Here is a 57,671-nt window from a genome sequence, read left to right on the forward strand (position 1 = left end):
GTTACATTGATTGACACCGCTGATCTTTATGATTTTGGGAATAACGAAAAATTAGTAGGTAAAGCCTTAAAAGGAAAACGGGAGCAATGTGTACTGGCAACAAAGGTTGGAAACCGTTGGGACCACGTTGATGAAGGCTGGGAATGGGCACCGAATAAAGATTACATAAAAACAGCGGTCAAGCGTTCCTTGCTGAGATTGGACACGGATTACATCGATTTGTACCAGCTTCATGGAGGTACAATTGATGACCCGATTGATGAAATCATCGAGGCTTTTGAAGATCTGAAAGCGGAAGGGCTAATCCGTGAATATGGAATATCATCCATCCGCCCCAATGTCATTAAAGAATACCTTAAACGTTCCAATATTGTCAGCATCATGATGCAGTACAGTCTATTGGACCGCAGACCTGAAGAATGGTTGAACATGATCCATACCCATGATGTATCTGTCATCGCACGTGGACCACTTGCAAAAGGGAACCTTACTGATAGGATTTTTACAGGCAGAGTTTCGGAAAAAGGGTTCCTAGACTACGCACCTTCCGAAATCAGAAATCTTATGGAAAAGGTCAAAGATATATCTGATGGAAGGAAGCTTTCTCACCTCGCACTCTGCTATCCATTGCATCATCCCGCTGTCGCGACGACAATTCCGGGAGCCAGTTCAGTTGAACAGGTGGATGATAATACGGAAGCAGCCAATGTTGACCTGAGTGATGAGGAAATCAGACTATTCAAGCAATGGACCAAGCAGACATACTATGATAAACATCGTGACTAGAGAATGAAACTCAGCTGTTGATTATGTAAGACTCATATATATTTGTAAAAAGGTCAAAAAAAGAACCTCGAGACTTGACTCGAGGTTCTTTTATCATATGTTTTCATTTTCAATGACCATCGCGATTCCTTGCCCGCCACCAATGCAGAGACTTGCGACCCCGAATCGTTTGTTTTGAAGCAGTAATTCATAAGCAAGCGATAACAATAATCTAGATCCGCTAGCTCCGACTGGATGGCCAAGCGCAACAGCCCCACCGTTCACATTGGTTTTTTCACGATCCAGGTTCAGTTCTTTTTCAACAGCCAAATATTGTGCAGCAAAGGCTTCATTCACCTCAAACAAATCAATCTGGTCAATGGATAGTTCTGCTCGTTCCAAGGCAAGCTTGATTGCTGGTACCGGCCCGATCCCCATGACTGATGGATCTACTCCGCAAACAGCCCAAGAACGGATTTTCGCAAGAGGATTTATACCTTTCTTTCTCACAAAAGGTTCGGTGGCGATTACCATCGAAACAGCGCCATCGTTAATACCACTGGAGTTACCCGCTGTCACGGAACCGTCCTTTTTAAAGGTCGGTCTCAGTTTCGCCAACCCTTCTAAAGAAGTCGTAGACCGGACATGTTCATCGGTCGCTACAGTCAGTACCTCTTTTCGCTCCTGCACTTCAACCGGTACGATTTCTCGCTCAAAGCGCCCTGAATGGATCGCTACAGAAGCACGTTGATGGCTGATGGCAGAAAATTCATCTTGTTCTTCCCTTGATATGCCGTACTGCTCGGAAAGGTTCTCCGCGGTGATACCCATACCATTCCCAATCGCTTCATCCCTTAAGGTCAATAGCAGCATATCCTCGAATAGGACATTCCCCAGCTTAGGATGACCGAATCGATTCGTAAATGATACGTGGGGACTCATCGACATGTTTTCCACCCCGCCAAGAAGCGCTGTGGTCCCTTCATTCAAAAGCAAGGAATGCACACCGGAAATGACAGACTGCAAGCCTGATCCACAAAGACGGTTTACGAGCATGGCAGGTGTCTCTGCTGGAATCCCAGATTTTGTAGCGATATGACGGGCTACATATGGAGCATTTGTACTGCTATGAATCACATTCCCATATATGACCTGTTCGATTTCTTGCGGAGATACTTGTGAACGTTTCATCGCTTCTTTCGCTGTGGCTACACCTAACTCTGTAGGACCTACCGTTGCAAATGACTTACCGAATGATGTAAAAGCCGTTCTAGCTCCCTCTAAAATGTAAATATCGTTCATTTTGTCCCCCTTCTCCTGAAAGTATCCTTAAATGAACACCAGTCCAATCGATATGAATAATCCGCTGACTAACATGGCGATGACACAGAAGCCCATGATGTCCTTGGCAGATAGTCCAGCGATGGCGAGTGCAGGAAGTGCCCAGAATGGTTGGATCATGTTCGTCCAAGCATCACCCCACGCTACCGCCATTGCAGTTTTCGCAGCCCCGATCCCTAACTCCTCTCCAGCCATCAGCATGATCGGAGCTTGCACAGCCCATTGACCACCCCCTGATGGAACGAAGAAGTTGACGATCCCTGCGCTTAAGAATGCAAAGAATGGAAAAGAAAGTTCATTTGAAATGTTCACGAACCATTGTGACATCTCAGCAGCTAATCCACTCGCCACCATCATCCCCATGATCCCTGCATAAAAAGGGAATTGGATGATGATTCCGCCGGCACCTTTAACAGCATCAGCCACACTATTGATGAATCTTCTAGGCGTCCCATGCAATATGATCCCAAAGAAAAGGAAAATGAAGTTGACAATGTCCAAGTTTAAGCTGAACCCATTTGTTGTGAAGTAATAAACCATGAATGCCAAGCCCAATACACCGGTGATCATGGACAGGATCCAACTGTTTTCCATTTTTTCTGCAGGGGTGTTCGCCTCCACTGCAGCTGCTTCGACATTCTTCTCTTCTAAAATAGAACGATCGACATAGAACTGGTTATCTTTCTGGTTCATCATCAACCTGTTTACAATCGGTAATGTAACAAACAAAGCTATTACGATGAAGATATTGAACGGTGCAAAAATCGTTTCTGATGTTGGGATAACACCGATGATGTCACTTGTAAAATGCTCTGGTGTTGCGATCGTCAATGGAATGGATCCCGAAAAACCACCATGCCAGACTAAAAAACCGCTATATGCACTGGCGATCAATAACCGATAATCCACTTTTTCCACTTTCTTCGCCAGTTCTTTAGCGAATAGCGCACCGATGACAAGTCCGAATCCCCAATTTATCCAACTTGCTGCCAGGGATACGAGTGTAACGAATATAATTGCTTGACCTGGTTTCGAAACGAGAGAGGCCAACTTACGCAGTCCATTTTTAAATAGAGGACTGCTCGCTAAAACGTATCCCGTTACAAGAATAAGGACCATTTGCATAGCAAAAGTCAACAAGTTCCAGAATCCTTCTCCCCAGAAGGTGACCATTTCTACCGGGGTGCTTTTTGTAATGATCATCCCCATCACAAAAACCACTAATGTAAGGATGACCACGAATAAGAATGGATCTGGAAGGTACCGCTGCATGATCCGATTTGAAAGTGCTGTTAACCGCTTCACTTATTCCTCTCCCTACTTGGCACATATAAAATTAAAATGCGTTTGTTTTCACATCATTTGCGATGATCAATCTCGGTTCTGTCGATTCTTGTATTTCTTCAGGAGTGAATCCTTCAGCGACTTCTACAAGTTTAAGACCTTCCGGTGTTACATCGATGACTGCACGATCGGTGATGATACGGTCCACCACACCACTTCCAGTCAGCGGCAAGGAACATTTATTGAGGACTTTCGGCTGTCCGCTTTTATTGACATGATCCATGATGACGATGATTCTCTTTGCACCGTGAACTAGGTCCATCGCTCCCCCCATACCTTTGATCATCTTCCCTGGAATCATCCAATTTGCAAGGTCGCCATTCCCTGAGACCTCCATACCCCCTAGGATAGCTATATCGATATGGCCGCCGCGGATCATACCGAATGACTCTGAGCTATCAAAATAGGATGCTCCTTTTGTCGCAGTCACTGTCTCTTTCCCTGCATTGATCAAGTCTGGATCCACTTCATCTTCAGTAGGATAGCGCCCGATACCAAGCAAACCGTTTTCGGATTGAAGAACAACTTCCTTATTATCTGAAATATAATTCGCAACTAATGTCGGCATCCCGATGCCAAGGTTTACATAGAATCCATCCTCAATTTCCTTCTCTGCCCGTCTTGCAATACGTTCACGTACAAGTGCTTTATCTACTTTTGTCATTATTATTTCCTCCTCTGCTGTTATTTCGTAACGGTCAAGCGTTCAATTTTCTTCTGCTGCTCACCAACGATCAATTTCTGAACGTAGATGCTCGGTGTATGGATTCGATCTGGATCCAATTCCCCGATCTCATAAAGTTCTTCTACTTCTGCAATGGTGATTTTCCCAGCTGCAGCAATCATCGGGTTGAAATTCCGGGCAGTCTTGTTGTAAATGAGGTTTCCCATTTTGTCTGCTTTCTGAGCTCGGACCAGACTGACATCAGCTGTCACGCCATATTCCAATAGATAATCTTTTCCATCAAAGTTGCGGACCTCTCGTCCTTCAGCTAACGGAGTACCTACTCCCGCAGGAGTATAAAAAGCAGGGATTCCCGCACCGCCTGCACGGATCCGTTCTGCAAGCGTGCCCTGAGGAATCAATTCAACTTCGATTTCTCCAGACAGAACCTGCCGTTCGAATTCTTTGTTTTCACCCACATAAGAGCCGACCATTTTCTTGATCTGTTTGTTCTTCAGAAGTAGGCCAAGTCCCCAATCATCGACTCCGCAGTTATTGGAGATCACCGTCAAATCTTTGACACCGCTTTCAACAAGAGCAAGAATCAAATTCTCAGGGATCCCGACAAGTCCAAAGCCCCCGACCATGATCGTAGCTCCATCTTTAATATCCTTTACCGCTTCTAAAAATGATGTTTCAACTGGTTTCATGTTTTTTCATCTCCTTTTTTATGCTTCATTTTCTATGATTGTCGCGACTCCCTGGCCGCCACCGATACATAAAGTCGCAAGCCCATATTGTTCATTCCTTCGTTTCAATTCATGGATCAACGTAACGAGAACGCGGGTTCCACTAGCTCCGATCGGATGTCCAAGTGCTATCGCTCCACCGTTTACATTGAGGATTTCCTTATTGAAATTCAAATCTTTACCCACCGCTAATGATTGTGCTGCGAAAGCTTCATTCGCTTCAATCAGATTCATTGCATCGATTGTCAGATTCGCTTTTTCCAACGCCTTTCTTGTTGCCGGAACAGGACCGATTCCCATGATACTTGGATCAACACCAGCGGAGGCATTGGCACGAATAACCGCCAATGGTTTCAACCCAAGCTCTTCAGCTTTTTGACGGCTTGTGACGATGACGGCTGCTGCCCCGTCATTGATCCCTGAAGCATTCCCTGCAGTCACCATACCGTCCTTTTTGAAGGCAGGGCGAAGTTTCCCTAATTTTTCCGCTGTTGATTTCTTCGGATGTTCATCTGTATCAAAAACGATTGGATCTCCCTTGCGTTGAGGGATTCCTACTGGAACAATTTCATCTTTAAAACGTCCGCTTTCAATCGCATTTGCAGCTTTTTCCTGGCTCCAGGCAGCAAATTCATCAAGCTCCTCACGCTTCAAGCCATGTGTTTCACATAAATTCTCTGCCGTGATACCCATATGATAGTCATTGAAGGCACACCAAAGACCGTCAAGAATCATTGAATCGACAATTTTCTGATCTCCCATTTTATATCCGTCACGTGCTCCTTTTAAAAGATAGGGAGCCTGGCTCATATTTTCCATCCCACCAGCCACTACAATATCTGCATCCCCTAGAAGGATCGATTGAGCAGCTAGATGGACAGTTTTCAATCCGGAACCACATACTTTATTTATCGTCATCGATGAAGTCGTATCAGCAAGCCCTGCTTTTATGGCTGCTTGTCTTGCAGGATTTTGACCAAGTCCAGCCTGGAGTACATTTCCCATGATCACTTCATCAACTTCAGCAATCCCTGCACGTTTCAAAGCTTCTTTAATCGCGATACCACCGAGTTCTGTGGCCGATATTGATTTTAAGCTTCCGCCAAAACCCCCGATTGGTGTCCTGACCGCACTAACTATGACAGCTTCTCTCTCCATCTCTTTGTTGCCTCCTTAAATTTGTTGTTATCTGTCTTACCTTGTCTATTTCTCAATCATTTCTGAATTCTCCTTCTTATCACACAATATTTCTTTGAAAGAATGAAAATACTTGCCCTTTAAAATTTCTTCACGTTACAATGAAAAGATAAAGTACATAAATTCAGTTTAATTTCAACGGATTAGAAACAAGAAGTTCAAGGCACGAAAGTTTTGAGGACCAGTACGACGGGCAATACTTGCATAAAAGCTACGAGTTGTAACGAGGAAGCTAACTTCATAGGTTACACTTGTAGACGCAGGTAAATATGCTCTTCTTTGGACCGGGAAGACCGAGTAACGATGAAATTCGATGTTTATCATACGTTGATTAATTAAACGATCATTATTAAAGCGCTTACATCGATTGTTAAAATCGTTGGATTATGGGAGGTTATTATGAACTTACCTGGGAAAGTCACAATCATTGAAGTTGGTCCAAGGGATGGTTTACAAAATGAGAAGAATCAGGTCCCTACAGAGTCAAAAATTTCGTTTATAAAAGAGCTGAAAAACGCCGGAATAACAGAAATGGAATTGACATCATTCGTGTCCCCGAAATGGGTCCCCCAAATGAGTGATGCAAAAGAAATCATTGACGCTTGCCTCGACAAAAAACGGAACTTTGTCCTTACACCGAACCGGAAAGGAATTGAACGACTTTACGAAACTGATGGAAAGGACGTCGCTGTCTTCGTAGGTGTCAGTTCTGCTTTCAATAAGAAGAACATCAACAAGACAACAGAGGAGAGCATGGCTGAGTTGAGACCGATCCTCGCTGAGTTAAAACAAAAAGGGTACTTTGTACGTGCATGTATTTCCACATCCTTCTACTGCCCTTATGATGGGAAGGTCGATCCCAAAGCGGTCGTTGCCCTATGCACTCAATTTACAGACTTTGGTGTCGATGAACTAAGTGTGGCTGATACAATCGGAATGGCAAGCCCTCTCGAAAGCTACCAATTATTCAATGAATTGAATACCCGATTAGGAGACAGAGTCCTGCTTACGGCACACTTCCATGACACCCGCGGGATGGCTCTAGCAAATATCTATGCCTGCCTGCAAGCTGGGATTACTAGATTTGATACATCGGCTGGTGGATTGGGAGGTTGCCCATTCGCCCCTGGTGCTACAGGGAATGTCGCCACTGAAGATGTCGTTTTTATGCTACATCAGATGGGGATTGAGACTGGTATTGACCTAAAGGCGCTCCACAAAGCGATTCAAGGCATTTCCGAACATGTTTCAAGGAAAATTGAAACCAAGTATTATAATTTAGTAGAGCAAACGCCCTCCTGCACATAATCCTATGAAAAAACTAGGCCAGTCCAAGCCTTGGGAAACGCCTGAGCATTAGCTGTCCTAATATTGATTAAAGAAGAAATGTGGCCCCCATACTGAGTGAGGCCACATTTTTTATTATTATATCCTTGAGGTTTATTGTTAGTGGACAAATATTCCGTTATTTGGGTAAAAATAAACTGATTTTGTATGATTTTGCTCTGGTGTCCACTAATCATTTATCCGTAATATCACTTCTTTTTCAGTTCTTTCAAAATTTCGATCGCCCATTTCACACCATTAAATCCAACTTTCCAAGTGTCATCGAAAAGAAGCAACGAACCGGCAGTCGATTTTATTTTTCAGTTTCCAGGCGAGTTTTCCAGTCGTCGAAAAAGAGCCAAATTTCAATAACGCTTTCTGATGACCAACAGAAACGATCGACAATGGTCGTTTTTGTGGTTCAAAATGGTACCCCTCACCTGACCCCAGGTATCCTTTAAGGTTATCAGCCAACACTTCTCCTTGCTTTTCTGCCATAGTCCCATTTCTAGGAAGGTTTGGATGATTCCTGATGGTCACACCATTTCCCGCTCCAAATATAAAAGGAAATTCTTTGACTTGAAGAGTATCTTCAACAAGTAAATACCCCTGATCATCTGTTGGAAGCTTAGAACTAGTGTATATTTTCGGTGCTTCCGGGCCTGTCATCCAGAAAAGGCAATCATAAGAAATTGTCCGTTTATCTGTTATAATGGATCGTTCACCAACTTCGACGACCTTTTCATTTTCTTGGACTTGGACGCCAGCGTTTCGCAACATAGCTTTTAATCTCTGTGATTCTTGATTCCCGTTCCCTTCGCAGCTATTTTTTGAACTGATTAAAATGACTTCTTCATCATCTCCATGTGTTTGTTTCCACGCCTGGAACGCAAAGCTTATTTCAATGCTCGGCGCTCCCCTACCCACTATTACGACTGTTCCATTTTTACTCTCATGGTTTTGAAAACGTTCGATTTGATGCTTTCGATCATAGCGGACGATATTCTCTTGTTCTGGAAGAATTTCAATTTCCTTCTCTCGTGTATCGATATCTAAAGATAAGCAATCGAAAGATAAAATATCCCCTTTTTCAGTAAGGACCATTTTCTGTTTCACATCAATAGACAGTGCGGCCCCTTGAATTAATCTAATTCCAGCCTTCTCTGTAAGATCAGCTAAATCGATCTGAAGATCCTCCAACTGATAGATCCCTTCTACAAAACCAGAAAACATATCAGAGTAATGATATGTATAAGCAGGATTAAGCAATGTGACCTCACAATCTGATAAAGGGTTAGTTTTCAGTTTTCTCAATAAAGAAAGGTGGGCTTTGCCAACACCGATCAATAAAAGTTTTTTTGACATAAAATCTCCTTAATCCAATAATCCCGTCAGATCACCTATAATGTGGTCAGGTTGTATTCCAAACTCATCCATGACATCTCCAGAGCGGTTGACCCAGACCACTTTAAAACCGAATGTTTTTGCCCCAGCTATGTCCCACGTATTTGAGGATAAAAACAGCACTTCATGCCTCTCAACACCAAGATGCTCTAATGCGTAAAGATATGAAGATGGTTGTGGTTTGAATTGCCTGATTCCATTCACAGAAATCAAATAGTCAAAGTGGGTCTGCAGACTATAGTGTTCAATCAGAGGATGTAGCATATCCTCTGAACCATTTGAAAACACAGCCAGTTGATGCCCTTTTAGTTTTTCAAGGACCCCTTCCGCTTCTCCATAGGGTTTTAATTTCAAATAAGACCCTAGTAACGCTTCCTCAATCGTTCCAGTCAGTTCCACATTTTCACTTTTACAAGCAAATCTTAACGCATCCTTAGTGATCGACCAAAAAGGACGATAATTTCCCATCAAACCTCTCAGGAAAGAGTACTCAAGCTGTTTCTTCCTCCATACCTCACTTATTGACTTTCCTTTTTCGGGAAAATGCTTTTTACACTCGTCTATTACTGAATGCACATCAAATAGAGTTCCATAAACGTCAAACATGATTGCTTTTGTATTTTGAATAATCATTCCTCACCTCTCACTCTTGATCAAGTCTTACAGCTAAAATGGAGGACAGCTTTTTTCTGAATATGATCGGCAGCGCTGTCAAAACCACTAGGCAAACGATAGAAAAGATAATCAGTTCATTTCCTCCAGTATACGTACTGTTACCGATGCCACAATAAATAAGTGCACCTGGCACCAATCCAAGTAAGGTTGCAAAAAAATAATGAGAGAAACGGATATTCGATACAGCGCTAAGATATGTAACCAATTCGAAATGTAAAAATGGGAGCAGACGCAGGATCAATAAAATGATAAACCCTTTTTTATCGATTTGTCGGCGTAGAGTGTCATATTTCTCAGAAGATGGTATCCTTCCAAACGTGATTCCTAATTTCCGTATCGCAAGAAATGATATGGTCGCTCCTAAACACGCACCAATGATGGTCAAAAGAACACCGTACCAGAAACCGAATGCTAGTCCGCCCACAATCGCTAACAATGAAGCCGGAAACAATACAAGTGGCCGCACAGTAAACATGATAAGATAAATACCAGGTGCTATCCAACCAAAAGACATCACCCAATTTCGTATTTTCAACGGCGGGATTTCTAAAAAAGTCTGGTTCAGCCATATGAAAAATCCAATTACGATAACTGATATCATAATCTTGCGTACCCATTTTTTGTCCATTTTTCAGCCCTCTTTTTGTAGAATCCTGCTCCGCTGAATTTACTTCAATCATAAAAAACCTTTCCCTTTAATTATGTCCCCTGAAACGTATATGTTATCACTCATCTAAAACAAACAAATAACGCCTAACTCGATAACGAATAAGGCGCACGTTCCCATCTATTTTAAGTATAGCCTACATTTTTAATAAAAAATAGACTTCAATTTACATTTAATTCCTTTTAAGATTATACCTGCTTTATTATTGGGGGGTGGGTTAATTTTATGTACCTTACTCTTCATTATTGGACATTTTCCATATACAACAATCATTCTTTTATTTCCATTTTTGTTTGGATTCCTCATGACGTTAATCGTCACCATGCTTCAGATTCTCCTTCAAGAAAAAGTAAAAGACAGACTCTTGGGCAGAGTGTTTGCAAGCTGGGGGTTCATCGCAATTTTAGGAGGAGGTTTAGGTGCCTTCAATGTAGGTTTGATAAAAGTTAGCTGTGGGATGCAAAAAGGAACAATGATACTTGCCTTTATTACAATTCTGTCTTTTTTAACTTCTTCAATTTCAATCCCCTAATTCACTTATAAAAAAGCAGAAAATTTTGATTCACAAAACTTAGAAATGGCCATATATATCTTTATTGAGCTTATTTAAGGTTACGATTGTGTGAAACTGTGGTATTCTAATGATAGGACAACATATACTAATAAAAACCGCAGGTGCTGCAACACCTGCGGATAGATAGTGCAATAGATTTCCCTCAAAGGGGAAGGCTATTGAAATGGATAACCACCCTGTTCAGGTTCCAACCTCTAGGGTGGTTATTTCCTTTTATCAGGAAAAGACAACAACGTAACGACGAACAGTCCGAATGTGATCATCAGACTAATTGCTTCGAACGCTGTCAATAGCTACACCCCCTTCCTACACTGCTTGAAACAGTTGCAGGGGACAAGCCTTCCACCCTCGATTATCCTCTATTGCACTCATACTATTATACCATGGTTCCATCATTTCCCTCATCGTCAATTTGAGCTAAATTACGCCTGAAAATTTTAAAATGTTTTATGTTCCACCCCCACAGGCAAATTGAAAAACCCGAACCTTATTACCACAACCCCCTTAAAAGTTATTATGGAAGGACACTTCGGATGTAGCATCCCCTGCATTCAAAGTGTCCTTTTTGTTTTCTTTTAAAAAAAGCGCCCCTTCTGGAGGAGCGCCCGCTTGAATCATACACTGATTTACTTATTAAGTTCGGCCTTGATCTGTTGTCTTGCACGGTATAATCTCGATTTGACAGTTCCGATCGGCAATTGGAGCCTCTCAGAAATCTCTTCCTCTTTCAAGCCGTCTTCGTATTTGAGAAGAAACGCCTCCCGCAAGGCTGGTTTAAGCTGTTCAACTTCCTGTTCGATTTCTTTTTCCATCCATAATCGCTCTACGATCTGTTCTACAGCATTCTTTTCCTGAACATGTTCATTTATAGTGTAGACGACGTCTTCGACCAGGATCGTACCGGATCTTTTTTCTTTCCGAATTAAATCTATCGCTGTCCTTGACGCAATTGTTGAGAGCCAAGAACCGATTTTTTCAATATCCAATATCGAATCGATCTTCTTGAAAGCTTTAATGAATGTTTCCTGTACGATATCTTCCGCCAAGTATTTGTCGTGGGTAATCATGACTGCAACCTTGAACACTTTATGCCAAAACATTTCATATATGAGAGTCAAATCAATTTCTTGTCTCTGTACCTGGATTTGGGCTTCCATTCTTTCACCTCACCTTACTCAAAATACTCTTTCACAAAATCAGGGACATTACTTTCATGGAAACTGTGTAATTCATCTATTTTAGACTTATAATGAAACACAATGAAATATTGATTACTCGGATCACCCCATGTAGATTTTTCAATACTTTCTTGGATTTTTTCTGTTGAGGTAATTTTCAAAGCATCATCAGAATTTAGGATCTGCTTGCTGACACCTTTTTCATTGCCATTGAAATCAATTTCCTTTGATGGCACGATCACTGTATATTCGACTTCTTCGGGTGTAACCCTGGCATTGTCGAGTTCACCTTCGTCTTCCAGCCATTTTTCAAACTGATCATACGTCCATTTGAATTCCATATGGACTTGGTTCTCTTTGTTCCCAGAAAGGTGAATCATGATTTGGGAAGTTAAACTGCCATGCTCCTCAAATCCTGTGAATTGCTCGTTTTTGACATCCTCTTTTAAGGCTTTCAATGCTTCCGATATTTTTTCGGGTTCATGGATGATCGTTTCTCCATCTCTTGAATTTATTGTAATCCTTGTCACATCTTCGTTGCTGACTTTGAAGATCCGATTCGCCTTTTCTTTGTATTCTTGGGCTTCATACACTGGTTTTAAATATTTCACAATTTCTTCTGTTTCTTTAATTCGATATTCTCGGATAACTTTTTCTCCGTTTTCCAATTCATAAGCGATGAAAATATTTCTTGTTTGATAATGGTAAGGAATGAACATATCTTTCTGCTCAATCAAGTATTGATGGAGCCTCTGTATTGCCTGGATGTTTTCCTTATCCGTCAAAACGGCATTTGAATAGTCCGGAGAATGGACCGAAAGCTCTTCCTCCTGATATTTAAAAGCATGTCTTCCAATAAACACTTGATCGATGTTTTCCAGCTCAGGTATTTTATTTTCATAACCTGTGACATCAAACTGTAAAAAGAGGATGGAAATCGCAATGAGACCTGCATACACAAACAGCCCTTTTAAATGAGCTAAAACACGCCAAGTCTTTTGCAGAAGCATCTCAGCAATCAAGTATCCGACAACAGCACCGAGTACATAGCCGACGATCAACCAGCTGAAGGCATGCTGGGTTTCACTGAAGTAAACACCGCCTAACAGCATCGTACAGAAGGTTACACCGTATTTGAAAATCGGTTTAAGCGGTTTGAATACAAAGGCCTGTGAAACTCCCTCAAGATTCCTTCTCTTATAAACTTGCATTCCAGCAAAGTAAAGGATAGCCGAAATGATGAGATAAATAATGATTTCGAGAGCATTTAGTAGCTCATCATTACGTTTGCTTAAAGAATCTGCGAATGCCGAAATGGGTGAAAACCTTATGATTTGATTACTCATGTAATAGTCCGTTGAAAATCCATACAGGAAATATGTCATATTCATAAAAAGTAAACCTGTGATACCTAACGGGAACAAGATAAGAATGTAGGCCAATACTCCTTGAACAGCTGATAATCCAGTCACTGTACCGACGAATATGCCAGTCGTGAAAATCAAAAGAGTGATAACTAAGGTATAGCCCATCCATTGAAAAACATCTAACATTGAATAGTAGTCTTGAAAATCCATTACACCTTGCATGGCCAACAAAACCAGTCCTGTTACAACAACCGGCAGAACAAGATATAGTACCCCCATACCCACATAGATGTTATAAAGGTCTGTTCTCTTAATCGGTAGACTATGCATGAAGTCCGATGCATTTTTCACATGTAAGAACCGGAATAAAAAGATAGCAAGTAAGACCGGTATTAGAAGATTCAACACGAGCTGAATTTCGCTGCTGTACGCAAATACATTTTCATAGTGGTTATAATAGTTGTGCTGATTTTCACTGCTCCAAATCATCAAAATCCGCATCGGCACAGCCAACAAGAGACCTGTAAGATAGATGAGCGCTACCCACCCTACACTACGGAAGCTTTGGATCATCATCTCTTTATTAAACCAGGACGTTTTTGATCGCATAGCCGACATCCCCCATTTCATATATGAAGATTTCCTCTAGTGTAAGCGGTAGAAGATCGAATACGACCGGATTGTATTTCTCGAAATGGTTCGAAACTACATCTGCCTGGCCCCTTACGATGCAGAGCTGGACACTTCCACGTTCCTCTTTATAAAGGAATTGGACCCCATCGAACATCTCTTCTGGAGTTTTTCCTTTAAAGGCTATTTGGATCTTCTGGGTATCGGATTTTAAATCGTCGAGTTCTTTTTCAAGCAAAAGCTTTCCTTTATGTAGTATCCCGACGTGGTCACAGATGTCTTCAATCTCCCTTAAGTTATGGGAAGAAATAAGGACTGTCATTTCACGTTCTGCGACATCCTGCAAAATCAGATTTTTCACCTTTTTCCGCATTACTGGATCAAGCCCGTCAATCGGTTCATCCAATACCAGCAAATCCGGCATTGTAGACATCGATAACCAGAACGCCACCTGCCGCTGCATCCCTTTTGAAAATTTATGGATTTTCTTATCCAATCCAATATCGAATACTTCCCTCAATTGTTGAAAACGTTCCTCGCTCCAGTTCGAGTAGATGCTTTTATAAAAGTTCGCCATCTGTTGGATGGTGTATTGCGAAAAGAAATACAATGTATCCGGGATGAAAATCATCCTGTCTTTCATTTTCGTATTTTCAAAAATCGGCTCTTTATTGATCGTTACATTTCCTTCATCTTCACGTAATATGCCTGCCACGATACGTAATAACGTCGTCTTCCCTGCACCATTCGATCCGAGCAAACCATAAATCGATCCCTTATTGACCGTAAAGGAAACGTTTGATAAGGCATCAATATCATCTAACCTTTTTGCTACATTATGAACTTGAATCATCTTGTTCCCCTCCCCCAATCGATTTCTCTATGTCTGAAATATACGCTTGCAGCTCTTCTGCTGTCATACCAAGATAAAGAGCTTCCGATACAAGCTTTTTGAAATCGGATTTCACCTTTTCCAGCTTTTCGGTGTTTATGGCATGTTTTGTCTCACTAACGAAGCTTCCTTTTCCTTTGATTGAATAGATGTAGCCTTGTGACTCCAGTTCCCGGTACGCTTTTTGAATCGTGTTCGGATTAATCGTCAACTGCTGTGCCAGCACTCTTACAGACGGAAGCTGCTCATCTGTTTTCATCACTTCATTGATGATAAGTACCTTGAACCTTTCGACCAATTGCTCGTAAATCGGTTTACGGCTTCGAACATCGAGATCAAACATCGACACCCTCCCATCTGCAACAAACTGTACTAAGTGTATTATCTGTACTAACTGTATTATTATTATTAGTACAGTTGTCATTATATACGAATTTTTCCATGTTGGAAAGAAAAAATTTACATAAAATGATGTAGAACAAATAAAAAAACCGCCTCGAAATGAGTGCGGCTTTGTGAAAGGTAGTTATAATCTGCTTATTTTGATTGATCAGTCAGCAGTTTTTTTGATAAAGGATATACGCCTATGCTTTGTACAATCAATGATATGAGGACCACCGCAAATGTAAGGGAAATGATGAACTCTGCATTCTGGTCTGCTTTTGATTGAAGGCTCAACAGTAAAAACACAGACATGGATCCTTTCAGTCCAGCCCAGCTAAGCAGCAGTGATTCTTTTCCGGTGATCTTTTTCCGCCAAAAGGGGAAGATTCTAGTCGCCCCTGTGATTATGATAAATCTCACAACTAATGAGATGACAAAAATGAGGAAAGCTAGGCCCCAGAACTCAAACGAGAATAGATAGTTCGCAGATGTGATTCCGATAAGCAAAAATAACAACGATAAAATGGAAATTTTAATCACGCCCCAAAAGCCGTCCAAAGACTCTCGAAAATGCTCCCCTTTTAGCGTGCGATCAAATTCATACGAAAGCGTTATCCCGGCGAAAACGGTAGCCAATACTCCTGAAAAGCCAAAATGTTCGGCAATATTAAAGATACCGTATGCAAGAATGATGCTAAGCATCACCTGGTATTCTTTATGGTGGGTAACATGGACAGCTTTGCTGAACAGCCATCCGAACACCAAACCGACAACAACACCACCAAAGGAGACAATCAAAAATTCACTCAAAAAACCCGCAATTGAAAAAGACTTATCTTTCAGGAAAACCCCTGAAATTACGGAGAATATCACAATACTTGTCCCATCATTTATCATCGATTCACCTTCAAGGACATCAGCCATCATCTCGTCTCCTGAAGATTTTTGGAGAACAGAGACGACAGAAACAGGATCTGTCGGTGTCAATATGGAAGCTGCCAAGATAGCACCAAGAAATGAGAGCGATCCTCCTATTCCGCTGACAACATAAATCAATGTCCCTAAAAGAAGTACAGTGAGCAAAATACCGATTGTAGCTAGAAAGCTGATGATTCCCCCATTTCTTTTCAATGCCGAAAAGGGAAAACGATAGGCCGCAGTAAACAAAAGTCCAGGTAAAAAGATATGGTAGATCGTATCTTCTGAAACTTGGATGGAAGAAAAATACGGAATGAAAAAAAGCCCGATGCCCAGAAGTATCAAAACCGTCGGGACAGGAAAACCTTCTTTCTTTTTATCAATTGTAAAGACGAAATAGCCTATGAATAAGAGAATGATGTATGGTGCAATAGACATTTCTTTTCCTCCTATCCATTTTTGTTTTAGTTGGTCAAGTATCTGTTAATACTATTCCTAGGTAGTTTGATAGTTAAACCACATTTCATTTAAGGAGACTAAAGAGTCGGTCGCTCTGTCCCGCAAAAAAATACAGCTTAAGGAGCCATTGGTATGGAAGCGCATCCTCGAAAGAGTCATAAAACGTATTGCAATAGTGAGTATGGAATATTGAAAAGGGTCATTCTGTGTGAACCTCATTACATGAGGATCCGTGATATCATCAATGAAACTCAAAAAAGGTTCAAGGAGGAAGGCATACATATCGATCTTGCTGTCGAACAACATAACCAATTTATCAAAACTTTACAAAACCATGGGGTGGAGGTAATCCTACTCCCTTATCATGAAAAATTCCCTGAACAAGTGTTTACACGGGATATCGGCTTTACATTGGGTCAGACCCTTTTTGTTTCTACGATGGGAAGTGATATAAGAAGAGGGGAAGAAAATGTTGTCAAGCAATGGCTTGATGATGAGGAACTGCCTTATTTCAAAATCGGGGAAGACAAAATCGAGGGCGGAGACGTCATCATTGACCGGGATACCATTTATATAGGTTTAAGTTACCGTACAGCTCAAAAAGCAGTCGATCATTTAAAGAGCGTTTTGACCCAATACGATGTGATTGCCATTCCATTTACAGAAAAATATCTGCATCTCGATTGTGTCTTTAATGTTATTTCCCCTGATGTGGCTTTGATTTTTCCACCTGCCCTGAATAAAAGAGAGATCGACTTTTTCACTTCTCGTTATGAATTGATAGAAGTGACCGGTGAAGAACAATTTACACTCGGGACGAATGTGTTAGCGATCGGAAATAAAAAAATTTTAAGCCTTCCGGTCAACAAAAAAGTAAACAAAAAGCTGCGTGAGAAAGGTTTCGAGGTAATAGAAGTGGATATATCTGAAATCATCAAATCTGGAGGATCTTTCCGTTGCTGCACTCTTCCATTATTGCGTGGCTGAATTCAAAAAGACGCTGATATCAGCGTCTTTTTTCACTGTTCGTTTTGTGGATTGAAAATATGGATTTCTTCTTTGAAATGGATTTCTTCCGGGAGAGCAGTCGAAGCTTTCGGTACTTTCCGCGGCTCATAATTGATCACTTCAGATGAATAAAGTTTTACGACCATGCTTCCACCATATCGTTTAGCGCGTATCAGAATCGGTTGGTTGTATTTGTTCTGAAAGCGGAAATCGGGTCCATACCAGCTTACGGTCGCATCACGTCCAGATGGTACATAGGGAACCCGTTTACTATGCGAATACCGTTCCACGATTGTTAGTCCTGCCCGGTCAACCGCATTGAACAAGGTTGAAGAAACCTGGCAAATCCCTCCTCCTATCCCCTCGGACAATTCACCCCTGACAATAATAGGAGCCCGCATATAACCCTTTGCTTTTGTCCGCTTCCCGACAACTTTGTTGAATGAGAAAGTCTCACCAGGATAGATGACGTGATTATCAATCGCTTCTGCGGCAAGAGTTATATTGTGCGAACGGCTTTCATTTTTGGAATTGAAGTAGGTTACGTATTGACCGATCTGATGAACACGGATATGTGCAAGCAATTCACTATCGACTTTCGGGTAGATGTCCATTTCCGGCACTTCTATTTTCGATGGCCCATCCCCATAGAAATAAGCATTGAACTGCTCCCTGAACATTTGCCGATCAAGCCTGTAACCAACCTCACCAGGAATGATTTGCCCAAGATCATCAAGCTTTGCATTTACAGGAGCACGGTAAATCTGTTGATCAAGTTTTTGGATAAATAGGTTGTATTTTTCTATATCGAGCATCGGAGTATCGGGAATGTGCATGGAAAAGTCTTCCCGATTAACGACTGCAATAGTCTCTTCTTGCTGCGTCACCGTTAAACTGTCAGGTTGCTCGATAGGCTGAGCAAACATAAAAAGGGCAGCCATCCAAATATGTAGCATCGTACATTACCTCCCTGCCTTAGTATGGACTTGATGCTCTCCTTTAATGTAACTGTTCTTCCCTTTTGAACAACTAAATTCAAGACAATTCAACCAATAAATTTTGACATCCGGAAAAATATGATGTAAATTACATGATAGACGAACATTTCATTTTATTTATAGTTAAAACATTCGTTTTTAGGGGTGTGAATGATGGAAAATGTGTTTGATTATGAAGATATCCAATTGATTCCCGCAAAATGTATAGTGAATAGCCGATCTGAGTGTGATACAACGGTAAGATTAGGCGACCATACATTCAAGTTGCCAGTGGTGCCTGCAAATATGCAGACGATCATAGATGAGAAGATCGCAATTTCCTTAGCGGAAAATGGATACTTCTATATAATGCATCGTTTTCAACCAGAGGAGCGACTCTCCTTTATTGAAAATATGAAATCACGTGAATTGATCGCTTCCATCAGTGTAGGTGTCAAAGAGGAAGAGTACGGATTTATCTTGCAACTGGCAAATGAGAACCTTATACCTGATTTCATTACGATCGATATTGCACACGGCCATTCCAATGCTGTGATAGAGATGATCCAGCATATCAAAAAACACCTGCCTCAAAGCTTCGTTATTGCAGGGAACGTCGGAACCCCGGAAGCTGTAAGGGAATTGGAACATGCTGGTGCAGATGCCACAAAAGTCGGTATTGGACCTGGAAAAGTATGCATCACGAAAATTAAAACCGGATTCGGTACTGGTGGCTGGCAATTAGCTGCGTTACGTTGGTGTGCAAAAGCTGCAAGCAAACCGATCATTGCTGACGGAGGCATCCGTACCCATGGGGATATTGCTAAATCAATACGCTTTGGCGCTTCTATGGTCATGATCGGTTCATTGTTCGCTGGTCACGAAGAATCTCCCGGAAAAACGGTTGAGAAAGATGGAAAGCTCTATAAAGAATACTTTGGTTCTGCTTCCGAATTTCAAAAAGGTGAAAAGAAAAATGTAGAAGGCAAGAAAATGTATGTAGAGCACAAAGGGGCTTTGAAAGATACGTTGATCGAAATGGAGCAAGATCTGCAATCCGCTATTTCTTATGCAGGAGGAAACAAGCTGGAAGCAATCCGTAATGTAGATTATGTAATTGTTAAGAATTCTATTTTTAACGGTGATAAGGTTTACTAAAGGTACTGGATTTTCCCTTTTAAAACCGCTCCCTTTCTTCGGGAGCGGTTTTCCGTTCATAAATAGCGGATATCAAGAATGTCTTTCAATTTCAGATCATAGCGGTCACCGAATTCATCGACGATGCGCAGTTCTTTCCTGAAAGGATCGGCGTAATGGATGTCGCCTACGAGAATACGGTATTCTTCCCTATCAAAATAGACGAAGGACAATGTCTGGTTGAAGGCCATCGCCTCGTGGATGATTTCGTTCATTTCTTCAAGCTTCTGTTCATCGAGTTCGGGTTTTTTCTGTATCCGATCCTCTTCCTTCCAATCCCTGAGCAGCTTCACATGCTCCGGAAGCATCATCGCTGTCCATTTGATGTTGCCGCGGTCACGAATCCCCATTCAGCTGACACTCCTTTCTACGCTTTATGCCCACCGACAAGACGACTGCGATGTCTTGCGGTCCCGGCTGGTGTATACGATACTGCACGTAAAAGGGAGTCCCCGCCATATTTTTCCCGAATCTGATCCATCGTGTATCCCAGAACACGCTTTTTCGGACGATCGAGCTCGAATAAGGATAGCTGCATCTCATCATCCGGATAAACGTTTGAAAGCGTGATTGAAAGTTTACGGACGGTTTCTCCAGTATAAAATTCATCAAATAACTCAAGGCAGACACGATAAATGTCCATCGTGATGTTCGTCGGCTCTGCAATCGTCCGCGAGCGATGGAACCCACCGCCTGCTTCATCTTTACTGTAACCGACACCGAGGCTGATCGTACGGCCCGCTTTGCGTGCTGTCCTCGCCCGCCTGCCGACTTCTTCACACATTTCCAAGATGACGTGCTGCACTTCTTTACGGTCTTTATAATCGCGTAGTAAAATCTGTCCTTTTCCATAGCTGATCTGGCCTTGCATGATCGGAGCACCGATTTCTGAGAGATCGATCCCCCATGCATGATAATAAAGCTGGTTGCCCATAACTCCGAATTTTTTCTCGAGCATCTTCAACGGATAGTGCGCAAGCTGCCCGACGGACATGATTCCCATCCGGTTCAGGGTGCGCTGCAGACGCGGACCGATCCCCCACATGTTACTGAGCGGGGAAACCTTCCAGAGCTTCCGTTCCACATCTTCATATGTCCACTCGGCAATGCCTTCCTTCTTCGCTTCAAGATCTAGGCAGATTTTCGAGAGCAGCATGTTCGGTCCTATTCCGATGGCACATGGGAGGCCGTACTTTTCCCAAATTTCTTCTCGGATCCGGTGCGCAACCTCCCACCCATCTCCCCAGAGACGTTCGGTTCCATCCACCTGGAGGAAGCTTTCGTCAACACTATACGTATGGATGGAATCCTTCGGAACATATCGGTTGAACAGACATGTCAAATCAGTCGAACGTCTTAGGTACAAACGCATCTGTGCGTTGACGACATGGATACGCGGATCATCAGGTACCTCGAACAATCGACTCCCCGTACGGATCCCGAATTCCTTCTTCATCATCGGGGACGCAGCCAGCACCACACTTCCCTGCCGTTCCGTATCTCCTACGACGACGAGGTAGCACGTTAAGGGATCGAGCCCCATTTCCACTGCACTGCAGCTTGCAAAAAAGCTTTTCATATCAATACAAAGGATCGTTCGTTTTTCAAAGGTCGAATAATCAATCTCCATCCTCAGTCACTCCCAATAAGAACGTTTGTTCCATATCTTATGTCTTATTGTAAGCGAATATACGTTCGCTTACCACTGGAAATTTTCACCGTAGTCCTATTTATTTGTGAATGGGCGGTGTTGAATAGGATCACAGACCTAGGAAATCATCGATATATCTTGGGCTTGCTACGAATTATTCTGAGTTTGCATCGAATTAAAAAAGCCGCACCGGAACCCCGGTACAGCTTTGTGATTATTGTTTGGCTTCATAAGTTCGTCCCTGATCCTCTAGGCACGACCGGGATATCGAACTCTGAACACAGTTTCATCCTTCACTGATCTCTTCTGTGGACCCAGGTTCAACAACCAGCTCTGGAAGCGATTGATAATCCGGGGTTGCATCATACGAGTATGATAAAAGCGAAACACGGTCTGAATGGACATGTTCTTTACCGATGACGTTGGTCAATCGTTCTACAAAGGATCGATCCAGCATATTTCTCCTCTTCCTCCTCCTGTTGTCATTTAATAGCGGCAAACCGTTTCATGAACGGTCTTTCGAAGGGTGTCCAGGTTCGCAGGCCCATCCTGGTGCAATCGGTTTGTAAGCAGGACAGCAACTGTCTTTTGTGAAGGTCGGACGAACATCGAAGTCCCCGTAAACCCTGTATGACCGAAACCATCTGGAAAAACGGGTGTGAATTCGAAGCCTAGTGCGCGATTGTCGATAAGCTTTGTTCCCGCCGCTTGAATGAAGCTACGGTCAATTCCAACCTGATCCGCTATGGCAGCATCAGTATAGATCCGGCCGATTTTACATACATCTTCCGCCGTTGCAAAAAGACCTGCGTGTCCAGATATACCATCGAAAAAGTAATGGGTGTTGCCATCATTCACTTCTCCACAAATCGGTACCTCTCTGTTCCGCCAATTTGCAAACGTCCGTCCTCGCTCTCTACACATTTTCATCTCAATCTGGTTTCCGAATTCTGTCGTTGCTACATTATCCGGCTCAACAGGTCCGTACGCCATCGATTTTAATTTCAACGGGGTTTTGATCAATCGATGAAAAGCCTCTTTTATGGATTCTCCCGTAGTCTCTTCGATCACTTTTCCAAGCAGGATAAAGTTCAGATCACTATACCGTACTTTTTTTCCGCAAAAAAATCGAGCCTCGAACTTCGCCATTTGCTCAAAAAAATCCAGGTTTTCTGTATAGAATGGATGCCAGTTCAATAGACCTGAAGAATGGGTCATAAGTTGATAAATAGTGATGTCTGCAAAATGAGCTTGTAAAATAGGATTTGGTTCGGATAAAAGACGATCCAGGCTAGTATGTAAATGAAATTTACCTTCGCTCATCAATTGCAAAATCATTGTCGTTGTCACAATCTTGGTCAGGGAGGCGATATCGAATATCGTATCAACCGCCAGAGGCAGCTTCACGGGAACCATTTGCCTGTACCCGACCGCTTTTTCATATATTGTCGTGCCGTCCCTGATCACGGAGACGACACATCCTGGATCTGCATGTCTAATTGCTTCCTCTAAAATGGCATCCAACTCCTTCGTCAACCCCATCGAAATTCCCCTCACCTCAGGTTTTGTAATTGGACCGGAAGTTCTCCTACAGCTACTTTTTCACCAAAAATAACGTCTCCAGTCATTTTAAAAGAAGTATGATTGTCAGAATATTGGGCGATCGCAGCATCAACATCAGCTAATACAGCAGCGTCATATGGATTCCTTGCCATAATAAGGATGGACTGTTCAGAATGGTCGACGGCTTCCTGTAGCCCTGTTTTCTCCCAATCAGAATGACCATCTCCAAGGACTGTCGCCGATTCTGTGACCATAATCGTGACTGCCCCATCTTCAATCTTTTGTTTTTGATCAGAGGTTAATGATCCACTCTTCAATTGGATAAGATGGAACTTCTTATGGTGATTCCACAGCGCGTTTTTCATAGCCTCAAGATTCCCTGCATCACTTGATATGATTGTGATCGGGTCATTGGGCGAGCTCGATAATGGAATTGTGTTCCCTGCATTTTCAAGAAGGGTGATCGATTGCTCGGCGACTTTTTTCTCAAGATCCATGGCTTTTTGTGTGATCGAACTGTTCGGCGCATTTATCTCTTCTTCCACCCATTTAACTTTAGCTTGTAAAATTCGTTGGGCTGATTTGTCGAGACGCTCTGCTGTTATCCGGCCTTCTTTCACCGCTTCAATCAACGCATCGTAGGCAACCTTGAGATGGCCCGGCATGACGATGACATCTACGCCAGCAAGGACAGCTTGGACAGCCGCTTCACCTGGTCCAAAATGATCAGCGATCGCTTTCATTTCCATTGAATCTGTGAATACGAGTCCATCGAAATTCATTTCTTCCCTGAGAAGCTTCATGATTTTTGGGGATAAAGTGGCAGGTACCTTTATCGGCAGTCCATCCTTCTGAGAAATGAATTCGGATTGATCGATATTCGGGAAAGTGATATGGGCGGTCATCATCCCTGATACCCCTTCATCGATCATCTTTTGGAATGGGGATAGTTCCGTCCGCTTCAATTCATCAAGTGATTGTTCACTGACAGGCAATACGTAGTGTGAATCCATATCCAATCCGCCATGTCCTGGAAAGTGCTTGGCAACTGCCATGACGCCAGCCTCCTGAAGGCCATTCATGAACGATATGCCCATTTCGCCGACAAGACTCGGATCATCCCCATACGATCGGACACCGATGACAGGATTATAAGGATTTGTATTGATATCTATCGAAGGAGCAAAATCAATATGGATTCCAAGCTGTTTGAGCTCTGTACCTAACACTCTCCCGGTTTCCTTAGCCAGATCGGGATTACGCGTTGCTCCTAACGCCATGTTGCCTGACAGTTCAGGGAAATAAGACAACCGTGTGACCAATCCCCCTTCCTGATCGATTGACATGATCAATGGTATTTCACTCTTCACTTGAAGGTCTTCATTCAATTGTTTGACCTGTGTCCGTGACCGCACATTCTCGTGAAACAGGATAATCCCTCCAGGCTGATATGTATCAAGCAAGTCTTCCAACTCTTCATTCATTTCTGTCACAGGGGCATTATCAAAATCGCGGATCGCAGGCATCAAAAGTTGGCCTACTTTTTCTTCTGTAGTCATTTTATCGATAAAGCCATCGATATCTTCCACTGAATCGACGTCTTCCCATTTTGTTATTTCGGCATTTGGGAATAAGGCTATTTTTAAAATGATCACGAGTAAGATGGTCGTCATCAATATTAAAGTCCATCGAAGCGAACGCTGCAATTACAACACCTCCAAGGTGAACACTATGATGGTAAGACGAGTTTACCCATGAGGACATTTCGAGTCGCCCCCGTCGCGGATGGAAGATTGTTGGCCTCACCATGGAGAAACTGGTTTCCGAGAACGGTAAAGGCGATTGCTTCTTTCGCATCACCATTGAATGAAACCTCATCCATTTTTGAAACTTTGTAAGGGAGGGCTTTTTGTAAACCGTCCATGATCGCCTTGTTATGTATCCCCCCGCCGGAAATGATGAGTTCGTCGATATCATGATCACTGTGAACATATAATTCGAGACTTTGAGTAATCATTTCCACAGTATAGGCAGTGATTGTCGCAACTATATCCTCCATTGGAAGATTCAAATCCTGTGATTTTGTAAGGATCCTTGCTAAACGTTCTTCTGTGTAAAGCTCCCTGCCCGTGCTTTTCGGTGGCTTGATCGGTAAGAATTCATCCTCCTTGATTAGCGTCATCAACAAATCGTAATGAATGTTCCCTTTTTCAGCTAATTTCCCACCCTGGTCAAATGTCTGTTCATTTCCAGTCAATCGGCGGACCGCCCCATCGATAAGGACATTTCCTGGACCGACATCGAATGCTTTGATTTCTTTTATGGTGGAGGAGTGTGCTGGTACTACTGCCAAATTACTAATACCCCCGATGTTCAACAGGATTCGATTCTCCGTGGAGGAAAATAACAACGCATCGACGAACGGGACAAGCGGTGCTCCTTGCCCTTGATAGGCCATATCACTCGGCCGGAAATCGCCTACAGTCAGAATTCCCGTTTTTGCTGCGATGTTTGCCAGTTCACCAATTTGTAAGGTTGCACGTTCTTCAGGCCAATGATAGATCGTCTGGCCGTGGGAACTGACAAAACTCACATCTTTTGGGGCCAAACCTGCTTTCCGGATGACGGCGAGTGCTGCTTCACCAAATCGGTCTCCGAGGACAATGTTCATTTTACAAATCTTCTCCACAGTTGATTTAGAAGGATTACAAAGTTCAATCAGCTGCTCCCGTTCCTCGACCGTATATGGTATAGACTCGAATTCTACTAATCTCACATCGGTTTGGGAACCGACCCCTTTTATTTCAACCAAAGCTGCATCAATACCATCAAGTGAGGTCCCGGACATCAAACCGACTGCCAGTTTATACTCTCTTTTTACGAGTTCCGCTAGTCTATTTAACATTGAACCACCTATTTCCTTTGCTTTTGCCGAATATATTGGATTGCGTTACGGCTCTCATCCAGGTATTGGATTGATTCCTCGTATTGAGTCGATGCTACACACATGAACAAGATATCCAGGACATGAAGCTGCGCCAGACGGGAAGAGGTTGCCCCGCTTCTGAATGTCGCTTCTTTGGAAGCTGACGTATACAGCTTGACGTTCGCTTGATCGGACACTTTAGAAGATCCATATTTTGTAAGACCGATTGTGGTGGCTCCCTTTTTATTGGCAAGTTCAAGTATATGGGCAACTTCCGTCGTTTCACCCGAAAACGAAATTCCTACAACGACGTCCTCCGGCTTCACATTCCCGACAAGCATCGCAACCATATGGAGGTCTGAGAATGCCGTCGCTTTTTTATTGATGCGAAGGAACTTTTGTTGTGCGTCCTTTGCAATGATGCCAGATGCCCCTACTCCGAAAAAGTGGACCGTTTCTGCTTTTTGCAATGCTTCAACGGATTTAGACAGCTCACTTAAATGCAATACTTCAGCCGTTTCCTTCAATGATTGGATGCTGTTGTTCGTCATCTTTTCCAGTACCGAAGCGTGTGTTTCATTCGGCTGGATATCGCGGTAGCCTTCTTCAACATTTTTCTGGAGATCACCCACGACCTTCAGTTTCAATTCTTGGAAGCCCTTCAGTCCCAACGATTTACATAGTCTGATCACCGCCGCACTGCTCGTCTGGCTCAATTGCCCGAGTTCACTTGTCGTACAAGAAACGGAGGCTCTTGGATTGGTTAAAATATATGAAGCGATCTTTTTCTCTGATGGTGGCAGTTTCTCAAGCATTTCCTTCAACATGACAAGTCCACCTGTTGTATTCGTCATCTAACATTCACCTACTTTTCCAACAGTCATTTCATATCCTGGATTGAGACAGGCAGTGTACCGCTCACCTTTTCTAGTCCAAATAACGAATGTACAGCCAATCGTAACGCAGGAGTGGTAAACTCAAAAGTTGCTACTGATACATCTGCTTCAGGAAACAGTCCGAGATCATATGGACTTCTCATCGCGATATGAATGAGAGGTTTATTCAAGTTCAGCATATCGCTCATCATCCTCTTTTGGCCTTCAGAACGTGTAGCGGACAGTGTTCCGACGATGATCGTATCAGCACTGTTTGCTAGGAACTTCATGAAATCGATCTCGCTTTGATCCGGAAACTGTGACACTGAAATCACTTTTGCTGTCTGATTCAATTCTTTGACCAATTCACCAAGTGCATTTTCAGAAAAACGTTCATCTTCAACTTGAGTCAGATAACTATTTTCCGGATAAATGACGAGAATACGGTGGCTTTGCTCTTTTGGAAGCGGTAGGATACCTTTTTTATGCTCAAGTATCGTGATTCCTTTCCTCATGACATCCTCTGCTATGTTTTTATGTGTTTCTTTAGCTGAAAAGACCTTCAGTTCCTCATTCCATTTCAACGATTTACGCTTCAACCTCATCACACGCTCATAAGCATCATCAATCGTTTTTTCTTCGATTTCACCCGAGATGACGGCTTGATAAACATGTTCGATCGTTTCATGCTGTAACGATGGAAGGTGAGAAATCATGATCAGATCGACTCCAGCTTTGATCGCTTCGACCGCTCCTTGAGCAGTCCCTATTCCATCCGCGATCGCCTTCATTTCCATACAATCTGTCGTAATCACCCCATCAAACCCCAGTTCATCCCGTAAAAGCCCGGTCATCACAGCTCTCGACATCGTTGCTGGCCGATTCGCTTCAGGCTCGATTGAGGGAAAGTAGACATGGGAGGACATCACCGTATCTGCGCCACTGTCTATGCTCTCTTTAAATGGAAGCAGCTCTATATTTCGCAACCGATCAAGGTCATGGGGGATGACAGGTAATGCAAGGTGGGAATCAACTTTCGTATCTCCATGCCCTGGAAAGTGTTTCAAGGTAGTGATCAAGCCTGAGGATTGCATCCCTTTCATCAACTGCTTTCCAAATTCAGCAACCATTTCAGGTCTTTCCCCGAACGACCGGACATCGATTACAGGATTGTTCGGGTTATTATTGACATCCACTACAGGAGAGAGATTCCAGTTGATCCCTAAATCGATCAGTTCTTCCCCTGACGCTTTCCCTATTTCATATGCAAGTTCCGAGTCACCTGTCGCACCGAGCAGCATTGCCCCAGGGAATACCGTTGTCCCTTCTCCTAATCGCCGTACGACACCATTCTCCTGGTCAATACAGATGAACAGCGGCTGCTCCTGACCTGCGTTTTTTGCCGTGGCTTGTAAAGTGGTTGTCAGTTTCTGGATTTCATCAGGCGTTCCGATATTCCGCCCGAATAGGATGATGCCGCCGACATGGTGATTTTCAATCAAGTCCTTGATCTCATCTGAAAGCTTGGATGGATGTTCCGCTTTGAAGCCGAACACCATCAGTTGTCCGATTTTTTGCCTTAAATCCATTATTGTTTCACCCCGCCCATAGATAATCCTTTTACGAAATAACGTTGGAATAAGAGGAAGAATACGATCATCGGGATCGCCGCAACCGTTGCCCCAGTCATCAATAGCTTAAAGCTGGCAAGGTTCGCATCTTGTAAGGTCTTCAATCCTGCCGGTAAAGTGAGAAGATTTTCATCATTCAACACAATGATCGGCCAGAGGAATGAATTCCACATCAATACGAAAGTGAAAATACTGAGCACTGCCATCGCTGGTTTCGCAAGCGGCACGATGACTGTCCAGAAGATCTTCCATTCAGAAGCCCCATCGATTTTCGCAGCTTCGATCAGTTCATCAGGAATCGCAAGCAAAAATTGCCGCATCAAGAAAACACCGAAGGCTAAAGCAAGACTTGGGAAAATTAAAGCCCAATGCGTATCGAATAGCTGTAGTTTCTGAACCATCATGAATGTCGGGACCAACGTAACCTGCTCTGGAATCATCATCGTGGCAATGATCGACCAAAAAATGATCATCTTGCCAGGAAAATTCTTTTTCGCCAGGACATAACCCGACATCGTATCGATCAGTACGATGGCTATGGTGGTGACTACTGATATATATAGACTGTTCAACAGCCATTTCATGATTTTCGTCCGTTCGAATAATATCACGAAGCCTTCAAAAGTTTTTGTGACAACTTCCTTCATTTTTCCATCATGGTACGCCGCTTTGCTCGCATTACCAGTATCCTCAGCTGCTTCGCGCATCTTCCATTGATGAAAATATTCCTTCACCCCTACTGGATAAAGTTTTGGTGGTGTCGACTCTACATAGTTTATCGGTTCTACCATCGTTTCATTCTGATAACTTGGTAATTGAAGCGATGTTGCAAACACCCAGTAAAGAGGAAGCAATGAAACGATCGCCATGAAGATGAGCGTAATATAAATAAGCAGTTTACCGATTTTTTGATTGACCTGTTTCTGTTTCATAGTTACCTCCTGCCTAGTGATGGTCCCGCAGTGCGCGGTATTGGAAAATGGCAAAGACCATGATGATGAAGAACAATATCACAGATTGTGCTGAAGCCAGTCCGAACTTGAAATCACGGAATGCTGTTTTATAAATGACATGGACGATGGTTTCTGTAGAATTTCCCGGTCCTCCTCCAGTCATCATGATAATCTGGGTAAATACCTGAAAAGAACCGATCGTACTCAAGATCAGTAAGTAAAGCGTAGTCGGCTTCAACATTGGAATCGTGATTTTCAACCAACGTTGGAACGCATTCGCACCATCGATCTTCGCAGCCTCATATAAGGATTGATCAATGTCGTTCATCGCTGCCAAATAGATGATGATTCCTGCTCCAGGCGGGATCAGGATCGACATGATCATCAGTGCTGGAAGCGCTGTGTCACTCTGCCCGAGCCAGTTGACAGGCTCAATACCAAACCAGCCGATGATATGATTGAAGATCCCGAAACGGTAGTTATACATCCATCTCCACACCATCGCAATGATGACCATTGATGTAACAGTCGGCAGATAAAAGGCAGCTCTGAAAAACGATTGGGAGAGTTTTCCGAGCGGTTGGACGAGTGAAGCGATGATCAATGCTGTAATGACGAATGCAGGGACTGTTACAACCGTGTAAATGAACGTATTCCATAATGATACTTTGAACACCTTACTCTGGAAGGCGGTTATATAGTTATCAAAGCCAACCCAAGTTGATCCCATGATATTGAATTCTTGGAAAGATAGAATGGAGGCCCAAACAATCGGCACAAGCATGAATAGGAAAAAGAATAATAATTTCGGCATTAAAAAGAAATAAGCGACTCTGTTTTTATACATTTTTTTCAAGAGAGAGTTCGATCGTCTTTTCGGGATCGTAGTATGATTGACTTTGTTCTGGGTTATCGGTTTTGTTTCCAAGGTTGCTCCCCTTCCCTTCTAAACCAAGGACAATTAGTATTATGTAAAATTGTAGGGATTGGCTCATCAGTTTCCACCCACTTTAAATCAGGCGGTGTTTCAACTGTTCTCTTGAGCCAACCCCATGGGATAATGTTTATTCGCTTAGAATACTATTTACTGCTTCACCAGCATCCTTCAATGCTTCTGCTGGTTCCTTTTCACCATTAAGAGCTAACTGAAGTTCTTTTTGTATCGCTTCATCAATACGTGCCCAGTTTTCATGGCGAGGAACTGGTACAGCATGCTGCGAAAGCTCTTGTGCTCTAGCCATTTGAGGGTTATCCGCAAATGGTTCTTGATCTGCTGCAGAAACCCTTGCAGGGAAAGTTCCATAATTTTTAGCCATTGTCACTTGCTCATCAGTGCTTGTGATATGCTTGATGAACTCTGCAGTCATACGTTTCTTCGCTTCATCTTCAGAGTTGAACATGACATAACCGCCAACTCCCCCGATGGTTACAGGTTCACCCGTATCACCAGTCGGATATTCAGCAACCATGAAATTCGTTTTGAAATCGTCTGTTTGTGCGGATGCAATCGCCCAGGTAGCCCAAGGTTCTACAGCAACAGTACGTTGATCGGAAGCCGCCCATGCTTTCCATGTGCCACCTACATCTTGGCCGCCCATACTTTCAGGTGCTACATCGTGCTTGTATTTAAGGTCGACGAGTTTTTGCAAGCCGCTTATCGCTTCTTCTGAATCAAAAGTATATTCCGTCATGTCTTCGTTTAGCGGATATCCACCATCCATCAACAAGAACGGCCATGCTTCATAGTAACCTGGAAGGATATAAGTAGAGAACCCATCCACACCATCGCCTGTCAGCGCTTTCATTTTTTCAACGAACTCATCATATGTCCATTTACCATCTTCAGGTGGTTCAACACCTTTTTCTTCAAAGATATCAAGGTTCAAAAGCATTGTATGTACGCTGATTGAAGTTGGAACACCATAAAGCTTTCCATCAGTTGTATAAGCTTCTAATGCATTTTCGTAAAAGTCACTTTTATCTTCATCAGTAAAATACTCATCCAATGGAGCGATGACACCTTGTTTGATATGGTTTTGGTTTACTGAACCGCCGCTGATATCAACTGGTGCGATGTCTGGCCATGCGCGTCCAGCGATTGCAACGCTGAGCTTATCATTCATTTCAGCCCAAGGAGTTTTGACCAACTTGATCTTTACATTTGGATATTCCTTTTCAAACTCTGAAATCTTCTCCTCGATCCAGTGGTACTTGTTATCATCTTTATCAGCCCAACGCGGACCTTCCCACATTGTGATCGTGCCTTCCCAGTCTTTCCAATCATCCGAATTCTGATCTTTGGAGGCGTCCTTATTGGAACAGCCTACGAAAATCCCAAGAATCAGCATCACTGAAATGAACCCCATTACCCATTTCTTCATTTTCAATGTGAATCCCCCTTACCAATTTTAAAATTATTACGCTTATTTAAAGCGTCGAGCAGCTTCAATCGCCTTTTTGACAAACCCATTTGATTTCTTGATGCTTTCCTTAGCAACAACCAACGGGACATCAGCTTTATGCATGACGATCGCCGTCTTCACTTCATAACCTGTCTTTTCAAGTAATTCTTGAGCATCTTGATACGTAATTCCTGTCACATTCATGACAATGTGTTTTGCTCTTTCCATCAGTTTCAGATTCGTGGCGTTTACATCGACCATGAGATTTTCATACACTTTGCCTATTTTTATCATCGACGCCGTTGTCAGCATATTCAACACCATTTTTTGAGCAGTAGCTGCTTTCATCCTTGTGGAGCCTGTCAATATTTCAGGACCGACGACCACTTCGATGCTTTGATCGACAAGCTTGGAGATGAGTGAATCCGGATTACAGCTTAAGCTGACCGTTTTCAAGCCTTTCTCTCTTGCTGCCTCAATCGCTCCAATTACATAAGGTGTTCGACCGCTGGCAGTGATGCCGACCACAACATCTTGTCCAGTCAATTGGTGAGTTAAGAGATCTGCTCTTCCTTGCCACTCATCATCCTCTGCTCCTTCAACCGCATCAAACATCGCCACAGCCCCACCTGCTATGATTGCTTGTACTTGCTCTGGTGGTGTACTGAATGTGGGAGGACACTCGGCTGCATCAATCACGCCCAACCGGCCACTTGTACCAGCTCCTATGTAAAATAATCTCCCGCCGTTTTCAAATGCATTAGAGATGAAATCCACAGCCATAGAGATTTGTGGTAAAACTTTCTTCACTGCGAGAGAAACGACTTGGTCCTCTTGATTGATCTTTGTCAAAATATCGAGTGTACCGAGTGTGTCGATGCTGCTGGTTTGCAAGTTGCGTTGTTCTGTCATTAATGACGTCAAATCTAACTCCATATGACACCTCAATTGTAAAAGATTTAGATTGTGATCCCCCTTCCATCCCCCTTTTTGATCACTTATTTCGATTTATTTTCTTCTTTCATAAAATATTATTTCGGCCTTCATGTTTGAATCCCTTCTTCATTAAAATATTTTTTTATATTTTTACAAAAAGTTTTAAAAGGATATTTCACTCAAACGCCGAAAACTTTTTCTATACCCGAAACACACTAATTTTAAGAGGAGGTTTTTTTGTGTTCAAAAGAAGTTGGTTCATTGTTTTGTTATGTTTATGTGTAAGCGCTTTCTCGTTTTCTGGTATTCAGACGGCCAAAGCGGATGACGGTCAGGATATCCGTATCGGTGTCATCCCTGAAGCTGAATCCATCACACTAGGAAGTGATGATTCTTTTATCATTTCAGAGGTAAATGGAGAAACACTCTTGGAAGGTACGAATGGCACAGCAAATGTATCTTTAGAAAGTTCAGGAACAGTCGATACGTCGTATCGTCTCCAAGTAGCATGGACCACAAGTACTACATATGTCGATGATTGGTTACATCGTGCTGAATTAGGTAATTATGATACCTATGTGGAGGATTACAATGGCGGGTACAGACTTTTTATTGGTAAATTTCCGGCAGATGCAAGCTGGGGAACCCGCGATGCCTTTAGAAATGAAGTGATCGCAAACGGCTTAGCTGGAACTGATTCTTTCTGGAAGCAGGTCACTATTACAGAAGGTACTTCTTCTATGAAAATCATCTATCAAGGTGAAGAATTAACAACAGAAAAGCCTGTACAAATCATTTCACCCGATGGATTGATTGAAATCGGCGGTAAAAAATATCGTGGGATCGGTGAAGTTGCTTATAACAGTAAAGGAACGTTAGCTGGTATCAATCAGCTTCCGATCGAACAGTATTTGTATGGTGTTGTTCCAAGAGAACTTCCCCCAATCCCATATGGTGAAATGGAAGCCCAGAAATCCCAGGCTGTTGCTGCTCGGACATATACGTTAGCGAACCTAGGCAAGAGAAGTTCAGACGGTTATGATCTTCTCCCTACACCATCTGATCAAGTTTATGGTGGTTTTGAAGCAGAACATCCTATTTCCACACAAGCTGTCCAGGAATCAGAAGGCATGGTCGCAATGCATAATGGTAAGCTCATAACAGCTGTCTATCACTCTACTACTGGCGGCTACACCGCAAACAACGAGGACATCTGGAGTTCAGATGCTGTCGAATATTTAAGAGGTGTTCCAGATTCCAACAGAGGCAAAGCGATCGAGCATGTTCCTACACTCGAGGTGTTCAAGAATCATGCCAACCCGACATCCTTACGAGCAGCAAAGGAAGGCGATTATGAATCGGATTGGTCGAAATATCACCGTTGGGAATTCCAATGGACGAATGAAGAGCTTTCTGAGGTACTAAGTGAATATTTCGCAGTGGATATTAAGGAAGTTTATGAGGTCAATGTATTGGAACGCTCTAACTCCGGACGGGTTTTAGAAATAGAATTCGTCACTGATAACGGATTGTTCTATGAGCAAAAGGATCAAATCAGATGGGCGTTGAAGTACATTAATGCTAGCGGTGGGCACAGCGCATTGCTCAGCACGTTGTTCTTTATTGAACCAACAGACCAAAAAGCTGAAACGCCTAGCTTCAAAGTGTATGGCGGTGGCTGGGGACACGGAGTTGGCCTTTCTCAAACTGGTGCAGTCGGTATGGCAACGAAAGGAGCAACTTACGAAGAAATCCTCAAGCATTTTTACCAGAATATCACCTTAGTGAAGCAGTATTAAAAGAAAGTGGCCGGCGTTTCGTCGGTCACTTTTCCTGTTTTTAAGATAATTTTCAAGAATTAAAGATAAATTTGTGTTTTTAAAGATAAATCAGTATTTTTAAAGATAATTTTGATTCTGTCACTTTTGAACAGGCTTTTTTAAAGATATCGATTAAAGGGACGGTTTGAGGGCCGTGTCTGCTTGGTTATAAACCAATAAAAATGGTTTTTGGAGCTGAAAAAGCACTGCCTCATTTAAGAAGCAGTACGCAAAAAACTAACCCATTATATTATAGCCTGAATCTACGTATACGATCTCTCCAGTTACACCTCTTGAAAGGTGGCACATCAAAGCCATCGTCATATCGCCCACTTCTTCCTGGGTGACATTTCTTTTAAGCGGGGAGTTTTCCTCGATCTCATGGAGAATCTGGTTGAATGAAGGGATACCTTTAGCAGCGAGTGTACGGACTGCTCCCGCTGAAATTGCGTTAACCCTGATGTTATGTTTTCCTAGATCAAAAGCTAGATATTTTACGGATGATTCAAGTGCTGCTTTTGCTACACCCATAACATTGTAACCTTCGACAACGCGTTCGGCGCCTAGATAACTCATTGCGATGATCGATCCGCCCTCAGTCATGAAAGGTTTGGCTGCTTTTGCGACAGCGATCAAGGAATAAGCACTGGTATCTTGGGCATATGCATAACCCTCTCTGGATGTATCGATGAAATCACCCTTCAGATCTTCAGCATGGGCAAATGCGATTGAGTGCAGAACCCCATGGATTGTGCCAACTTCCTCTCCTATTTTCGTAAATGCTGTTTGGATACTTTCATCGCTGTTCACGTCACATTCGATGGTAAGCTTTGCTTCGTGGTCATCTTTTTCGAGAATTTTATTCAATTTTCCTAGTGAACGTTCTTTCCGATATGTAAAAATAAGGTTAGCTCCTGCTTTGTATAGGGACTTTGCAACACCCCATGCAAGACTCCTTTCATTCGCAACCCCCATGATCACGATATTCTTATCTTTCAATTTAAGTAAATCTTCCATGATGTCCTCCAATAAAAATTATATCTACTATTAGTACCAGTTACCAAACCGATTATAACATAACTGATGCAACGTAACACAAGTATTCATGTTATTTACAGCTGTCGATATGGTGCGTAAGTACGGCTGGACCTAACTTGTCTGTCTTTGAACTGGAAGGTTTTTGTTCATTTTCCCCTTCATGGTCTTGATTTATTACCTGGGATGTGAAATCTATGGCTTTGTCGTGATTATTTATTTTTGTGTTGAAAAATCTTTGCTGTGATTTTTCGGGATCCTATCTTGTTTTATAACTTCGTTCCCTTGAGACGCCACAGCCCCAAAATCCCTGCACCGATTCCCAGCACTCTTCATACGTTGCAATGGGGGGATTTTATGAGCGCTATGTTATCGTTATTCGGGGAAATGATGATGCTCTATTTGATTGCTATTGTCGGATTTATCACTCGTAAAACCAGAATCCTTCCTGATTCCTCTGATTATGTATTGACCCAGCTTGTCCTTTACATCACATTACCTGCACTCATTTTGTATTCTATGGATTTCCCCTATGATCCGAAATACTTACATGATTTTGGCTGGCTGTTTGCATTATCTTTGATCGCTATTGTTATAGCTTGTTCCTTCGGAATCATATTGCGAAAAAAAGCCACCCTTCCCGAGGACCAGAAGGGTGTGTATGAAGGTTTGATCGTCTTCGGGAATCAAGGGTTCATCGGTTATGCGATCATCTATATCCTGCTTGGTGAAATCGGAATTTTATACACCGCGGTTTTCAATTTCTTGTATATCATTTTGATTTGGACATACGGAATCTATGTAGTCGGTCGCAGTAATGCTTCATTTTCTTGGAAATGGCTCCTGCTCAACCCAGGTGTCCTTGCCACAACTGTGGGATTCATCATGTTTTTGCTGCCATTCCAATGGCCCGCTTCATTCCATGACCTTTTTAAAACAGTGGGCCTTCCGACCGTACCCCTTTCCATGTTGGTCATCGGGGTTTTACTTACCAATTTGAATATGAATGAGATCCAGGTCTATCTCTGCAACAAATATCTATGGTCAGCAGTGTTTACACGGTTGATGTTCATTCCTCTTTGTCTTGTGCCGTTCATTATGCTGCCCTTCCATAAGATCCTTATACTAGTTGTTGTACTTGTTGCAGCAACTCCTTCTGCTCCTACGATTGCGTTGTATGCCAGAAAATATGGCGGGGACCCGTATTTCGCTTCAGTCGGATCCTCTGTTTCAACAATCCTCTCAATCCTGACAATCAGTTTCCTCTATAGCCTTCTAAAATGGCTCTTCCTTTTTTACCCTTAAAGCAATTCTCCGGTACAAGCCAACTAAGGCTCACCCTGTACCATAAGCACGGGATTGCCCGGTTTTCTTCGACTGACTGATCCAAAACAAGCCTACTAGACATAATAATCCACTTGTTAACCAGTACAAGACGTGGATCCCGGTCCACTCCAAGATCATGTAACTCAATAATGGACCTAGCGCTGAACCGAGATCTACTGCGACAGTATAACCTGTTATCACTTTGACCTTCGAAGTATTGGAGGCGACATCTGAGGCGATCGAATCGTTAATCGTCACCATCATCGTAGACATAATCTGGAAACCTAGTAACAGAAATAACAAGCTATAAACCGAAACACCAAACGGAATCAATGCAAAAAACACTGCCCCGCCGAATAAAGCAAAGATCAATAATGGTTTTCTTCCCCATTTCAGATCGGATATCCTACCGATGAATGGGGCTAAAAATGGATCCCATCCCCAACGGATCGATTGGATGATCCCTGCAAAGGAGGCTGCTCCAATAGCCATCCCTAGAAATATGAATGACGAAGATAACTGGGTATCAATCACTGCACTAGTGTTGAGGCAAATATCCCGAAAATAATCAAGGGGATGAGAAGCCCGGATATGAGGACAGTGACTACTTCAGGTTTTTTAAAGAGCGGAAATTGAATTTTTGATAGACTCCCTTGTGGCTTGGGAGAACCGTCAGACATAGCTCTGGTTGCAGGTACGTACTTCCATACGAAAGGAATTGCGATTAAAGCTACAAGACCAAATGTATTGGTGACCGTTTCGATCCCGACTAAATCTGCAAGTATCCCACCTGCAAGCATACCGACTAAACCACCTAGTCCCCACAAACCGTTATATAGTCCGATGAGGTGTCCTCTGGTGTTGTCTGTTGAAGTATCGATGACTGTAAGGTATCCCCCTAGACGAAGGAATGCCCACGCTACACCCCACAAGCACCTCATGATGAATAAGGGCCAAAAGCTCTGCAGCCAACCATATGAAAAGGTAGTCAGCATAGCTAAAATTACGGCAAGAAGAACTCCTGTCCGTTTATTTATTCTTAAATAACACCAACCGACCAACGGATTGATCGGAAGGCGGATGAAACGGTTGATGGAAAGAAGGATCCCGACTTGCCAAAGTGAGGTCAGTCCGAATTCCTGCCAATAAAGCGGCAATACGATGAACAGCATTGCGTCCCCCAGGACACAAACTGCAGTGACGAGAGCAATTATGACGACTGGTTTTCTATTCATGATTTCCCCTTATGTATAATAAATAGTTTAATATTTCCATATTACTAGTTAAAAGGGGAAAATAATATACAAAACCTTCAAATTAACAAAAATGGTATGAAAGCGTATAAGAGTACAAGGATACAAAATGCTGCAGTACTCCAAATCCCGATCGTAGGGACAAACCCTGCCTCCCCTCTCACTTTTGCGAAAAGAGCAATAAGGAGGGCGATCAGGCTGACTAATAAAATCAATTCTCTGGACAATGAATAGCTGAACACGGCAAATAAGACCAGGATACAATTTATGCCCAATAGAATGATAGCAAATAAACTTAATGGATTTAAAATTTTCATGATGTCCTCCTCTATAAACACTACTTTACATCCTTCGTCTGCACATTTCTTTTTCATTACCTAAAACCGAAACATTTAAGTAAAAATTTTTCAAAAATAAGTACCTCTCCAAGTTCGAAGGTACTTAGGCAGAAAATCATTCCTTTTTCACGTATTTTTCATATTGGAGATATTCCATCCAAGGATTGAAGCCGAAGGACTTATAAAATTGATCCAACTCTGTCCAGTCGATGACAAGGTGGCGGCAACCGCGTTGAATCGCCTTGTTGATTGCTGTTTGCACAATCGCTGCTCCATACCCTTTCTTCCGGTACTCTTTCTTAATTCCTAAAGGACCGATGCCGCCAAGCTTTCCTTCAAACAATCCGTTCCAATATATATTAGGGCCGATGACTGGACTATTCAAATCATTCAGACGAACAAAACCGATTATTTCATGCCCATACCTTGCTGCAATGAAATGGGAACCATCTCCGCCTCGTGTAAAATACTCCCGTGCCTCGTATTCCCACCTCCCTGGAAACGACTCCTCCATGAATGTGAGAAATTGAACCTCTTCATCCTTTGATATTGGGGACATGCAAATGTCTGTTGTTTTTATTTCTTCCGCTTGAGAGGGAGCGATCCTGTAAAAATCTTTAACTTTATTGACCTTGCTATATTGTCTTTTTTCAAACCAAAACGAGATATTTGGATCCGTAGATGGAACTCCAGGGAAGTAATGATGGATATCCCTACCGATTATGATTTTATCAACTCCACGGTCTGATAATGCTCGTTCTGCTTTTTTCAGTAACTGACTACCGATACCGTTATTCCTGTATTCTTTTTGAATGAGTAAGGCTTGGACCCAACCAATCCCAGCAGGCAGTAAATTCTCATTTTCTTTTGTATATTTCGTTGTAATAAAGCCGATGGCCTGACCCTCATCCACTACATACCAGGAACCTTCTGAAAATAAATGTTGGCATTCCAGGCTATTTTGTACGAACAACCTTTTTGAAATCGGAAAATGTACCGCCAGCTCTTCGTTCCACAATTCACATAAGGCTTCTACAGGTAAATCCCCTTCATCCCATCTCACAAATTTCACAGGTATCTCTCCTTTTTACGGGTACAATAGATACTTATCACGTTTCTCTGCAAAGTCATCAAGTGAGGATTCTTGTAAGTGCAACCACTCGAGAATCGGTCTCTTTTCCTCCAAGTTCGTCCGGAATTTATCTGTTCCGAGAATCAAATCAATCATATATCTCTTGTCCTTGAGCTGGATCCATTCAAAAGATGATGGATGTATGAACTTCAGTGATTCAATCATGGCACATGCTGTTTCGATCGGTCTAAATCGGTCACGGTCGACAACATGGATTTGCACACCTTGACAGGTTTCTCCTGTATATTTCGAATTTGATGGCTCAAACACTATTTCCCTGAAAAGGACTCCTTCAAGATCATAGGAATCTAATTGCTCCTTCCATTTGTACGAATCAACCCAGGGTGCCCCGACCCATTCGAACGGTTTAGTGGTACCACGACCTTCTGAAACATTCGTTCCTTCAAAAAAACATGTCCCGGGATAGGCCTGAGCCATCTCTATTGAAGGGGCATTCGGAGACGGAGGTACCCATTGCAATCCTGTTTCCTCAAACCACATCTTCCGCTCCCAATTTTTCATCGGAATGACGGTGAGGTCTGCTTTGAACCCAAATCCGATATTGAGGTATCCCGCTAATTCTCCTGCCGTCATCCCATGCCTGATCGGCAGCTGATAATTCCCTATGAAGGATGAAAAATGCAAATCTAATGGATTCCCTTCGATCCTGTTCCCGGAAATCGGATTGGGGCGATCACATACGATATACTTTTTACCTAATTTCCCTGCAAGTTTCATCGTGTTTGCCAATGTATAGATGTATGTATAAAAGCGGACGCCGAGATCCTGGATATCGAACAACAACAAATCGACCTTTTCCAGCCACTCTTCTTCAGGTGTCTTGTTCTTTCCATACAAGCTATAGACAGGGAGACCGGATCTTTCATCTGTTTGGTGACCGATATGTTCCCCTTCTTTCACCTGTCCGCGCAGTCCATGTTCGGGCGAAAAGATCGTTGTCACATTCAGACCTTTAGCAAGCATGGCGTCGATGCTCATCTGCATATCATCCGTGACCGATGTGTGGTTAATGATAAGCCCGATGTTCAATCCTTTATACTTATCCGAGTCTTTCAATAATTCCATTAAACCTGTCCGTATCATCCTTGTACCCTCCTAGAGAACGATTCATGCAATGCATGTACAAAATCTTCAGGGCAAGTTCCATGGATCGTTTGATAGCTTTCAATTACAGAACCTACTACTGGAGGGCATTGCGGCAGAATCAACTGGACACTGCCAGGTAACTTTTTTTGTAATAAAGGCAACAGGAGATCGCTGCTTTTGAAAACACTGCCTGTCAGGACGACCTTATGTTCGGCCTCATTTTTAAAATGACGATCAATCAAGTGAGAAATGTTTACAGCCATGTCATCAGCACACTGGTCGATTATATCTACAGCTTTTTTGTCATGTAACCGTGCCGCTACAAAAACATCCTCACAAACAGAGGCGATCCGACTTCTGCTTTCACTTGTACCATAGATTAACGAAATGAGATCCGGTGGTGATTCAACCCCGAATCTTTTGAGGACTAGGTCTGTGAGCACTCTCGTGCGACTGAAACCATCGTGGGCTTCAAAGACTTTTTGGAGGGCAAGCCTGCCGATGCCGAATCCGCTCCCTGTATGATCCAGTAAGTAACCCCATCCACCTGAACGGACTACGCTTTTATCTGGTGTGACACCGAATGTGATTGAACCTGTTCCTGCAATATTGACAATACCCGGATCACCGTTCGTCCCTGAATAGAGGGCTGTCAAGGCATCATGGCAAAGTTGCACATTTATGTCTTCAGGAAAGTACGCTTTCAATAATTGGTGTAATTCACCTTTCAAGTGACTGTTTTCTGTACCGGCGATACCAGCGCATACACTTTTAATCCGCGAAAATCTTTCGGGATGTTTTCCTTTAATATGTCCGAATAACTCATCCAGTGTATTTTTGATATCAGATAATGGGACTGATACCGGATTACTCGGTCCACCGGTGTGACATGCAATTAGTTCTCCTTTATGGTCTACCAGTGCAGCAGTTGTCTTGGATCCACCGCCATCAATCCCTAGAAAATACATGTTCATCCTCCTGTTCATTTTCCATTTCAATAGAAAAATGATAACGATCAGCCCGGAAGACTGTTTTTACCGTCTCGAATGGAACGCCGGTACTTAAGTAAGTTGTCCGGTTCACGATCAATACTGGACTCCCTGGACCAATGTCCAATAGGAAGCCGTCCCTTTCTCCCACAATAGCGGCTTCGATTTGTTGTTCAGCACGGTGAATCTTCAGCTTCAATTCTTTCCTGACAAAATCATAGATCGATCCACCCGTATCCTTCTCGGACAAATTAGAAAACAGTTTAAAGGACAGAAAGGCTGTTTCAATAGCGACTGGTTCTTCGTTTGCAAAACGGATCCGTTTAAGCTGGATCACTTTCTTTTCAGATTGGCAATCCAATTTTTTCAGGATATGTTCAGGTGGATTGGATATCGTTTTAAAAGAAACCACTTTCGCCGAAGGCTCAAGACCTCGCCTTCTCATATCTTCTGAAAAACTGACAATACCTTTCAGTTGATAGCCGATTTTGGGGTCGGCCACAAAAGTCCCCTTTCCCCTCTCTCGATACAAAATTCCTTTATTCACCAGATTGTTGATAGCCTGCCTGACTGTCATGCGACTGATCTGGAATTTTTCGGACAGCTCACGTTCCGAAGGCATGAGGTCTCCAGAATGGTATCCACCATTTTTGATTTCAGTGGTCAAATAACATTCTACCTGAGTGTAAAGTGGCAGAGAAGAATGTTTATTGATCATTATATGAGTCCTCCTCTGTCTCAAGAGCATCTTTCGTAACAACCAATGTGACGGATGGATGCTGATTCAGAACAGTAACAGGCCATTTCTGGTCTACAGCACCGCTCAATAGTGCTTTGACAGCTTCAGCCTTTTCCTTACCTGAAGCCAATAACAGTATCGACCGGCTTTCCATGATTGTTGATATGCCTACTGTGATTGCTTGAGTAGGCACTTCTTCTTTATGTCCAAAGAATCTTGCATTCGCTTGTCTTGTACTGTCCGTCAACTCGACCACATGCGTTTTTGATTTAAATGGCGTTCCTGGCTCATTGAACCCTATATGTCCGTTCCGACCGACGCCCAAAATTTGAAGGTCAACACCACCAACTTTTTGGATTGCCTCCTCATACTTGGTGCACTCTGCCTGTAAATCATCGCTTAGACCATATGGAACCAAAGCACGATCCGGCGACAGATTGAGGGGTTCATATAGGTGGGTGTAGATATAATGCCAATAGCTTTCTTCATGGTCACGAGCCAAACCGACATACTCATCCAGGTTTACCGTCGTGATTTCAGATAAATCAAGATTGGCGGCTAACACTTTTTCAACGAGCTTATTATAAGTACCTGCTGGTGTTCCGCCAGTTGCTACACCCAGCACAAGGTCGGGATTTCTTTTAAGCTCATTAAAAAGAATGGCAGAAGCCTTTTCGCTCATTTCCTGTTTGTCATTTACGGTAATAACATCCAAATTCCTCAACCCCTCGTGTATGCAATTTCCCCACGGCAAATCGTCATTTTCAGCTTACCATCCCGATCAAGGATAATCAGATCTGCGTCTTTCCCGATATCGATGGACCCTTTCCGGTCATAAATTCCATATTGTTTCGCGGGATTGATCGATGACATGAATACGAGTGCTGCATTCTCTGCATCAGTGTACGATTTCATATTTTTAAAGGCAGCCTGCATTGTCAAAACACTGCCAGCTAAAGTACCGTCTTGTAAGGTTGCTTGTCCATCTTGGACCTGTACCTCTTGACCGCCAAGATCATAAGCGCCATTTCCTAAACATTTTGCTCTCATCGCATCGGTAATCATCAGGAGGCCTTCTCTGCCCTTTACCTCATAAGCTAACCGGACCATGTCAGGTGCGCAGTGGAGGCCGTCGACAATGATTTCTGCAAGTGTATCCGATCTTAGAAAAGCTCCACCAACAACGCCAGGCTCGCGGTGATGCATAGCTCGCATCCCATTATACAAATGGGTAAACTGATTCGCTCCTTCTTTAATGGCCCTCTGAACATCTTCGTAAGTCGCATCACTATGACCGATTGATACAACAATCCCTTGTTTTGTGATTTCTTTTATGAAAGTGAGGGATCCTTCTATCTCAGGTGCCAATGTAACAACTTTGATGTTACCTCCTGATAATCGATTCCAATGGTTGAAAAGTTCAAGATTCGGTTTCTGGATGTATTTCGGGTTTTGTGCGCCTCTCTTTTTCTCAGAAATGAACGGACCCTCCAAATGGATCCCGATCACTTCTGCTTTTCCAGTTTCATTTTTTGCAGATAAATACTTGTAAATAGAACTCATTGCCCGTTCGACTTCATAATCCGGATCTGTCATCGTTGTCGGCAGAAAACTAGTTGTCCCTTCAGCAGGCAGGATTTTTGCCATTTCATCGATCGCTTTTGCTTTACCATCCATGACGTCATGTCCATTTGCTCCGTGGATATGACCGTCAACCCGACCAGGTAAAACGAGATCTTTGTCGTCGAGCTGGACAGATGGCTTTTGAATCTCTCTACCGCACAATCCTTTAATCTTGCCGCTCTCGATATGTATATTAGTTGGTTGGAAACCTTGTTCACCAACGAAAACTTTGCCCCCAATAATTGTCTGAATCGCCATACACTTCACCTCTTTTGTCCAGTATATTAAAAACTGGTACAGTTGTCTATACCAGTATAAACCTTATACCGGGAGGGATGGGAGTTCAACTTAGAGACAATACCCCCCACATTTTGGTAGGATTTCCTAACTTCGATGATTTATTTCTCAACCTTACGAACTTGTTTTGTAAAACTCCAGAGTTGTCTTGGAGAATCGAAACGTCCATTTTGTAAATAAGCAGGAAAGGCTTGCCGAGCCTAAACCCAGCAGACCTTGATTTTTCTCGTAAAAATTCAATCAAAATTCCGTAGTCCTGGTACTTTCATGAAGACCAATATTGCAAAAACGATAATAAGTGATGCACCAGTCAGCATGATCGAGGTGATATCAACCCCAAACGAGAGAACACCTGAAGTAATCGCAAACGATACTGGAACGAGCCCAAGTGATGCCATGGAAAGCAAGCTCATCACACGACCGATCATCTCTTGTTTCACAACAGATTGTATGGCCGCAATGATCGGAATATTGATGACTGAGAACGTGCTTCCTAACAACGCAATCAGCACCAAACTTTTCCATAAAACTTCTGTAAAGCTGAAGAGGGCGAAAAACAAGCCGGACCCCAAAACCGCAAAGATGACGACAAGGCCTCTTTTCTTTCTGATATTCAAGATACCAACGAGGAAAGAACCTGCCAGCATCCCTCCTGCAAAAGAACCTTCAAGATAACTGAAATCAAGGGAATTTCCACCGATCACATTCTTCACAAATAACGGCAATCCCATTTGAAGCGGTCCCACCATAAACAAATTGATAAAGACGGCAAACAACAAAAGTGAACATAAGAATACGGATTGTTTTACATAACTGATCCCTTCTTTGATGGAAAAGAGTAAATTTGATAGGGACTTGTAGTCTGATGTTTCTTCCTTTTTTTCGATCCTGATCAGGAGTATGGCTATACTTGCGATCACCAGTAAAACAGCAGTTATGGAGAAAGACAGTACGTAGCTCCCTAACGCGATGATTGCCCCTGCAAGCATCGGTCCTACTATGAAGGAAGACTGGCTTGTCATTTGAATGACGGAGTTCGCTCTCGTCAGTTGCCGCTTATCAATCAACGATGGTAAAAGTCCGCCGTTTGCAGGCCAGAAGAACGCATCCAATATCCCGAAAACAAGTGCGAACATAACGAAAGACCAGATCGTCACATCTCCTAGCAAAAGCCATACCACAAGGGCTAATGCCACCAAGGCACGAAGGATATCTGATAAAAACATGATGACATTTTTATTGAACCGGTCAGCAACCGCTCCACCCAATATCATGAATAATACACGAGGTATGCTTGACGCGATGAACACCAGTCCAAGAGACGCTTGCAGATTCATCACTTCAACGACGTACCAGGATTGGGAGAACATGAAGATGGATAAACCGAAGCTTGAGCACAGTCCGGCAATCCATAACAATAAAAAATTCCGGTTTTTCCATATTGCCGGGGAGAGTTCCCCTTGTGGCCGTGTTTCAACAACCGCTTCCATACTATCGCCTCCAACTAATTGACTCACTACCATTTTCTTCTAAAGTCCAAAATGTTTGCACTGTCTTAAGGAGGTTTTTAAACTCAGTCTCAAGACTGAATTTAATTTTGCAGATACCGGTAGACCATCTGCTCATATAACTGGATCATACGTTTATGCTCAGCATCGTTTTTATGGAAAAGCAAATGCAGTACGATGCCGTCCAGCATGGACCAGAAAAGTTTCGAAAACTCGTCGATTTGAACATCTTTCTTGAATTCCCCTGAAACGATTCCTTCTTCTACGATTTCTTTAATTAGAGTGGTGAACATTTTCACCCTTTTATCGAACAAGCTTTCTTTATCATTTTTTGAAATATAGATCCAAAACTCAAACTGGACAGCGATTGTATTGAAGGCCTCCCTTTCTACCGTCCTGCTCAATAAATACCGGAAGAGATATTCAAATTTAGCTGAGGCACTAACTTGCTCGGCAAGTTGTTTTTTTATCTCGAAGAACTTTTCGGTACGCCTTTCGTTCAACCTGTAAAAGATCTCCTCTTTGCTGGAGAAGTATAAATAGATAGACCCTTTACTCGTTCCAGAAGCTTTTGCGATGTCATCAACCGTCGTGTCATTGTAGCCCTTATTTGCAAAGCAGTGTGCTGATGCGTCTAATATGGCTGCAATCTTTTCTTCCTTATACTTTTTTGATACTTTTGGCATCGACTTTTGTTGACTCCTTTATGACTTTTTTCATATAAACCTGTTGAACCATCGTTGAAAATCCCCGGTTTTTCACTGCTTCATATTGTGGTTTCGCCTCTCTAGAGAGGTTGATAATCAGACGTTTGCACACTTCCTGTGGCTTTAGGACTTTATATAACATCGTGTCGACTAAAGTCATTGGATCATGAAAGTCAGAGCGGACAACAAGCTGATGCAGTACGATTGAAGCTAACCTTCCATCTGGTTTCAAATTCCGTTTATACAGTGTATAACCCACCTGTCTACCTTCATATGTAACAATCATCGCTTCCCCATTGACCACACTCTGCCATTGCGTCTGCCAGGGACCTTCTTGAGTATAAAAAGGTAAGCGGATCAAGTTTTCAGTTGAAGTATGTTCAAATTGATATTCCTGATCCAGTTCAAAGTCTTCAAAATTTGCATGTAGCTGCCCGTCTTGTTGCATGAATTCAACATGGTCGATAATTTTATAGCCTAACGATTCATATAGTTTGATAGCACCTGTGTTCTCGCTGATCGCCTCAAGTGTGGCAACATCGACATCTTTCTTTTTATAAATTTCCAACACAGATTCCATCATCTGTTTTCCAATCCCGGTTCTTCGATATTCCGGAGCTACACCTGTTCCGCCGTTATAACTGATTGTTTTTCCATCTATTGTTCTGAATCCGTTTAAAACAATGCCAGCTGGAACTCCATTCACATATGCAATGACTGAGTCCTCGGCTGATAAACCTTCTTGAACCATCCGTTGCAAAAAGCGATCCACTGACATCGTCATATCTGTAAAATACCCATTGAAACCTGAATTCCATGCTTCAATGACATCTAATAATGGACAGGATGTAAGCCGTTTTATTTCGATCATTAATTGCTCCTCCTTATATAAAACTGACTGGTTAGTTTTTTATATTATTATTATGAATCTGAGGTGGTTCAAAATCAAGAAAAAATTGGTAAACGATTCACTCGAGAATTTCGTAGGAAGAAATGTGGGAAGGATTGATATAAAGCGAAGGATGGATTTCGATCAACTCATCACGAACAGCATCGTCTTCCGATGTCACCATTAATTGGAAATCGTACTTTTCCATTTGCAAAACATATTCTTTACCACTATTCATCACAACTTTTATTCTCATCCTAAATTCCCCCTCTTTATCACTTGTATAACTATATTCGAAGCAGATCAATTCATTTCCTTCTACCTGGATGATCTGCCAAAAAATATTGTTGACTGACGACTTCCACTGCTCTATCGTAAATGCAGGACGGTGAATAACATGGAGAAAAAATTAGTCAAAAAAATGATCGATCGGTGTTTAGTGGATTATTTCGGGGATTTGGAGTTTTCACCCATCACCGAGGTGGAATATGACGCACTGATTGATGACATTGTGTCTGAGGTGCACAACCAACCACATGAAGATGTCTTCGCACTTGTGCATGACAAGATATATTCATACCTGGCATCAAGTTCCTAAACTAATAAAAAGTTTATCTGGACAAAACTCCTGTTTTTCTCAACACCTTACCTTCTTTAAGGTATTTTAGTGCGTAAAGAAGACTGCTCACAACATAATGCGAGGAGCAGCCTTTTCTTTCTATTTTTGACGGAACGCTTTTTTTCCTATCTTTTCAATAATAGAGGGCATGAGCTGGTACATTTTGCTGCCTGCTTCCATCCAACCTGGGATATTGATTTCTCGTACCGGTTTCTCAATTGTACCAACGACCTTGTCTGCAACTTCTGATGGTTGAAGTATCCATTTTGCAATGTTTTTCTCATACTGGCCGGATTGATCGGCAATCTTAAAGAAATTGGTCTGTATTGGTCCTGGATTAACGGTCGTCACTTGGATACCGAAGTCCTTCACTTCCATTCGTAAGCTGTTTGAAAATCCCAATACAGCGTGTTTGGTTGCCGCATAAACGCTCCCTTTCACCGTAGCAAGCTTGCCTGCTTGAGAAGCAATATTGATGATATGCCCCCTCTTCCGTTCGATCATTCCAGGTAAAACCGCTTTTGTGCATGCCATCAATCCTAAGACATTCGTGTTGAACATTCCCTCGATATCTTCCATTTTTGCTTCATGAAAATAATCGAAGATACCGAATCCAGCATTATTTATAAGAACATCAATCGCTCCAACTTCAAGCTGCATCTGGTTAAATACCGATTCAACATGATTTTTGTCTTGAACATCCAGTTGAAAAGTATGCGCAGTCGTTTTATAATCGTTCTTAATTTCATTACGAAGGTGTTCAAGCTTATCGAAGGATCGAGCCATCAATACTGGAGCCCAACCTTTAGATGCAATCATTCTCGCAATCTCTGCTCCAATACCACTAGAAGCACCGGTGATGACGACGATTTTATCCTTGCACACTTATACTGCCTCCTTCGCTTGGAAATAAAGGACACCATCTTTCTCTGTAATCTGAATCTGATCATTACTGCTCAGCAAATCTAGATGGCCAAGCGTTTCTGACATGGTGAGACCAAGCTCTTTTAAAAATATGGATGGGAAGAGCCTCTGGCATATATCAAAACCCGTCAACGGCCGATCGATGATCATGTTCAAGATATTATCTGCACGCTCTTCTTGTTTCATTAATCGTTTCTTTATCAAGGCTTTCGGGTTGAAAACTGGTTTGCCATGGCCCGGATACACGGTGTACACTTCCAAATCTAACAGTTTCCTGAGTGAATCCCTGTATTGAAGCAAGGTTTTCGGCCGCTCTGGAACGCCGATCGGCGGAGGTTCGATCAATGCATTCGAAGAAATGTGCTGGATGAGATGGTCACCGCCGATCATGACGCCATCCTCTTCCCTTAGAAGGGACAAGTGCCCTTGAGCATGTCCGGGTGTCTCGATCACTTTCCATCCTGGCAATCCGTCAATGCGATCACCTTCTTTTACAACGGTATGTATGTTGATGGAACATGAATAGGATAAATACCCGCGTATGCGTTGCATTGCTTTTTCATGAAATTTTTCAATACCCATTTCTTTATAAACTCTCAAGTAGAACTCATCATGATGATCGAGAAATTCAGGGTCCTGACGTAACCAAGGTTCGTTGTATGCTAATCCAATAAACTCCGTTCCCTTATCTTTCAAGTAGTCTGAGAGACCGACATGATCAGGATGATGATGGGTGAGCACCACCTGCTCGATTTCAGATACATTGAAACCTATTTCATTGATTTGGGTAAGAAAAGCTTCCCATGCTTCTTTCGTCTTCGGGCCAGTATCAACGAGCGTCAGTTTTTCACCATCTATAAGATATACATTAACATCACCAACCGCAAATGGAGTCGGTAACGTAATGGAGTGGATATTCGATGTTTGATTCAAAATAAAACGCCTCCGTATATTAGGACTGAATCAAGTAGTCTAAAAGTTGAAATACTATTTTAAACTTGATTGTACTCTTGGAAAGATAGAGTGCTTTCATTTTAGCAGAAGGGAGAATCATTTGAAATGATTACAATCAATCGCATCACCTTTGTCGGCGCAGGATCGATGGCAGAATCAATAATAAAAGGGCTTATTTCTAAAAAAATGATTCCCTCTCAAAATATCATGGTGACCAACCGGACTGATGATGAGCGGTTGGAATGTCTGGAAGAAAAATACGGTATCCAGGTTTCCTATGATGACGAACGTATTTTGACAGATACCGACCTGATCATCCTGGCAATGAAACCGAAAGACGCCCGATCAGGCCTACAACGCATCCGTCCTTACGTAAAAAAGTCCCATATCATCGCTTCCGTCATGGCCGGGATTACAACTGGCTTCATAGAAGAAGTTCTTGAGGGTCCTTATCCTGTCATCCGTACGATGCCGAACACTTCCTCTGAGATAGGCTTGTCTACCACAACCTTATGTAGGGGTAAAAATACAACAATCACACATGCTCAAGCTGTCGAAGAGCTTTTTAAAGCTGTCGGATCGGTAACAGTCGTCCAAGAACAGTACATGGATGCAACTACTGCTCTGGCAGGGAGCGGTCCTGCATATCTATATTATGTTGCAGAAGCCATGAAACAAGCAGCACAGACCCTTGAATTGGATGAAGGCAAAGCGAGAGAATTGATTGCCGACACAATGATAGGAGCAGGCCATATGATGAAAGAATCTACGGCCAGCCTGAATCAACTTCGAATAGATATTACAAGTCCTGGCGGGACAACTGCAGCTGGTTTGAATGCCTTGATGGAACACCACGTTGATGAGGCGTTCAAACGCTGTGTCCTAGATGCAGCCAAGCGATCTAAAGAGCTTCAACGACATTTTTCCTTAGAGAAAAATCCAGCCCAGCGTTAACTTTAGAAAAAGAGCCCTTTTGAGCTCTTTTTCTTTTAGGCTTTGTCATGCTGTATCAAGCGAAATTCGCTATACTCCTTCGGGAAAATCGGGCCAAGCGAGACCCGCAGCGAGGAACGAGCCCTCGTCGGACTTCCAGTGAACTTCGTCGCTGCCCGAGGCGATTCCACCTTTCTTTAGCCAGCGGAAAGGGAGTGAACTTCGGCAAATATCATCAATCTATTTAAGCAGCTTATGGATGGCAACACCGAGCATATCAGGGAAAGCTTCAAAAGAGTAGTCGATATTCAATCGCTCTGTCCATCGATGAGGGTCTCGACCGAGTGGCCCGAGATTCATGACAGGAATTTTTAGCTGCTGCAGCTCATCAAGGGGGAAATGATAGCCGTTTTCATAGAGCGGCATATTGCGGAATAACGGGACGAGCCCTTCCACCGTTTGTGAAAGACTTGTAAAACTCAAGTCGGACAATCCTGCAAAGTAGTGCTGGTTCTTCAAAACAACATTGTGTTTGGTTTTGGCATATTCGATCATCTCCCCTACCACTTGCTTGACATGGGGATTCTCTCGTGAAGATACAGCAGGATAAAACGGCGGACTGTAAAATAAAACGATCATCGGACCCTCTTCTTTACAAAGTGACGCAAGGTCAAAAACAAGCCGGGTTGAAAGGTCTCGATCTCCTATCGTTCTGAAATTTCCTGCGATATAGGCCTGGCGGCGGACAATTTCCGCTTCACCATATTGTTTAATCGCATTCTCGAGTAACTCTTGATACGTATAAACGGAAATATTACTATCAATCGGCTCGAATTGTTCCCATTTGTTAAAAGCAGCCGCTCTTTCATGCAGCTGCTTTTCAATTCGTCCAGCTACTCTGTGTGCAAGGGACAGCAAGTCTTTGTTGATTTCATTTACGGTACGTTCCATCACCATCATATTAAAAAGTGTAACAGCAACATGCGGGATTTGGACAGAATACTCTTCTTTCAAATCCTTTTGCATCAAGTTGGTTGGAGGTGGTGTAACCTCTCCATCGATCATTTCACAAAATTCCGTATTCAGCTCCAGTTCTCTCGTCAATTCAGCTGCCATGTAATTGGCATTGATTCCTGAAAAAGGCTCTCCTACATGGGTCTCCATTCCGAAGCACAAAAAGCCTGGTAACAGCTTGCCGACTGAACCAGTGTACACATACTGATTCGTATCTCCTGGATACCGTGTGAAAACTGGCTCTGAGTTCAAGCATGCCTTATAGTGCAGCCCGTGTGTCTGGGACATCTCAAGAAGAACTTCGACGGCTTCCATCATCCCTGCGGAGTTCGCTTCTTCATCTGGCACGGAAAGTAATAAGATGTTTCCATCAAATTCACCGAGGCTCGCTCTTTCCATCATCGACATTTGAAGAGCCAATCCTGCCTTCATATCCATCGATCCTCTTCCAAACAACCATTCACCCTTCTTCAAATCGTCTTGGACTGCTGCTGGAAGGTCATTCCTGATCGACATGTATTCGGCTGTCAGTTCTTTTGGCCGGAAAGCGAGGTTTTTATATTCACCATAATCTTCAATATCAACGACATCCATATGACTGATCAGAATCACTGTATCAGAACTGTTTCCATTCCGAACCAATCCAGTGACAAACTTACGGCCGTCCCTTGTCGGATGAATTTGCAGATCCAATGGATTCTCCTTGAAATAAGGAAGATCGTTCAGCTTCATATGGATGAATTCACTGATTGCAATTTCAGCATCAGATCCCGTAATACTTGGAAACTCTACTAAATGACAAAGCAATTCTTTTAAGCTTTCTTTATCCTGCCACTTCTTCATAGATGTTCACTCCCATGCGACACGCTGTTTTTTTTGTCGAATTTGGTACTTATATAGAAGTAGATTTCGGTATTCGAGACTGAAATCCTTTATCCTATTCAAACTTTAATTATGATAGATATACCACGAAAAGCAAAATACGAAGGAATCGTATATACTATTTAAATAAACTTCGTGAAGCCGATCCTTTTTGGGAAAGCTAAGCCATAGTTCCACTTATATTATAGAAAGTATTATATACTTTTAAAAACAGAAACTATGTTAAACTGATTGTCAATAATATAAAGAAAACTTGGCGAAGCCAAACCTTTGGTGAAGGCTAAGCCATAGTTGCACTTATACTGAAGAAAGTATTTATACCTTCTTTAAGTGTAACAAACAATGAAACGTCTTCTATCAAGGAGCGATCACTATTGACTTATATATTTGCACACCGCGGAGCAAGTAAATACGCACCAGAGAACACTATGTCATCTTTCAAGAAAGCACTCGAAATGAAAGCAGATGGTATTGAGCTTGATGTACAGCTTACAAAAGATAAAGTCCCAGTCATCATTCATGATGAGACAGTAAAACGGACCACCGATGGCAAAGGATTTGTCAGCGAATTCACTTATAAACAATTACAAAACCTTGATTCAGGGAAATGGTTTTCAAAACAATTCACGGGGGAGCGGATCCCTTCTTTGGAAGAATTCCTCATTTGGATGAAACAGACAAAGCTTTTGTTGAATATCGAGTTGAAAAATACAATCATGCCCTATTATGGCATGGAAAAAATCGTCTACGATCTAGTAGACCAACACAAATTGAGGAATCGGGTCATCTATTCTTCCTTCAATCACTATAGCTTACAGGAACTAAAAAAGATGGATCCAAATGTAGAGATTGCACCACTTTATTCTTCTGGCTTATACCAACCATGGAATTACGTCAAAAGTTTATCGACTGATTGTGTGCATCCGCATTGGAGGACCTTGCATCCTACCATTTTGAAAGGGTTTAGGGATTGCAGTATAAAAGTCAGAACGTATACGGTGAACGATCCGAAAAAGATGAGATGGTTATTTGATCAGAAGGTGGAAGCCCTTATAACCGATGTGCCTGATATAGCTCGATCTGTACTCGACGGTTCCCTTGCAGTCAAACCATCCGTGATCGGTAATGTTTTCCATAAGTTCAACCCGAAGAGTTATCTTTAGAGCAGGCTGACTATTAAGTCGCCTGCTTTTTAGTTAGGCAAATTCCATTAACCTTGCTAGTCATTGTGATAAACTAAATTTCAGGCTTTGTTATTCTTCATTGTTGATTTTGCGAAATTTGCTATTCCCAAATTCAACAACTGGATTTAACAGCACCATATTACAAAGAGAGAGATTGGAGTTGGAAGTATGACTGCAAAATTGTTTGAACCTATTACATTTCAAAACATGACCTTAAAAAACCGGATCGTCATGTCTCCAATGTGCATGTATTCTTGTAATGCCCAAGATGGGAAAGTGACGACTTGGCATACGACACACTATACGACCCGTGCAGTAGGTCAAGTGGGGCTGATCTTCGTGGAAGCCACTGCAGTGACCCCACAAGGCCGTATTTCTATGGAGGATCTAGGCATTTGGAATGATGATCATGTGGAAGGTCTTGCCTCCCTTGTTGCTCTTGTGCATGAACAAAATTCAAAAATCGGGATCCAGCTTGCTCATGCAGGCCGTAAAGCGATTGTCGAAGGACCGATTTATTCCTCATCACCGATTCCATTTAAAGACGATATGGAAGTTCCAAAGGAAATGACTGTTAAGCAGATTAAGGAAACTGTGGAAGACTTCCGACAAGCTGCCCGCAGAAGCCGTGAAGCTGGTTTTGATGTCATTGAAATACATGGAGCTCATGGGTACCTGATCAATCAATTCCTATCCCCATTGATCAATAAACGAACCGATGAATATGGCGGGACGAAGGAAAAACGGTTCAATATCTTGCGGGAGATCATTACAGCCGTGAAATCAGAATGGAACGGTCCGATCTTTGTACGGATTTCAGCCAACGATTACAATGCTGCAGGGTACTCTGTCGATGATTACATAGATTATGCTTGCTGGATGAAAGAACTTGGCATCGATCTAATCGATTGTAGTTCAGGCGGTGTTGTCCCTGCTAAGATCAATCCTTACCCAGGGTATCAAGTCCAATATGCTGAAAAGCTACGGACTGAAGCCTTGATTGCAACAGGTGCTGTCGGCATGATCACCTCTCCAATGCATGCAGAAGAAATTTTACAGAACGAGCGGGCAGACCTCATTTTCTTAGCACGGGAACTGTTACGTGATCCGTACTGGCCAAGAAGAGCGGCTCATGAGTTGAACGTGGAAATCACCCCGCCGAAACAATATGAACGTGGCTGGTAGGATTATTCCTTACCAAAAGGGCTGACCCCAAGTGTCAGCCCTTTTCTCACTCTATATCTTTTTTCGTGGAGCGATATTTCTCTTTCGCCCAGGTGACCATTTTCGCAATTGAATTACGATATTCTTCAGCTTCAGTTTCTAAAACCTCTTTATCCCCGTATCGGACCCTTTTATAAATCCGGTTAATTTCACCTTGTAATTCTTTTGGTGCGTTGATACGTTCCATCCATTCAGACACAGATTCATGGGTGTAACGACCAAAAGTATATTTACCCATTTTCTTTTCCAACTTATATAACTGTTTACGTATAGGGTTTGAAGGTGGTTTTGACCTTCTGAATCCATTATAGACGCTTTGTTCCAATTCACCAATTTTTCCAGACTCCATCGTTGCTGTAACTGCCGAGTATTTCATCAATTTGATTTTATTCTTATAGAATTTATAACCAAGCCATGCCGCTAGGCTGAGGCAAAGCAAAATGAGCATGTTGATGAGCAGGTCTGGAGGCTCCGTTAACATTACATCCCCTTGCTGTACTTCCACTATATCATCTTGACCCTCTCCCCCTTCATTTTCTATGGCTTTAGGATCAATGATCGAAGCAAACCAAGTGAAAAATGCATTTAGGGGGAGGTAAAAGATACCCGATAAAACAGTGGTGACCACCTTCAATATAAAGAAAGCAGTTGATTTGATCACCGGAAGGAATACAGCAATGATTACAGAAAACAGGAAAAAGCTTGAAATCAAGTAGACTAGAAATCGTTTAAGCTTTTTATTTCCAGGTTGATGCATCATCATTCGGTTGAGCCTGACGAATGAGAACAAACAAAACTGTACGATTGATATCCAAAGCACGTAAAACATTTGGTCGTTTGTCTGGTAAAGAAAAAAGAATAACATCGTTCCAATAATTGTAGAGACGAAGATAGGGAACTCTTGTTGTATATCAGGATCAGCGTAATGCTTGGAATAACGGAAAGCAGTGACGGGTCCGAGAATTGCCAAATAAAACAACTCCCCGTCTAAACCGGTGAAGTAACCAACCGTCCAGACAACGGGAATCGATAACAGAACTTTGCCACTCGTAAGCCGTAGTCTTGGATAGACCAATTCATAAAGTATCCCGCTACCAACCATGACGGTCACTGTAGGGATAAATACATTATCATTATATGGAGCATATAACCACATCGTAATCAACAAAACGAGAAGGATATCCATGGAATAATTCAACCACCGGGATCGGATGGAAGCCCATATACTCATGAAATCGACCTCCTCACCATATACCTATCCAGCTTTGCTGTATCTTCATCAATAATGACTTTATGTAGATTGATCCCTTGCCTGATCCATCGATTATAAAAAGCTGAATCTGTTTGATCATCACCAAGTAGAATGACCACGGTAGAGTCAATCTGTTGTCTATTGAATAGGGATAGGACTCGGAACATCGGCATTTTGATGCTGTTGATATTCAATCTTGCCAAAAGCTCTAACGCTTTGACCAGATGAGGTTTTCCTTCCCCTATCTCCAAGTGCAGATAAGGGAGTCTTCCCATCGTTTTGATATTCACGTAGATTTCGAATGGGATATGGTTCTGTACTGCATATTGACATAAATAAGCTGTATAGCTGATCTGCCTTTCAAGCAGTTCTGATTCGCCTACACGGGCCACTTCCTTAGGATCGAGGATGACATTCATAAATATTGTCCATGATTGTGATACGGTTTTTTCATGAAGCTTAGTCTGCATTTCTTCCATTCTAGCAGAGGCTTTCCAATGAATCCTTTGGAAAGAATCACCTGGGAGATAATCCCGTGTGCCGACAACTAAAGTATGGTCCTCATACAATGAGGACGGAACCGGCCGAGTACCTTGCTGCAACTTTATCAGGTCTTCTACGCCCGAGACTGGAAGAATCGTAGGATATATGATGAACTCGGTTTGGACCAGACGATCATTGATCATTTTAACTGATGCTAAGCTGAGTAAATCGGATACATGAAATTCGAGATTCGAAAATTTCGCTACACCACGTTTAAGTCCTTTGACATTGAATGTAATACACTTTTCCTCTTTAGGAAAATAGGAAACCGGCAAGATGTATTCGTTTGCATTTCTTCGTTCCTCACTCGGTTTTACATTTGTAAATTCCGCATCATTGGTCATTAAAAGCCTTAACTTTGTATTGAACACAGGCAATCTGCTATGGTTGGACACCGTTAGTCTCCATGGAGTTTCATCCCCTGGAAACATCCGTATTTTCTCTTTAGGGTTTGGATAAAAGAGCTTCCTTGTAAGTACATCCATATAATAAATCGATAAATAGGAACTCAATCCTATCAATATCCCTGCCCAAAACATCAGATACGATTTACCGTATAAGGCAAAAATAATCAGTAGGATTGCAAGTACTCGAAGGATCCTCGTACTTCTATCCGAATCCATGATTATTTTCCAGATCATTGTTTGACAGCTCCAGATTCGACTGGAACCTCGATAACATCCAAAATGTCCGTGATCACTTGTAATTGTGTTTTTCGTAGTTCCC

Annotated in this window: 59 protein-coding genes (2 of these 59 cut by a window edge); 11 read left to right on the forward strand and 48 right to left on the reverse strand. The window is 42.5% G+C overall.

Features of this window, described 5'->3' with window-relative positions; translation table 11 throughout:
* Positions 1–786, forward strand: partial view of an aldo/keto reductase gene (locus ACJROX_RS18160; protein ID WP_408006613.1) — the 3' portion only. It extends 123 nt beyond the left edge of the window; only the last 786 of its 909 coding nucleotides appear in the window; its start codon lies off the left edge, out of view; the stop codon is at positions 784–786.
* Positions 787–879: 93 nt separating this feature from the next.
* On the opposite strand, the gene ACJROX_RS18165 is transcribed toward ACJROX_RS18160, so the two are convergent.
* From ACJROX_RS18165 to ACJROX_RS18185, 5 genes are read right to left on the reverse strand one after another with little or no spacing between them, the layout of a single operon-like run.
* A complete protein-coding gene (locus tag ACJROX_RS18165; protein ID WP_408006614.1) occupies positions 880–2,067 on the reverse strand; it encodes a thiolase family protein in 1,188 nt (395 codons plus the stop codon).
* A gap of 27 nt (positions 2,068–2,094) precedes the next feature.
* Positions 2,095–3,411 (reverse strand): short-chain fatty acid transporter, encoded by a 1,317-nt coding sequence (locus tag ACJROX_RS18170; protein WP_408006615.1) that lies wholly within the window; start codon positions 3,409–3,411, stop codon positions 2,095–2,097.
* Positions 3,412–3,442: 31 nt separating this feature from the next.
* Positions 3,443–4,114, reverse strand: coding sequence for a CoA transferase subunit B (locus ACJROX_RS18175; protein ID WP_408006616.1), 672 nt, complete (start codon positions 4,112–4,114; stop codon positions 3,443–3,445).
* Positions 4,115–4,134: 20 nt separating this feature from the next.
* On the reverse strand, positions 4,135–4,824 hold the full coding sequence (locus tag ACJROX_RS18180) for a CoA transferase subunit A (protein ID WP_408006617.1): 690 nt from the start codon (positions 4,822–4,824) through the stop codon (positions 4,135–4,137).
* An 18-nt stretch (positions 4,825–4,842) separates the two neighbouring features.
* Positions 4,843–6,021, reverse strand: coding sequence for an acetyl-CoA C-acetyltransferase (locus ACJROX_RS18185; protein WP_408006618.1), 1,179 nt, complete (start codon positions 6,019–6,021; stop codon positions 4,843–4,845).
* Between the two features lie 438 nt (positions 6,022–6,459).
* Between ACJROX_RS18185 and ACJROX_RS18190 the strand changes: the two genes are divergently transcribed.
* Positions 6,460–7,368, forward strand: a complete 909-nt coding sequence (locus tag ACJROX_RS18190; protein WP_408006619.1) for a hydroxymethylglutaryl-CoA lyase — start codon at positions 6,460–6,462, stop codon at positions 7,366–7,368.
* Between the two features lie 297 nt (positions 7,369–7,665).
* Here ACJROX_RS18190 and ACJROX_RS18195 read toward each other — a convergent pair whose 3' ends face one another.
* Genes ACJROX_RS18195 through ACJROX_RS18205 form a run of 3 tightly spaced genes read right to left on the reverse strand, consistent with a single transcriptional unit; the run spans position 7,666 to position 10,093 of the window.
* Positions 7,666–8,751 carry an NAD(P)/FAD-dependent oxidoreductase gene (locus tag ACJROX_RS18195; protein WP_408006620.1) on the reverse strand — a complete coding sequence of 362 codons (1,086 nt, stop codon included), beginning with the start codon at positions 8,749–8,751 and terminating at the stop codon, positions 7,666–7,668.
* 9 nt (positions 8,752–8,760) lie between these two features.
* Positions 8,761–9,423, reverse strand: coding sequence for a haloacid dehalogenase type II (locus tag ACJROX_RS18200; RefSeq protein ID WP_408006621.1), 663 nt, complete (start codon positions 9,421–9,423; stop codon positions 8,761–8,763).
* 10 nt (positions 9,424–9,433) lie between these two features.
* Positions 9,434–10,093 carry a TVP38/TMEM64 family protein gene (locus tag ACJROX_RS18205; protein ID WP_408006622.1) on the reverse strand — a complete coding sequence of 220 codons (660 nt, stop codon included), beginning with the start codon at positions 10,091–10,093 and terminating at the stop codon, positions 9,434–9,436.
* Positions 10,094–10,436: 343 nt separating this feature from the next.
* On the opposite strand from ACJROX_RS18205, the gene ACJROX_RS18210 reads away from it, so the two are divergent.
* A complete protein-coding gene (locus ACJROX_RS18210) occupies positions 10,437–10,664 on the forward strand; it encodes a hypothetical protein (protein WP_408006623.1) in 228 nt (75 codons plus the stop codon).
* A gap of 245 nt (positions 10,665–10,909) precedes the next feature.
* On the opposite strand, the gene ACJROX_RS18215 is transcribed toward ACJROX_RS18210, so the two are convergent.
* The 6 genes from ACJROX_RS18215 to ACJROX_RS18240 form a co-directional block, all read right to left on the reverse strand.
* Positions 10,910–10,996, reverse strand: a complete 87-nt coding sequence (locus ACJROX_RS18215) for a putative holin-like toxin (protein WP_408011699.1) — start codon at positions 10,994–10,996, stop codon at positions 10,910–10,912.
* A 336-nt stretch (positions 10,997–11,332) separates the two neighbouring features.
* The gene (locus ACJROX_RS18220; RefSeq protein ID WP_408006624.1) at positions 11,333–11,863 is read right to left on the reverse strand and encodes an RNA polymerase sigma factor; all 531 of its coding nucleotides are present in this window, start codon (positions 11,861–11,863) and stop codon (positions 11,333–11,335) included.
* 14 nt (positions 11,864–11,877) lie between these two features.
* Positions 11,878–13,860 carry a DUF6449 domain-containing protein gene (locus ACJROX_RS18225; RefSeq protein ID WP_408006625.1) on the reverse strand — a complete coding sequence of 661 codons (1,983 nt, stop codon included), beginning with the start codon at positions 13,858–13,860 and terminating at the stop codon, positions 11,878–11,880.
* A complete protein-coding gene (locus ACJROX_RS18230) occupies positions 13,835–14,734 on the reverse strand; it encodes an ABC transporter ATP-binding protein (protein WP_408006626.1) in 900 nt (299 codons plus the stop codon). Before ACJROX_RS18230 ends, ACJROX_RS18225 begins: the two co-directional genes overlap by 26 nt.
* Positions 14,718–15,116, reverse strand: coding sequence for a GntR family transcriptional regulator (locus ACJROX_RS18235; RefSeq protein ID WP_408006627.1), 399 nt, complete (start codon positions 15,114–15,116; stop codon positions 14,718–14,720). Before ACJROX_RS18235 ends, ACJROX_RS18230 begins: the two co-directional genes overlap by 17 nt.
* Positions 15,117–15,310: 194 nt before the next feature.
* Entirely contained in the window at positions 15,311–16,513 is a 1,203-nt protein-coding gene (locus ACJROX_RS18240; RefSeq protein WP_408006628.1) for a cation:proton antiporter, read from the reverse strand.
* 153 nt (positions 16,514–16,666) lie between these two features.
* Between ACJROX_RS18240 and ACJROX_RS18245 the strand changes: the two genes are divergently transcribed.
* Positions 16,667–17,521 (forward strand): dimethylarginine dimethylaminohydrolase family protein, encoded by an 855-nt coding sequence (locus ACJROX_RS18245; RefSeq protein ID WP_408006629.1) that lies wholly within the window; start codon positions 16,667–16,669, stop codon positions 17,519–17,521.
* Between the two features lie 32 nt (positions 17,522–17,553).
* Here ACJROX_RS18245 and ACJROX_RS18250 read toward each other — a convergent pair whose 3' ends face one another.
* The gene (locus ACJROX_RS18250; protein WP_408006630.1) at positions 17,554–18,498 is read right to left on the reverse strand and encodes a VanW family protein; all 945 of its coding nucleotides are present in this window, start codon (positions 18,496–18,498) and stop codon (positions 17,554–17,556) included.
* Positions 18,499–18,693: 195 nt separating this feature from the next.
* On the opposite strand from ACJROX_RS18250, the gene guaC reads away from it, so the two are divergent.
* The gene (guaC, locus tag ACJROX_RS18255) at positions 18,694–19,677 is read left to right on the forward strand and encodes a GMP reductase (protein ID WP_408006632.1); all 984 of its coding nucleotides are present in this window, start codon (positions 18,694–18,696) and stop codon (positions 19,675–19,677) included.
* A gap of 56 nt (positions 19,678–19,733) precedes the next feature.
* Here guaC and ACJROX_RS18260 read toward each other — a convergent pair whose 3' ends face one another.
* The 13 genes from ACJROX_RS18260 to murQ all read right to left on the reverse strand — a co-directional run bounded on the left by ACJROX_RS18260 (position 19,734) and on the right by murQ (position 32,653).
* Complete coding sequence (locus ACJROX_RS18260) at positions 19,734–20,066, reverse strand: YolD-like family protein (protein ID WP_408006634.1); 333 nt, start codon at positions 20,064–20,066, stop codon at positions 19,734–19,736.
* 17 nt (positions 20,067–20,083) lie between these two features.
* Positions 20,084–21,346, reverse strand: a complete 1,263-nt coding sequence (locus ACJROX_RS18265; protein ID WP_408006635.1) for a DNA polymerase thumb domain-containing protein — start codon at positions 21,344–21,346, stop codon at positions 20,084–20,086.
* A gap of 307 nt (positions 21,347–21,653) precedes the next feature.
* The gene (locus tag ACJROX_RS18270) at positions 21,654–21,824 is read right to left on the reverse strand and encodes a hypothetical protein (RefSeq protein ID WP_408006636.1); all 171 of its coding nucleotides are present in this window, start codon (positions 21,822–21,824) and stop codon (positions 21,654–21,656) included.
* A 29-nt stretch (positions 21,825–21,853) separates the two neighbouring features.
* Positions 21,854–22,909, reverse strand: a complete 1,056-nt coding sequence (locus tag ACJROX_RS18275) for a serine hydrolase domain-containing protein (RefSeq protein WP_408006637.1) — start codon at positions 22,907–22,909, stop codon at positions 21,854–21,856.
* A gap of 11 nt (positions 22,910–22,920) precedes the next feature.
* Positions 22,921–24,636 (reverse strand): glycoside hydrolase family 3 protein, encoded by a 1,716-nt coding sequence (locus ACJROX_RS18280; RefSeq protein WP_408006638.1) that lies wholly within the window; start codon positions 24,634–24,636, stop codon positions 22,921–22,923.
* Positions 24,637–24,659: 23 nt separating this feature from the next.
* Entirely contained in the window at positions 24,660–25,835 is a 1,176-nt protein-coding gene (locus tag ACJROX_RS18285) for an anhydro-N-acetylmuramic acid kinase (RefSeq protein WP_408006639.1), read from the reverse strand.
* Positions 25,836–25,843: 8 nt separating this feature from the next.
* Positions 25,844–26,710 (reverse strand): MurR/RpiR family transcriptional regulator, encoded by an 867-nt coding sequence (locus ACJROX_RS18290; RefSeq protein WP_408006640.1) that lies wholly within the window; start codon positions 26,708–26,710, stop codon positions 25,844–25,846.
* A gap of 26 nt (positions 26,711–26,736) precedes the next feature.
* Positions 26,737–28,320 (reverse strand): beta-N-acetylhexosaminidase, encoded by a 1,584-nt coding sequence (gene nagZ, locus ACJROX_RS18295; RefSeq protein WP_408006641.1) that lies wholly within the window; start codon positions 28,318–28,320, stop codon positions 26,737–26,739.
* On the reverse strand, positions 28,320–29,294 hold the full coding sequence (locus tag ACJROX_RS18300) for a carbohydrate ABC transporter permease (protein ID WP_408006642.1): 975 nt from the start codon (positions 29,292–29,294) through the stop codon (positions 28,320–28,322). The genes nagZ and ACJROX_RS18300 overlap by 1 nt, the downstream gene beginning before the upstream one ends.
* A 13-nt stretch (positions 29,295–29,307) precedes the next feature.
* Positions 29,308–30,129: a carbohydrate ABC transporter permease gene (locus ACJROX_RS18305; protein ID WP_408006643.1), complete on the reverse strand. Its 822-nt coding sequence runs from the start codon at positions 30,127–30,129 to the stop codon at positions 29,308–29,310.
* A 25-nt stretch (positions 30,130–30,154) separates the two neighbouring features.
* The gene (locus ACJROX_RS18310; protein WP_408006644.1) at positions 30,155–30,310 is read right to left on the reverse strand and encodes a hypothetical protein; all 156 of its coding nucleotides are present in this window, start codon (positions 30,308–30,310) and stop codon (positions 30,155–30,157) included.
* Positions 30,311–30,379: 69 nt separating this feature from the next.
* Positions 30,380–31,696 (reverse strand): extracellular solute-binding protein, encoded by a 1,317-nt coding sequence (locus ACJROX_RS18315; RefSeq protein WP_408011700.1) that lies wholly within the window; start codon positions 31,694–31,696, stop codon positions 30,380–30,382.
* 42 nt (positions 31,697–31,738) lie between these two features.
* Entirely contained in the window at positions 31,739–32,653 is a 915-nt protein-coding gene (gene murQ, locus ACJROX_RS18320) for an N-acetylmuramic acid 6-phosphate etherase (RefSeq protein ID WP_408006645.1), read from the reverse strand.
* A gap of 239 nt (positions 32,654–32,892) precedes the next feature.
* Between murQ and ACJROX_RS18325 the strand changes: the two genes are divergently transcribed.
* Positions 32,893–34,452 (forward strand): SpoIID/LytB domain-containing protein, encoded by a 1,560-nt coding sequence (locus ACJROX_RS18325; protein WP_408006646.1) that lies wholly within the window; start codon positions 32,893–32,895, stop codon positions 34,450–34,452.
* Positions 34,453–34,710: 258 nt separating this feature from the next.
* On the opposite strand, the gene fabI is transcribed toward ACJROX_RS18325, so the two are convergent.
* Entirely contained in the window at positions 34,711–35,490 is a 780-nt protein-coding gene (gene fabI / locus ACJROX_RS18330) for an enoyl-ACP reductase FabI (RefSeq protein WP_408006647.1), read from the reverse strand.
* 375 nt (positions 35,491–35,865) lie between these two features.
* Between fabI and ACJROX_RS18335 the strand changes: the two genes are divergently transcribed.
* Entirely contained in the window at positions 35,866–36,813 is a 948-nt protein-coding gene (locus ACJROX_RS18335; RefSeq protein WP_408006648.1) for an AEC family transporter, read from the forward strand.
* Positions 36,814–36,843: 30 nt separating this feature from the next.
* On the opposite strand, the gene ACJROX_RS18340 is transcribed toward ACJROX_RS18335, so the two are convergent.
* The 13 genes from ACJROX_RS18340 to ACJROX_RS18400 form a co-directional block, all read right to left on the reverse strand.
* The gene (locus ACJROX_RS18340; protein ID WP_408006649.1) at positions 36,844–37,368 is read right to left on the reverse strand and encodes an MFS transporter; all 525 of its coding nucleotides are present in this window, start codon (positions 37,366–37,368) and stop codon (positions 36,844–36,846) included.
* Positions 37,365–38,069 carry an MFS transporter gene (locus tag ACJROX_RS18345; protein ID WP_408006650.1) on the reverse strand — a complete coding sequence of 235 codons (705 nt, stop codon included), beginning with the start codon at positions 38,067–38,069 and terminating at the stop codon, positions 37,365–37,367. The genes ACJROX_RS18340 and ACJROX_RS18345 overlap by 4 nt, the downstream gene beginning before the upstream one ends.
* 77 nt (positions 38,070–38,146) lie before the next feature.
* Positions 38,147–38,404 (reverse strand): hypothetical protein, encoded by a 258-nt coding sequence (locus ACJROX_RS18350; protein ID WP_408006651.1) that lies wholly within the window; start codon positions 38,402–38,404, stop codon positions 38,147–38,149.
* Between the two features lie 136 nt (positions 38,405–38,540).
* Positions 38,541–39,497: a GNAT family N-acetyltransferase gene (locus ACJROX_RS18355; protein ID WP_408006652.1), complete on the reverse strand. Its 957-nt coding sequence runs from the start codon at positions 39,495–39,497 to the stop codon at positions 38,541–38,543.
* A 15-nt stretch (positions 39,498–39,512) separates the two neighbouring features.
* Entirely contained in the window at positions 39,513–40,661 is a 1,149-nt protein-coding gene (locus ACJROX_RS18360; RefSeq protein WP_408006653.1) for an exo-beta-N-acetylmuramidase NamZ domain-containing protein, read from the reverse strand.
* Positions 40,658–41,632, reverse strand: a complete 975-nt coding sequence (locus ACJROX_RS18365; protein WP_408006654.1) for an N-acetylglucosamine kinase — start codon at positions 41,630–41,632, stop codon at positions 40,658–40,660. Before ACJROX_RS18365 ends, ACJROX_RS18360 begins: the two co-directional genes overlap by 4 nt.
* Positions 41,613–42,371 carry a GntR family transcriptional regulator gene (locus ACJROX_RS18370; RefSeq protein ID WP_408006655.1) on the reverse strand — a complete coding sequence of 253 codons (759 nt, stop codon included), beginning with the start codon at positions 42,369–42,371 and terminating at the stop codon, positions 41,613–41,615. Before ACJROX_RS18370 ends, ACJROX_RS18365 begins: the two co-directional genes overlap by 20 nt.
* Entirely contained in the window at positions 42,361–43,107 is a 747-nt protein-coding gene (gene nagB, locus ACJROX_RS18375) for a glucosamine-6-phosphate deaminase (RefSeq protein ID WP_408006656.1), read from the reverse strand. The genes ACJROX_RS18370 and nagB overlap by 11 nt, the downstream gene beginning before the upstream one ends.
* 5 nt (positions 43,108–43,112) lie before the next feature.
* Positions 43,113–44,273 carry an N-acetylglucosamine-6-phosphate deacetylase gene (nagA, locus tag ACJROX_RS18380; protein WP_408006657.1) on the reverse strand — a complete coding sequence of 387 codons (1,161 nt, stop codon included), beginning with the start codon at positions 44,271–44,273 and terminating at the stop codon, positions 43,113–43,115.
* A 275-nt stretch (positions 44,274–44,548) separates the two neighbouring features.
* Positions 44,549–45,802, reverse strand: coding sequence for an MFS transporter (locus ACJROX_RS18385; protein WP_408006658.1), 1,254 nt, complete (start codon positions 45,800–45,802; stop codon positions 44,549–44,551).
* Positions 45,803–45,903: 101 nt separating this feature from the next.
* Complete coding sequence (locus ACJROX_RS18390) at positions 45,904–46,506, reverse strand: TetR/AcrR family transcriptional regulator (RefSeq protein ID WP_408006660.1); 603 nt, start codon at positions 46,504–46,506, stop codon at positions 45,904–45,906.
* The gene (locus ACJROX_RS18395) at positions 46,481–47,398 is read right to left on the reverse strand and encodes a GNAT family N-acetyltransferase (RefSeq protein ID WP_408006661.1); all 918 of its coding nucleotides are present in this window, start codon (positions 47,396–47,398) and stop codon (positions 46,481–46,483) included. The genes ACJROX_RS18390 and ACJROX_RS18395 overlap by 26 nt, the downstream gene beginning before the upstream one ends.
* A gap of 97 nt (positions 47,399–47,495) precedes the next feature.
* Positions 47,496–47,672: a hypothetical protein gene (locus ACJROX_RS18400; protein ID WP_408006662.1), complete on the reverse strand. Its 177-nt coding sequence runs from the start codon at positions 47,670–47,672 to the stop codon at positions 47,496–47,498.
* 141 nt (positions 47,673–47,813) lie between these two features.
* Between ACJROX_RS18400 and ACJROX_RS18405 the strand changes: the two genes are divergently transcribed.
* Complete coding sequence (locus ACJROX_RS18405; RefSeq protein ID WP_408006663.1) at positions 47,814–48,014, forward strand: YqzH family protein; 201 nt, start codon at positions 47,814–47,816, stop codon at positions 48,012–48,014.
* Positions 48,015–48,134: 120 nt separating this feature from the next.
* Here the strand turns inward: ACJROX_RS18405 and ACJROX_RS18410 are convergent, their stop codons facing one another.
* Positions 48,135–48,920: an SDR family NAD(P)-dependent oxidoreductase gene (locus tag ACJROX_RS18410; protein WP_408006664.1), complete on the reverse strand. Its 786-nt coding sequence runs from the start codon at positions 48,918–48,920 to the stop codon at positions 48,135–48,137.
* On the reverse strand, positions 48,921–49,892 hold the full coding sequence (locus ACJROX_RS18415) for an MBL fold metallo-hydrolase (RefSeq protein WP_408006665.1): 972 nt from the start codon (positions 49,890–49,892) through the stop codon (positions 48,921–48,923). It abuts the gene before it with no gap.
* Positions 49,893–50,018: 126 nt separating this feature from the next.
* Here ACJROX_RS18415 and proC point away from each other — a divergent pair, with 126 nt between their 5' ends.
* On the forward strand, positions 50,019–50,867 hold the full coding sequence (gene proC / locus ACJROX_RS18420) for a pyrroline-5-carboxylate reductase (RefSeq protein ID WP_408006666.1): 849 nt from the start codon (positions 50,019–50,021) through the stop codon (positions 50,865–50,867).
* A 219-nt stretch (positions 50,868–51,086) separates the two neighbouring features.
* Here the strand turns inward: proC and ACJROX_RS18425 are convergent, their stop codons facing one another.
* The gene (locus ACJROX_RS18425) at positions 51,087–52,703 is read right to left on the reverse strand and encodes a M20/M25/M40 family metallo-hydrolase (protein WP_408006667.1); all 1,617 of its coding nucleotides are present in this window, start codon (positions 52,701–52,703) and stop codon (positions 51,087–51,089) included.
* Between the two features lie 413 nt (positions 52,704–53,116).
* On the opposite strand from ACJROX_RS18425, the gene ACJROX_RS18430 reads away from it, so the two are divergent.
* Positions 53,117–53,905, forward strand: a complete 789-nt coding sequence (locus ACJROX_RS18430; protein WP_408006668.1) for a glycerophosphodiester phosphodiesterase — start codon at positions 53,117–53,119, stop codon at positions 53,903–53,905.
* Between the two features lie 189 nt (positions 53,906–54,094).
* Positions 54,095–55,111, forward strand: a complete 1,017-nt coding sequence (gene namA / locus ACJROX_RS18435) for an NADPH dehydrogenase NamA (protein ID WP_408006669.1) — start codon at positions 54,095–54,097, stop codon at positions 55,109–55,111.
* A gap of 46 nt (positions 55,112–55,157) precedes the next feature.
* Here the strand turns inward: namA and ACJROX_RS18440 are convergent, their stop codons facing one another.
* The 3 genes in view from ACJROX_RS18440 to ACJROX_RS18450 are tightly spaced (each overlapping or abutting the next) and all read right to left on the reverse strand, a layout consistent with a single transcriptional unit that may run on beyond the window.
* Positions 55,158–56,381: a hypothetical protein gene (locus tag ACJROX_RS18440; RefSeq protein WP_408006670.1), complete on the reverse strand. Its 1,224-nt coding sequence runs from the start codon at positions 56,379–56,381 to the stop codon at positions 55,158–55,160.
* Positions 56,378–57,586, reverse strand: coding sequence for a DUF58 domain-containing protein (locus ACJROX_RS18445; protein WP_408006671.1), 1,209 nt, complete (start codon positions 57,584–57,586; stop codon positions 56,378–56,380). The genes ACJROX_RS18440 and ACJROX_RS18445 overlap by 4 nt, the downstream gene beginning before the upstream one ends.
* A protein-coding gene (locus tag ACJROX_RS18450) for an AAA family ATPase (protein ID WP_408006672.1) crosses the window boundary here: on the reverse strand, positions 57,583–57,671 show its 3' portion. 862 nt of this gene lie beyond the right edge of the window; the window shows 89 of its 951 coding nt (coding positions 863–951); the start codon falls outside the window, past its right edge — the gene reads right to left on this strand; its stop codon occupies positions 57,583–57,585. The genes ACJROX_RS18445 and ACJROX_RS18450 overlap by 4 nt, the downstream gene beginning before the upstream one ends.

Origin of the sequence: Pseudalkalibacillus sp. A8, assembly GCF_045920555.1 — a bacterium.
In the GTDB taxonomy this organism is placed as follows: Bacteria; Bacillota; Bacilli; order Bacillales; family Fictibacillaceae; genus Pseudalkalibacillus.

Coding starts and splice junctions, on each gene's coding strand:
- ACJROX_RS18165 (WP_408006614.1), bottom strand. CDS start 2,067: ATGAACGATATTTACATTTTAGAGGGAGCTAGAACGGCTTTTACATCA.
- ACJROX_RS18175 (WP_408006616.1), bottom strand. CDS start 4,114: ATGACAAAAGTAGATAAAGCACTTGTACGTGAACGTATTGCAAGACGG.
- ACJROX_RS18180 (WP_408006617.1), bottom strand. CDS start 4,824: ATGAAACCAGTTGAAACATCATTTTTAGAAGCGGTAAAGGATATTAAA.
- ACJROX_RS18185 (WP_408006618.1), bottom strand. CDS start 6,021: ATGGAGAGAGAAGCTGTCATAGTTAGTGCGGTCAGGACACCAATCGGG.
- ACJROX_RS18190 (WP_408006619.1), top strand. CDS start 6,460: ATGAACTTACCTGGGAAAGTCACAATCATTGAAGTTGGTCCAAGGGAT.
- ACJROX_RS18195 (WP_408006620.1), bottom strand. CDS start 8,751: ATGTCAAAAAAACTTTTATTGATCGGTGTTGGCAAAGCCCACCTTTCT.
- ACJROX_RS18200 (WP_408006621.1), bottom strand. CDS start 9,423: ATGATTATTCAAAATACAAAAGCAATCATGTTTGACGTTTATGGAACT.
- ACJROX_RS18205 (WP_408006622.1), bottom strand. CDS start 10,093: ATGGACAAAAAATGGGTACGCAAGATTATGATATCAGTTATCGTAATT.
- ACJROX_RS18210 (WP_408006623.1), top strand. CDS start 10,437: ATGACGTTAATCGTCACCATGCTTCAGATTCTCCTTCAAGAAAAAGTA.
- ACJROX_RS18220 (WP_408006624.1), bottom strand. CDS start 11,863: ATGGAAGCCCAAATCCAGGTACAGAGACAAGAAATTGATTTGACTCTC.
- ACJROX_RS18225 (WP_408006625.1), bottom strand. CDS start 13,860: ATGCGATCAAAAACGTCCTGGTTTAATAAAGAGATGATGATCCAAAGC.
- ACJROX_RS18230 (WP_408006626.1), bottom strand. CDS start 14,734: ATGATTCAAGTTCATAATGTAGCAAAAAGGTTAGATGATATTGATGCC.
- ACJROX_RS18235 (WP_408006627.1), bottom strand. CDS start 15,116: ATGTTTGATCTCGATGTTCGAAGCCGTAAACCGATTTACGAGCAATTG.
- ACJROX_RS18240 (WP_408006628.1), bottom strand. CDS start 16,513: ATGTCTATTGCACCATACATCATTCTCTTATTCATAGGCTATTTCGTC.
- ACJROX_RS18245 (WP_408006629.1), top strand. CDS start 16,667: ATGGAAGCGCATCCTCGAAAGAGTCATAAAACGTATTGCAATAGTGAG.
- ACJROX_RS18250 (WP_408006630.1), bottom strand. CDS start 18,498: ATGCTACATATTTGGATGGCTGCCCTTTTTATGTTTGCTCAGCCTATC.
- guaC (WP_408006632.1), top strand. CDS start 18,694: ATGGAAAATGTGTTTGATTATGAAGATATCCAATTGATTCCCGCAAAA.
- ACJROX_RS18260 (WP_408006634.1), bottom strand. CDS start 20,066: ATGGGGATTCGTGACCGCGGCAACATCAAATGGACAGCGATGATGCTT.
- ACJROX_RS18265 (WP_408006635.1), bottom strand. CDS start 21,346: ATGGAGATTGATTATTCGACCTTTGAAAAACGAACGATCCTTTGTATT.
- ACJROX_RS18270 (WP_408006636.1), bottom strand. CDS start 21,824: ATGCTGGATCGATCCTTTGTAGAACGATTGACCAACGTCATCGGTAAA.
- ACJROX_RS18275 (WP_408006637.1), bottom strand. CDS start 22,909: ATGGGGTTGACGAAGGAGTTGGATGCCATTTTAGAGGAAGCAATTAGA.
- ACJROX_RS18285 (WP_408006639.1), bottom strand. CDS start 25,835: ATGTTAAATAGACTAGCGGAACTCGTAAAAAGAGAGTATAAACTGGCA.
- ACJROX_RS18290 (WP_408006640.1), bottom strand. CDS start 26,710: ATGACGAATACAACAGGTGGACTTGTCATGTTGAAGGAAATGCTTGAG.
- nagZ (WP_408006641.1), bottom strand. CDS start 28,320: ATGGATTTAAGGCAAAAAATCGGACAACTGATGGTGTTCGGCTTCAAA.
- ACJROX_RS18300 (WP_408006642.1), bottom strand. CDS start 29,294: ATGAAACAGAAACAGGTCAATCAAAAAATCGGTAAACTGCTTATTTAT.
- ACJROX_RS18305 (WP_408006643.1), bottom strand. CDS start 30,129: ATGCCGAAATTATTATTCTTTTTCCTATTCATGCTTGTGCCGATTGTT.
- ACJROX_RS18310 (WP_408006644.1), bottom strand. CDS start 30,310: ATGAGCCAATCCCTACAATTTTACATAATACTAATTGTCCTTGGTTTA.
- ACJROX_RS18315 (WP_408011700.1), bottom strand. CDS start 31,696: ATGAAGAAATGGGTAATGGGGTTCATTTCAGTGATGCTGATTCTTGGG.
- murQ (WP_408006645.1), bottom strand. CDS start 32,653: ATGGAGTTAGATTTGACGTCATTAATGACAGAACAACGCAACTTGCAA.
- fabI (WP_408006647.1), bottom strand. CDS start 35,490: ATGGAAGATTTACTTAAATTGAAAGATAAGAATATCGTGATCATGGGG.
- ACJROX_RS18335 (WP_408006648.1), top strand. CDS start 35,866: ATGAGCGCTATGTTATCGTTATTCGGGGAAATGATGATGCTCTATTTG.
- ACJROX_RS18345 (WP_408006650.1), bottom strand. CDS start 38,069: ATGAATAGAAAACCAGTCGTCATAATTGCTCTCGTCACTGCAGTTTGT.
- ACJROX_RS18350 (WP_408006651.1), bottom strand. CDS start 38,404: ATGAAAATTTTAAATCCATTAAGTTTATTTGCTATCATTCTATTGGGC.
- ACJROX_RS18360 (WP_408006653.1), bottom strand. CDS start 40,661: ATGATACGGACAGGTTTAATGGAATTATTGAAAGACTCGGATAAGTAT.
- ACJROX_RS18365 (WP_408006654.1), bottom strand. CDS start 41,632: ATGTATTTTCTAGGGATTGATGGCGGTGGATCCAAGACAACTGCTGCA.
- ACJROX_RS18370 (WP_408006655.1), bottom strand. CDS start 42,371: ATGATCAATAAACATTCTTCTCTGCCACTTTACACTCAGGTAGAATGT.
- nagA (WP_408006657.1), bottom strand. CDS start 44,273: ATGGCGATTCAGACAATTATTGGGGGCAAAGTTTTCGTTGGTGAACAA.
- ACJROX_RS18385 (WP_408006658.1), bottom strand. CDS start 45,802: ATGGAAGCGGTTGTTGAAACACGGCCACAAGGGGAACTCTCCCCGGCA.
- ACJROX_RS18390 (WP_408006660.1), bottom strand. CDS start 46,506: ATGCCAAAAGTATCAAAAAAGTATAAGGAAGAAAAGATTGCAGCCATA.
- ACJROX_RS18395 (WP_408006661.1), bottom strand. CDS start 47,398: ATGATCGAAATAAAACGGCTTACATCCTGTCCATTATTAGATGTCATT.
- ACJROX_RS18400 (WP_408006662.1), bottom strand. CDS start 47,672: ATGAGAATAAAAGTTGTGATGAATAGTGGTAAAGAATATGTTTTGCAA.
- ACJROX_RS18405 (WP_408006663.1), top strand. CDS start 47,814: ATGGAGAAAAAATTAGTCAAAAAAATGATCGATCGGTGTTTAGTGGAT.
- proC (WP_408006666.1), top strand. CDS start 50,019: ATGATTACAATCAATCGCATCACCTTTGTCGGCGCAGGATCGATGGCA.
- ACJROX_RS18425 (WP_408006667.1), bottom strand. CDS start 52,703: ATGAAGAAGTGGCAGGATAAAGAAAGCTTAAAAGAATTGCTTTGTCAT.
- namA (WP_408006669.1), top strand. CDS start 54,095: ATGACTGCAAAATTGTTTGAACCTATTACATTTCAAAACATGACCTTA.
- ACJROX_RS18440 (WP_408006670.1), bottom strand. CDS start 56,381: ATGAGTATATGGGCTTCCATCCGATCCCGGTGGTTGAATTATTCCATG.
- ACJROX_RS18445 (WP_408006671.1), bottom strand. CDS start 57,586: ATGATCTGGAAAATAATCATGGATTCGGATAGAAGTACGAGGATCCTT.